Annotated in this window: 49 protein-coding genes, 1 riboswitch and 1 other annotated feature (1 of these 51 running past the window's edge); of the genes, 5 read left to right on the top strand and 44 right to left on the bottom strand. The window is 31.7% G+C overall.

Features of this window, described 5'->3' with window-relative positions; genetic code table 11:
* Positions 1 to 577 precede the first annotated feature (577 nt).
* A complete protein-coding gene (locus HYG85_RS17265) occupies positions 578 to 1,189 on the top strand; it encodes a sugar O-acetyltransferase (RefSeq protein WP_212690702.1) in 612 nt (203 codons plus the stop codon).
* A gap of 137 nt (positions 1,190 to 1,326) precedes the next feature.
* On the opposite strand, the gene HYG85_RS17260 is transcribed toward HYG85_RS17265, so the two are convergent.
* A complete protein-coding gene (locus HYG85_RS17260) occupies positions 1,327 to 2,931 on the bottom strand; it encodes a PLAT/LH2 domain-containing protein (protein ID WP_212690701.1) in 1,605 nt (534 codons plus the stop codon).
* 301 nt (positions 2,932 to 3,232) lie between these two features.
* The gene (locus HYG85_RS17255; RefSeq protein ID WP_212690700.1) at positions 3,233 to 7,003 is read right to left on the bottom strand and encodes a phosphoribosylformylglycinamidine synthase; all 3,771 of its coding nucleotides are present in this window, start codon (positions 7,001 to 7,003) and stop codon (positions 3,233 to 3,235) included.
* A gap of 100 nt (positions 7,004 to 7,103) precedes the next feature.
* Between HYG85_RS17255 and HYG85_RS17250 the strand changes: the two genes are divergently transcribed.
* The gene (locus HYG85_RS17250) at positions 7,104 to 7,988 is read left to right on the top strand and encodes a LysR family transcriptional regulator (protein ID WP_212690699.1); all 885 of its coding nucleotides are present in this window, start codon (positions 7,104 to 7,106) and stop codon (positions 7,986 to 7,988) included.
* Between the two features lie 187 nt (positions 7,989 to 8,175).
* Here HYG85_RS17250 and HYG85_RS17245 read toward each other — a convergent pair whose 3' ends face one another.
* Both HYG85_RS17245 and HYG85_RS17240 read right to left on the bottom strand, forming a co-directional pair.
* A complete protein-coding gene (locus tag HYG85_RS17245) occupies positions 8,176 to 9,336 on the bottom strand; it encodes an amidohydrolase (RefSeq protein ID WP_212690698.1) in 1,161 nt (386 codons plus the stop codon).
* Positions 9,337 to 9,359: 23 nt separating this feature from the next.
* The gene (locus HYG85_RS17240; RefSeq protein ID WP_212690697.1) at positions 9,360 to 10,205 is read right to left on the bottom strand and encodes a hypothetical protein; all 846 of its coding nucleotides are present in this window, start codon (positions 10,203 to 10,205) and stop codon (positions 9,360 to 9,362) included.
* Between the two features lie 220 nt (positions 10,206 to 10,425).
* Between HYG85_RS17240 and HYG85_RS17235 the strand changes: the two genes are divergently transcribed.
* On the top strand, positions 10,426 to 12,180 hold the full coding sequence (locus HYG85_RS17235) for a M3 family oligoendopeptidase (protein ID WP_212690696.1): 1,755 nt from the start codon (positions 10,426 to 10,428) through the stop codon (positions 12,178 to 12,180).
* Positions 12,181 to 12,413: 233 nt separating this feature from the next.
* Positions 12,414 to 12,824: a DUF1573 domain-containing protein gene (locus HYG85_RS17230; protein WP_113674269.1), complete on the top strand. Its 411-nt coding sequence runs from the start codon at positions 12,414 to 12,416 to the stop codon at positions 12,822 to 12,824.
* Between the two features lie 279 nt (positions 12,825 to 13,103).
* Here the strand turns inward: HYG85_RS17230 and radA are convergent, their stop codons facing one another.
* The 18 genes from radA to HYG85_RS17140 form a co-directional block, all read right to left on the bottom strand.
* Positions 13,104 to 14,462, bottom strand: a complete 1,359-nt coding sequence (radA, locus tag HYG85_RS17225; RefSeq protein WP_212690695.1) for a DNA repair protein RadA — start codon at positions 14,460 to 14,462, stop codon at positions 13,104 to 13,106.
* Between the two features lie 12 nt (positions 14,463 to 14,474).
* Positions 14,475 to 15,425, bottom strand: a complete 951-nt coding sequence (locus HYG85_RS17220; RefSeq protein WP_212690694.1) for an MraY family glycosyltransferase — start codon at positions 15,423 to 15,425, stop codon at positions 14,475 to 14,477.
* Between the two features lie 123 nt (positions 15,426 to 15,548).
* Positions 15,549 to 15,962 (bottom strand): endosialidase, encoded by a 414-nt coding sequence (locus tag HYG85_RS17215; protein ID WP_113674266.1) that lies wholly within the window; start codon positions 15,960 to 15,962, stop codon positions 15,549 to 15,551.
* A 187-nt stretch (positions 15,963 to 16,149) separates the two neighbouring features.
* Entirely contained in the window at positions 16,150 to 18,579 is a 2,430-nt protein-coding gene (locus HYG85_RS17210; protein WP_212690693.1) for an ATP-dependent Clp protease ATP-binding subunit, read from the bottom strand.
* Between the two features lie 30 nt (positions 18,580 to 18,609).
* On the bottom strand, positions 18,610 to 19,647 hold the full coding sequence (locus HYG85_RS17205) for a protein arginine kinase (protein WP_212690692.1): 1,038 nt from the start codon (positions 19,645 to 19,647) through the stop codon (positions 18,610 to 18,612).
* Complete coding sequence (locus HYG85_RS17200; RefSeq protein ID WP_113674263.1) at positions 19,641 to 20,153, bottom strand: UvrB/UvrC motif-containing protein; 513 nt, start codon at positions 20,151 to 20,153, stop codon at positions 19,641 to 19,643. The genes HYG85_RS17205 and HYG85_RS17200 overlap by 7 nt, the downstream gene beginning before the upstream one ends.
* A gap of 146 nt (positions 20,154 to 20,299) precedes the next feature.
* Positions 20,300 to 21,055 (bottom strand): TlpA disulfide reductase family protein, encoded by a 756-nt coding sequence (locus tag HYG85_RS17195; RefSeq protein ID WP_212690691.1) that lies wholly within the window; start codon positions 21,053 to 21,055, stop codon positions 20,300 to 20,302.
* 79 nt (positions 21,056 to 21,134) lie between these two features.
* On the bottom strand, positions 21,135 to 21,827 hold the full coding sequence (locus tag HYG85_RS17190) for a cytochrome c biogenesis CcdA family protein (RefSeq protein ID WP_212690690.1): 693 nt from the start codon (positions 21,825 to 21,827) through the stop codon (positions 21,135 to 21,137).
* A 244-nt stretch (positions 21,828 to 22,071) separates the two neighbouring features.
* Positions 22,072 to 22,359, bottom strand: a complete 288-nt coding sequence (locus HYG85_RS17185; RefSeq protein ID WP_212690689.1) for a hypothetical protein — start codon at positions 22,357 to 22,359, stop codon at positions 22,072 to 22,074.
* A 152-nt stretch (positions 22,360 to 22,511) separates the two neighbouring features.
* Positions 22,512 to 23,183: an energy-coupled thiamine transporter ThiT gene (gene thiT / locus HYG85_RS17180; protein ID WP_242986455.1), complete on the bottom strand. Its 672-nt coding sequence runs from the start codon at positions 23,181 to 23,183 to the stop codon at positions 22,512 to 22,514.
* A 53-nt stretch (positions 23,184 to 23,236) separates the two neighbouring features.
* Positions 23,237 to 23,344, bottom strand: a riboswitch (TPP riboswitch).
* Positions 23,345 to 23,472: 128 nt separating this feature from the next.
* Complete coding sequence (locus HYG85_RS17175; RefSeq protein ID WP_212690688.1) at positions 23,473 to 24,444, bottom strand: substrate-binding domain-containing protein; 972 nt, start codon at positions 24,442 to 24,444, stop codon at positions 23,473 to 23,475.
* Between the two features lie 131 nt (positions 24,445 to 24,575).
* Positions 24,576 to 25,550, bottom strand: coding sequence for an ABC transporter permease (locus tag HYG85_RS17170; protein ID WP_212690687.1), 975 nt, complete (start codon positions 25,548 to 25,550; stop codon positions 24,576 to 24,578).
* Position 25,551: 1 nt separating this feature from the next.
* Positions 25,552 to 27,051: a sugar ABC transporter ATP-binding protein gene (locus HYG85_RS17165; protein WP_212690686.1), complete on the bottom strand. Its 1,500-nt coding sequence runs from the start codon at positions 27,049 to 27,051 to the stop codon at positions 25,552 to 25,554.
* 26 nt (positions 27,052 to 27,077) lie between these two features.
* Positions 27,078 to 28,013, bottom strand: coding sequence for a ribokinase (gene rbsK / locus HYG85_RS17160; RefSeq protein ID WP_212690685.1), 936 nt, complete (start codon positions 28,011 to 28,013; stop codon positions 27,078 to 27,080).
* A gap of 33 nt (positions 28,014 to 28,046) precedes the next feature.
* Positions 28,047 to 28,874 (bottom strand): BtpA/SgcQ family protein, encoded by an 828-nt coding sequence (locus tag HYG85_RS17155; RefSeq protein ID WP_212690684.1) that lies wholly within the window; start codon positions 28,872 to 28,874, stop codon positions 28,047 to 28,049.
* A 103-nt stretch (positions 28,875 to 28,977) separates the two neighbouring features.
* A complete protein-coding gene (rbsD, locus tag HYG85_RS17150; protein ID WP_212690683.1) occupies positions 28,978 to 29,430 on the bottom strand; it encodes a D-ribose pyranase in 453 nt (150 codons plus the stop codon).
* A gap of 121 nt (positions 29,431 to 29,551) precedes the next feature.
* The gene (locus HYG85_RS17145; protein ID WP_212690682.1) at positions 29,552 to 30,568 is read right to left on the bottom strand and encodes a LacI family DNA-binding transcriptional regulator; all 1,017 of its coding nucleotides are present in this window, start codon (positions 30,566 to 30,568) and stop codon (positions 29,552 to 29,554) included.
* Between the two features lie 214 nt (positions 30,569 to 30,782).
* Positions 30,783 to 31,241, bottom strand: a complete 459-nt coding sequence (locus HYG85_RS17140; protein WP_212690681.1) for a GyrI-like domain-containing protein — start codon at positions 31,239 to 31,241, stop codon at positions 30,783 to 30,785.
* Positions 31,242 to 31,537: 296 nt separating this feature from the next.
* On the opposite strand from HYG85_RS17140, the gene HYG85_RS17135 reads away from it, so the two are divergent.
* Complete coding sequence (locus HYG85_RS17135) at positions 31,538 to 32,815, top strand: zinc dependent phospholipase C family protein (RefSeq protein ID WP_212690680.1); 1,278 nt, start codon at positions 31,538 to 31,540, stop codon at positions 32,813 to 32,815.
* 88 nt (positions 32,816 to 32,903) lie between these two features.
* Here HYG85_RS17135 and HYG85_RS17130 read toward each other — a convergent pair whose 3' ends face one another.
* From HYG85_RS17130 to HYG85_RS17025, 22 genes are all read right to left on the bottom strand, one after another.
* A complete protein-coding gene (locus tag HYG85_RS17130; protein ID WP_212690679.1) occupies positions 32,904 to 33,617 on the bottom strand; it encodes a nuclease-related domain-containing protein in 714 nt (237 codons plus the stop codon).
* 160 nt (positions 33,618 to 33,777) lie between these two features.
* Positions 33,778 to 34,620, bottom strand: a complete 843-nt coding sequence (locus tag HYG85_RS17125) for a DegV family protein (RefSeq protein WP_212690678.1) — start codon at positions 34,618 to 34,620, stop codon at positions 33,778 to 33,780.
* A gap of 169 nt (positions 34,621 to 34,789) precedes the next feature.
* The gene (locus HYG85_RS17120) at positions 34,790 to 35,683 is read right to left on the bottom strand and encodes a hypothetical protein (RefSeq protein ID WP_212690677.1); all 894 of its coding nucleotides are present in this window, start codon (positions 35,681 to 35,683) and stop codon (positions 34,790 to 34,792) included.
* 142 nt (positions 35,684 to 35,825) lie between these two features.
* Positions 35,826 to 37,085 (bottom strand): phosphoribosylamine--glycine ligase, encoded by a 1,260-nt coding sequence (gene purD, locus HYG85_RS17115; protein WP_212690676.1) that lies wholly within the window; start codon positions 37,083 to 37,085, stop codon positions 35,826 to 35,828.
* A gap of 22 nt (positions 37,086 to 37,107) precedes the next feature.
* Entirely contained in the window at positions 37,108 to 37,734 is a 627-nt protein-coding gene (gene purN, locus HYG85_RS17110; RefSeq protein WP_212690675.1) for a phosphoribosylglycinamide formyltransferase, read from the bottom strand.
* Entirely contained in the window at positions 37,728 to 38,747 is a 1,020-nt protein-coding gene (gene purM, locus HYG85_RS17105) for a phosphoribosylformylglycinamidine cyclo-ligase (RefSeq protein WP_334300190.1), read from the bottom strand. Before purM ends, purN begins: the two co-directional genes overlap by 7 nt.
* A gap of 5 nt (positions 38,748 to 38,752) precedes the next feature.
* Positions 38,753 to 40,144 (bottom strand): amidophosphoribosyltransferase, encoded by a 1,392-nt coding sequence (gene purF / locus HYG85_RS17100; protein WP_212690673.1) that lies wholly within the window; start codon positions 40,142 to 40,144, stop codon positions 38,753 to 38,755.
* Between the two features lie 195 nt (positions 40,145 to 40,339).
* Positions 40,340 to 41,053 carry a phosphoribosylaminoimidazolesuccinocarboxamide synthase gene (gene purC, locus HYG85_RS17095; protein ID WP_212690672.1) on the bottom strand — a complete coding sequence of 238 codons (714 nt, stop codon included), beginning with the start codon at positions 41,051 to 41,053 and terminating at the stop codon, positions 40,340 to 40,342.
* A 21-nt stretch (positions 41,054 to 41,074) separates the two neighbouring features.
* Positions 41,075 to 41,593 carry a 5-(carboxyamino)imidazole ribonucleotide mutase gene (gene purE, locus HYG85_RS17090; protein ID WP_212690671.1) on the bottom strand — a complete coding sequence of 173 codons (519 nt, stop codon included), beginning with the start codon at positions 41,591 to 41,593 and terminating at the stop codon, positions 41,075 to 41,077.
* A 16-nt stretch (positions 41,594 to 41,609) separates the two neighbouring features.
* Positions 41,610 to 42,770 carry a 5-(carboxyamino)imidazole ribonucleotide synthase gene (locus HYG85_RS17085; protein WP_212690670.1) on the bottom strand — a complete coding sequence of 387 codons (1,161 nt, stop codon included), beginning with the start codon at positions 42,768 to 42,770 and terminating at the stop codon, positions 41,610 to 41,612.
* Between the two features lie 196 nt (positions 42,771 to 42,966).
* On the bottom strand, positions 42,967 to 43,626 hold the full coding sequence (locus HYG85_RS17080; protein ID WP_212690669.1) for a hypothetical protein: 660 nt from the start codon (positions 43,624 to 43,626) through the stop codon (positions 42,967 to 42,969).
* Between the two features lie 63 nt (positions 43,627 to 43,689).
* The gene (locus HYG85_RS17075; RefSeq protein ID WP_212690668.1) at positions 43,690 to 45,768 is read right to left on the bottom strand and encodes an aminopeptidase; all 2,079 of its coding nucleotides are present in this window, start codon (positions 45,766 to 45,768) and stop codon (positions 43,690 to 43,692) included.
* 69 nt (positions 45,769 to 45,837) lie between these two features.
* On the bottom strand, positions 45,838 to 46,392 hold the full coding sequence (locus tag HYG85_RS17070; RefSeq protein ID WP_212690667.1) for a phosphatase PAP2 family protein: 555 nt from the start codon (positions 46,390 to 46,392) through the stop codon (positions 45,838 to 45,840).
* Positions 46,392 to 46,973 (bottom strand): zinc ribbon domain-containing protein, encoded by a 582-nt coding sequence (locus HYG85_RS17065; protein ID WP_244971218.1) that lies wholly within the window; start codon positions 46,971 to 46,973, stop codon positions 46,392 to 46,394. The genes HYG85_RS17070 and HYG85_RS17065 overlap by 1 nt, the downstream gene beginning before the upstream one ends.
* A gap of 361 nt (positions 46,974 to 47,334) precedes the next feature.
* Positions 47,335 to 48,384: a galactose/methyl galactoside ABC transporter permease MglC gene (gene mglC, locus HYG85_RS17060; RefSeq protein ID WP_113674245.1), complete on the bottom strand. Its 1,050-nt coding sequence runs from the start codon at positions 48,382 to 48,384 to the stop codon at positions 47,335 to 47,337.
* A gap of 14 nt (positions 48,385 to 48,398) precedes the next feature.
* Positions 48,399 to 49,913, bottom strand: coding sequence for a galactose/methyl galactoside ABC transporter ATP-binding protein MglA (mglA, locus tag HYG85_RS17055; RefSeq protein ID WP_408647969.1), 1,515 nt, complete (start codon positions 49,911 to 49,913; stop codon positions 48,399 to 48,401).
* A gap of 70 nt (positions 49,914 to 49,983) precedes the next feature.
* Complete coding sequence (locus tag HYG85_RS17050) at positions 49,984 to 51,093, bottom strand: galactose ABC transporter substrate-binding protein (protein WP_212690665.1); 1,110 nt, start codon at positions 51,091 to 51,093, stop codon at positions 49,984 to 49,986.
* A 228-nt stretch (positions 51,094 to 51,321) separates the two neighbouring features.
* On the bottom strand, positions 51,322 to 53,085 hold the full coding sequence (locus HYG85_RS17045; RefSeq protein ID WP_212690664.1) for a sensor histidine kinase: 1,764 nt from the start codon (positions 53,083 to 53,085) through the stop codon (positions 51,322 to 51,324).
* Positions 53,082 to 54,584: a response regulator transcription factor gene (locus HYG85_RS17040; protein ID WP_212690663.1), complete on the bottom strand. Its 1,503-nt coding sequence runs from the start codon at positions 54,582 to 54,584 to the stop codon at positions 53,082 to 53,084. Before HYG85_RS17040 ends, HYG85_RS17045 begins: the two co-directional genes overlap by 4 nt.
* A 113-nt stretch (positions 54,585 to 54,697) precedes the next feature.
* The gene (gene trpS, locus HYG85_RS17035; RefSeq protein WP_212690662.1) at positions 54,698 to 55,693 is read right to left on the bottom strand and encodes a tryptophan--tRNA ligase; all 996 of its coding nucleotides are present in this window, start codon (positions 55,691 to 55,693) and stop codon (positions 54,698 to 54,700) included.
* 37 nt (positions 55,694 to 55,730) lie between these two features.
* Complete coding sequence (gene trpB / locus HYG85_RS17030) at positions 55,731 to 56,921, bottom strand: tryptophan synthase subunit beta (protein ID WP_212690661.1); 1,191 nt, start codon at positions 56,919 to 56,921, stop codon at positions 55,731 to 55,733.
* Positions 56,922 to 57,028: 107 nt separating this feature from the next.
* Positions 57,029 to 57,365: a binding site (T-box leader), on the bottom strand.
* Positions 57,366 to 57,563: 198 nt separating this feature from the next.
* Positions 57,564 to 57,671, bottom strand: partial view of a methyl-accepting chemotaxis protein gene (locus HYG85_RS17025; RefSeq protein ID WP_212690660.1) — the 3' portion only. It continues 1,380 nt past the right edge of the window; 108 of the gene's 1,488 nt are visible here — the last part of the coding sequence; its start codon lies off the right edge, out of view; the stop codon is at positions 57,564 to 57,566.

Genomic DNA, 57,671 nt, shown 5'->3' with positions numbered 1-57,671 from the left:
TTTTTAACACTAGGAAAATCATTAAGTCATAGCTTAGTATCTTCCCTAAAATGCTCATAAAACTGAACAAAAAAAGGCCTACATACTCTTGTTTGAGTATATAGACCACTTTGTCTACAAAATAAAATACATCGTTGTATTTATTAATATGAAAGATGTTTATTTAAAAAGATTATCATGTAACTTATGTTCAATATTTATATATTCATTATATACGAATTCTGGAATATGTCAACACATTTTTATAGATTTATGCAACTTTTTATTTATCATCCTTCATTTTAATTTTTGTTATGTATGTATTTATCATTAATATAGCTGTATTAAATATATTTGTATATAGTTTTTATGGTTTCTGTTTTTATCAATCATTCATTTAACACAATATTATACCAATTTTAGTTTTAATAGAATATTATATTATTATAGTACTATACAATTTAACATAGGCATACTCATTGTTATATTTATTTATATATACGAAAATTAAAAGATATAGAATTAAGAACTTTAATATGATATACTGAAAAAAGTTTAAATCTACTATCAAAACAATATATTATTAGAGGTGAATCAAATGACTCAAAAGGAACGAATGCTGGCTGAACTACCTTATAAAGCGTGGTTAGATGGCTTAGAAGAAGAAAGAATGAAAAACAAGAAAAAAATATACTCTTATAATAATTTATCTCCAGATAAAACAGAAGAGATGAAATCTACTATTAAAAGCATACTTGGCAAATCAGGAGAAAATATTTTTATTGAACAGCCTTTCCGTTGTGATTATGGTAAAAATATTGAAGTAGGCGAAAACTTTTTTGCAAATTATAATTGTATAATGCTTGATGTTGGTAAAATAAAAATCGGTAAGAATGTAATGTTTGCTCCTAATGTAGCTGTCTATACAGCAGGGCACCCTATTCACCCAGATTCTCGTAATTCTGGCTATGAATATGGTATAGGAGTAACTATTGGAGATAATGTCTGGATTGGTGGCAATGTAGTCATAAATCCTGGTGTAAATATCGGCAACAACGTGGTAATCGGTTCTGGTAGCGTTGTTACAAAAGATATTCCTGATAACATGATTGCAGTAGGAAATCCTTGCAAAGTAATTCGTGAAATAACAGAATCTGACCGCAAATACTATTATAAAGATAGAGTTTTTGACGTTGATGATTATAAATAGTAGATTATATCATACTTATTAAGTCATAACAAAAAAACCCCATAATTGAGGTTTTTTTGTTTATGTAAATATCCTTGAATATAATACGTGTTACATCTTAAATATGTATCTGATGCAAATAGAAGTTTATCATTTTTTTAGAATACCCATTCTTTTATAGTATTATCGTAAAACCACTGATTTATATCAGCGTTGAAGTTAAGATCATCATTAGTTATTGTGATATTCTCTGGATACCAATCATCACTGCCAACTTTTTTTAACCATGCTTTTGTAATTACAGTATTAGGCAATCTAGAATATTCTATAGAATACCAATCATTATCACCTTTTTCAAAATCATTGTAACCTGATTTATCTAACAGATTTTCATGGGTTGTACCATCACTTAACTGGACTCCAAAATATACATCGCTATCTGTTCCATAGGCATCAAATAGACCACCGTCTTTGGTTTTTATACGAACATCAACCTTGTCCAAAACATAATTGCAGTCAGATACAACTATATCAACACCTGTATTACCAATAAACCACATATCAAGAGGTTTCAAGAAATGGCATTGATTATCACTGCTAGTCACTTCTACCTCTATAGGATACCAGTTATCTTCAGCAGTTCCTGCTTCCCAGCCCCTTTGTTTTCGTATCCAAGCTTTTCTTATTTCAGAGCCTGCTGATTTTTCTAATGTAACAGTATATGTATCATTATCACCTTTTTCATGATCATTGTAGCCTGATTTATCTAACTTCCACTCGTGCATTCTACCATTTTTCAATTCTACACCAAAGTATACATCATTATCTGTTCCATAAGTATCAGTTAGTGCACCATCTTTTGTTTTGACACGAATATTAAGGGTAATATTACTATCATATGTATTACTGCATACAGAAGATGGGTTTGCAATCTCTTTTGCAAATCGATATAAAACTCTAGCTATTCCTCTTTGAGTACTTTTCATTGTAACGTCTGCTACACCATTCCATGTAGATTCATTATCAGCTACAAAATTGTTATGGTATTGCTCATATCCAATTATAGCTCTTATATCACATTCCTTAGTTATAAAATCTGGTAGATATTCATCTTGTAATGTATCAGAATAATTAGATGTACTTGTATTGCCCCCTAGTGTAGTTATAGTGTATTGATCTTTAGTATTTTCTACATAGGTTTCAAAGGTACTATGTTTTGTAATATGCTCTTGGGTACCACCTATAGCATTTGATGCATGATGAGGATTACATAAGTCAGCAAAGTAATGCATTGCATTTCCTAAAGTATATATTGCGTTATTATAGTCTCCACTTTTCCAATATTGTAATGCCCATCCTATATATTCTTTTGAACGATATTCAGCTGTTTGATATACAAAATCTAGAAAAGCGAGTTCTCCTTCGTTAGAAGCAGTAAAATTAGTTTTGGTATAAGGATTATAGAAATGGTCTTGATATAATGAGAAATTTTTATCATCGAAATCTGGCATAATAGCACCACGTTTAAAATCTTCTATGGATGCCTTTAATCTATTAATTACATCCATGAAATCACTATTATTTCTGTCATCTAAAGTTAAGTCATTTTCTAAAATTTGTAAAGCTTGAGTTACCAACAGAGTATGTGTGTTTGGATCTTGGTCAAGTTCGCCAGCCCATCCTAATACTGACGTTGATATTAATTCCATCATCAAGGCAACTGCAATTGTGAAAATACTTACTTTTTTCAAAATATTTTTCATAATCTGACCTCCATTAATTTTACAATAAATTGTAATTTTTCTATAATTATACAATAAATGGAGATATTTATCAATTTATTTCATGATAAATTTATGTTAAATATATGTAATAGAACAATTTCCTAGGTTTAGTTGATAAAATTAATATAGTTATAATTGTTTGTCAAAAAACTGTATATTAGTTATTTTTACCAAAACACAAGCCTTCTCGTTAATATATTCTAATTATTAACAAGAAGGCTTAGTTGATACTTTTACACATTTATTATATATAAAAATATTTAATAATAATATCTACACTCTATTTAGTAAAATATTCTACACCTGATTTAAATATCATTTGATCTTTTTGACCAATTATGTTGTTAGCAACATTGGTACCAATACGTTCTGAATGTCCCATTTTTCCAAGCACTCTACCATCAGGACTAGTTATACCTTCAATAGCGTATAATGAACCATTTGGATTAAATCTAATATCCATTGTTGGATTACCTTCAAAATCCACGTATTGTGTAGCTACTTGACCATTATCAAATAGTTTTTTAGCTATAGCTTCGTTCACTATGAATCTACCTTCACCATGTGATACAGGTATAGCATGTATGTCACCAACATTTACATTAGCTAACCAAGGTGATTTATTTGATATTATTTTCGTATTGACCATACAAGATATATGTCTACCTATTGTGTTATAAGTAAGAGTTGGGTCATCATTAGTTAATTCCCTGATGTCTCCATATGGTACAAGTCCAAGCTTGATAAGTGATTGGAAGCCGTTACATATACCAAGCATAAGTCCATCTCTGTTCTGTAATAATTCAAGTACAGCATTCTTGATGTATTCATTTCTAAATACAGTTGCAATGAATTTACCTGACCCTTCTGGTTCATCACCTGCACTAAAACCACCAGGAATCATAACCATTTGACTATTATCAATCTTGTCAGCCATAACTTTTATAGATTCTTTTATGTCTTTTGATGTTAGATTCTTGAACACGAACATATCTACGTCTGCTCCTGCTTGTTCAAAAGCTTTTGCTGAATCATATTCACAATTAGTCCCAGGGAATACAGGAATGAATACTTTTGGTCTAGCTATTTTATTTTTACAAGTATATACTTTGTTTTCTTTGTACAATTGGTCTTTTACATTATTAGTCTCTTTTGTTTTAGTTGGATATACATCTTCCAATGTATTTGTCCATGTATCAATAATCTCATCAATATTTATTACTTCATTTTTATATCTAATAGCTGTCTCTGATGTTGTATTACCTATTTGAATATAATTAAGTCCATCTAGTATCTCATTATATTTTATGTTCCCATCAATTTCTATCAGTATACTACCATAATCTCTTGAATATAGCTTCTCGGCAGTAATTGAGTCATTAATATTTACTCCTATTTTATTACCCATAGCCATCTTTGATATAGCTTCTACTAATCCACCATAACCAACTGTATGAGCTGATAGTATTTTACCATCAATGATAAGTTCATGTATCTTGGAATAATTTTTCTTAAGCTCTTCAAAATCAGGCAAATCATAGGAATCTCTTGATAATGGTATACATATAAGGTTACTATCTGCCTTTTTAAGTTCTGGTGATATTACTTTATTAACATCTACTACATCTACTGCAAATGATACTAAAGTAGGAGGAACATCTATGTCATTAAAAGTTCCTGACATACTGTCCTTACCGCCTATTGAAGGAAGGTTTAATATCTCTTGAACATGATAAGCTCCGAGTAAAGCACTAAAAGGCTCTCCCCATCTACTACTATCTTTACCAAGACGTTTGAAATATTCTTGGAAAGTGAATCTGATTTTCTTGTAATCTCCACCTGTAGCAACAATCTTAGCTATTGATTCTACAATAGAATATACGGAACCATGATAAGGACTCCATGACATAAGATATGGATTATAACCATAACTCATGACAGTTCCTGTAGATGTATCCCCCTCTAGCAATGGTATCTTGGCAACCATTGTTTCAGTAGGAGTTAGCTGATATTTACCCCCATAAGGCATAAATACACTACAAGCTCCGATGGAACTATCAAATTTTTCTACTAATCCCTTTTGGGATGCAACATTGATATCTGCCATTATATCAAGCCATTTATCTTTAACTGTATCTTCTTTTTCTTCTTTTTGAACAAAATAATTATTTTCTTGTATTGGTGATAGAACATGTACATCTGTTGTTGCTTTTGCTCCATTGGTATCTAAGAAATCTCTACTGATATCTACAATACTGTTTCCGTTCCAATTCATCACTAATCTTTTTTCTTTTGTTACATTGGCAACAACAACAGCTTCCAAGTTTTCTTTATTAGCACAAGCAATGAACTCATTAACAGAATTTTTATCAACAACTACAGCCATTCTTTCTTGTGACTCTGATATAGCAAGTTCTGTTCCATCAAGACCTGCATATTTTTTAGGAACTTTATCTAGATCAATAATAAGACCATCTGCTAATTCACCTATAGCAACTGATACTCCACCTGCTCCAAAATCATTACATTTTTTTATCATATTACTTACTTTTTTGTCTCTAAACAAACGTTGAATCTTTCTTTCTGTTGGTGGATTTCCTTTTTGTACTTCAGCACCACAAGTATGGATGGAATCTTCAGTATGCTCTTTTGATGAACCTGTTGCTCCACCACAACCATCTCTACCTGTTCTTCCACCTAATAGTATTATTATATCTCCTTCATCAGAAGTTTCTCTTATAACATTTTCTCTTGGAGCTGCTGCAATGACAGCGCCTATTTCCATGTGTTTTGCAACATAATTAGGATGATATATTTCATGAACCTTACCAGTTGCAAGTCCTATCTGATTACCGTAAGAGCTATAACCATGAGAACTTTCTGATGCTATTTTTTTCTGTGATAATTTCCCGGGTAATGTTTTGTCAAGTGAAGTCCTTGGATCTCCTGAACCTGTAACCCTCATTGCTTGATAAACATATGAACGTCCTGACAATGGGTCTCTGATTGCTCCTCCAAGACAAGTTGCGGCTCCACCAAATGGTTCAATCTCTGTTGGATGGTTATGAGTTTCATTTTTGAACATAACCAGCCATTCTTCATCTTTACCATCAACATCTACATCTACCACAATACTACAAGCATTGATTTCCTCAGATACTTCTAAATCATCTAAGAGTCCATCTACTCTTAGCTTTTTCATTGCAAGTAATGCTATATCCATTAGGCATACATCTTTTTTATCTGCTTTATCTCCTAAAACTGCTTTTCTGTCTTCTAAATATTTTTTGTATGTTGATTGTACAGGCTCATTATATTTTCCATCTTCAAAAGTAACATTCTCAATAGCTGTCAAGAATGTTGTATGTCTACAATGATCTGACCAATAAGTATCTAAAACTCTAATTTCTGTAATAGTTGGATTTCTTTTTTCTACGTTAGCAAAATATTCCCTAGTAAATAATAAGTCAGGGGTACTCATAGCAAGTCCTAGTTGTTTCCACAGTTCTCCTATCTGCTCTTCATTCATGGATATGAATCCATCTATATAAGGAACAGTCTTTGGAATATCGAATTCCAATTCTAGAGTTTTTGGTTTATCAAGTTGTGCTTCTCTTGAGTCAACTGGATTGATATAATATTTTTTTACTCTTGATAAGTCTTTGTCGCTAATATTTCCTTGTAGAACAATTACTTTTGCTACTCTAACTACAGGACTTTCGTCTGCATTTAGTATTTTGATACAACTGGCAGCTTGGTCTGCTCTCTGATCATATTGTCCAGGCAGGTATTCTACTGCAAAAGCTGTTTCTTTGTTATTAAGATTCATAACTTCTTCTGATAATATATCTACTTGTGGCTCTGAAAATATAGTATTCAGAGCGCTTTTATAAGCTTCATCTGTTACATGGGCTACATCATAGCGATTTACTATTCTTACGTTATCTAAACTATCTAAAGACAAATTATTTCTAAGATCATTAAGCAAATGTTTTGCTTCTGTATTACATCCGATTTTTTTCTCAACGAAAACTCTTCTAATTGTATTCATAATAACCTCCTACGGTTTCTATTTACATTATAATAATACCATGCTATGATTATTAAGTAAAATTAATAATACTAATATCACTTATAAGGAGAATTAATAAATGAATATTAATCTGGAGCTTTACAAAGTTTTTTATTATGTAGCTACTACTTTAAGTTTTTCTGAAGCATCTACTAAGCTCTTTATTTCTCAATCGGCAGTTAGTCAATCTATTAAAACTCTTGAAAAGAATCTTAATACAACTTTGTTCAATCGCAATACCAAAAGGGTGACTCTTACTCATGAAGGGAGTCTTTTGTTACAGCACATTGAACCAGCTATTAATCTAATTCATAATGGTGAGAATAACATAATGGAGACAAGGAGTCTTAATCAAGGAAAGATTCATATAGGTGCCAGTGATACTATTTGTAAATATATTCTTTTACCTTATTTCAAGAAATTCCATTCGGTTTATCCTAATATTCATCTACAGGTCACTAATAGAACATCAATCAAATGTGTGGATTTGTTAAAGCAAGGTAGTGTGGATTTTATTGTTACTAATCTTCCTAACAAGAATATTGGTAGTTCTATGGAGGTTAGGGAGTTTTATAAGTTCAGTGATATTTTTATTGGTGGGAATGATTTTGAAGAGCTAAAGGGTAAAAGGGTGTCTTTGAAAGAATTGATTAAGTATCCTCTATTGATGTTGGAGAAGAATACTACAACTAGTCAGTATATTAATGGGGTTTTTGAGTCTAAGGGGCTTGTTTTGTCTCCTGAGATAGAGCTTACTAGTATTGATTTGCTAGTTGAGTTGGCTAAGATTAATCTTGGGATTTCTTTGGTTCCGGATTATTGTATGGATGAGGAGTTATTGAAGGATGTTTTTGAGATAAAGACTAGGGAGGTGTTGAATGAGAGAAGTCTTGGGATAGTTAGTAAGAAGAATATTCCGTTGTCCATTGCGGGGAGGAAGTTTATTGATTTTATTTTAGAGTAGCTGGGGGTGGTAATAGATGGTACAAATGGGTCAGGGTATAAGGGATTAGAATAACTTGCCTTACTCTGGGAAGCGATCGGTCTGCGTTATTCTAATCCCTTATACCCTTCGGAGAATATGTCGTTTGTTCGTTGAGAACATAGTATCTATAATATGTAACCTATTAACAAATTCCTGTTGAATTATCTCATTTGGTGTTTGATAGAAATTGTAGGGCGTATTGTGCGTATAGTTTGCTGCCAAGTTGTAGTGCTTTTTCGTCAATTTGGAAGCAGTCGTGATGAAGTGGGTAGGATGTGTTGGGGGTTCCGTCACAAACTCCTAAGAAAGCGAAAACTCCTGGGACTTGTTCTAAGTAGCGGGAGAAGTCTTCGGAGGCTGTCATTTTTGGTTTTAGGGTTAGTGCTTGTTCGCCTGCTATTTTTTTTACTGCTTTTTTGGCTATTTCACTACAATATATGTCATTGATTACAGGTAGTAGAGATTTGGTATAGTTAATAGTTGCTGATGTATTATACATTTGTGCTGTATTTGTAGCTATTCTAAGTAATGCTTGTTTACAGTAATCTCTTGTGTCAACGCTAAAGGATCTTAGGCAGCCATATAGGACAGCCTTTGAGGCTAGAATATTTGCTTTGACTCCAGCGTCGAATTTTCCGATAGTTATTACTGCTGAGTCTAATGGATTGATTTCACGGGATATTATTTCCTGTAAATTGACTACAAGATTAGAGGCAGCTACGATAGCATCGGTACCTAGATGAGGTAGTGCTCCGTGTCCTCCAGATCCTGTTATTGTTATAGTGAAGTCGTCGACACCTGCCATACGTGGACCGCTTTCAATTGATATTTTTCCAGTTGGAAGATCAGTGATGACATGAATAGCGAATATAGAGTCTACATTGTTTAATATGCCAGTTGCGACTATATCTTGGGTTGCTTCACCAGTTTCTTCTGCGGGTTGAAAGATTATTTTTATGGAACCATTAATATTGTCTTTATTTTCGTTTAGAATTTTTACGGCACCAAGTAACATGGCGGTATGAGCATCATGTCCGCATGCATGCATTAAGCCTTTAGTTTTAGACTTATAGCTGATATCATTTTTTTCTTCTATAGGGAGTGCATCAATATCTGCTCGTAGGGCAACAGTTTTTCCGGGTTTGCCTTGAATGGTTGCTACAACTCCTGTCTTACAAATAGTATAGTAAGGAACTCCTATGGATTCTAGTTCTTGAATAATCTTTTTGTTAGTGTTATATTCGTTTAGGCTCAACTCTGGGTTTTGGTGGAAATAACGTCTAAGTTCTGTAACATATGTTCCAAGTTCAAAAGATAAATCGTTCAATATACCACTCCTCCAACCTTTTACTATTGTGTGTTCATTTTTTCATATATAATCTCAGAAGCAGTATTGATTATCTTTTTGTCCATTTCTACAAATTGGTTACTGATAATTAATTTTAGTTTATCCATTACCAAGTAATAGATAGCTCCTTCATCCAAGTCTTCAAAGTTCAATTCATATTTGTCAGCAAAATCATCCAGATTGTAGTTGTCTCCGAACCATTCTATTATTTTGTTGATGTCATTATCTCTATTAGTTATTTTATTTGATTCGTTGCCAATTCTTTTTGCGCTGTTTATTGCTACTATGACAAATGCTATACCTATTGCTAGTAGTAAGCCAGAGAATAAATATTTGTTGCTAAAGTTGATTGCTATAACTTCCAATAAAGATAGGATACTTACTACTACGAGGGCCGCACCGATTACTCCAAATGTATAGACACTTGATTTTAGGTCTTTTAAGGCTGTATCGTCGTTATAGTTTTCTGTTTCGTACTCATTGGTTATTTCTTCTTCTTCATCATCTTCTTCGTTTTCTTGTTCCTTTTTTTCTTCTGCTTTTGTAAGCATGTAACCTTTTAGAAATTTTATTGATTCTTCTAGTTCTTTTTCGGTGACAAAGATAGCATAGTAGTATTGATTTTCTTCCTCTCCATCTTCGTCTTGAATTTTTTCGTATTTTACATCTTTTATGCCGCTGTATTCTAGATATTCTTTTACTTGAATAATTTGTTCTTCCTCAGTTGTCTTTATTAATGGCTTCCACTCAATAATATCTTCTAAGCTGTCCACTAGCTCAATTTTACAATCTGCACATAGTTTGACACCTTCTTCATATTCACATTTACATTTTGGACACCATGGCATATATTGTTCCTCCTCTTTTAATTAATTGTTCTATTGTTATTATACTAGAGGCTTGTTTACCTATCAATAAAAAAACATTAGTTTATGAAAATAATTCAATTATTTTCCAAATTGTTATAGAAAAAATGATATTTTGTGTTAGAATTAGATTGTTAGGAGGGTATAACTGTTATAATACATAATAGTTCTAATGAAAATTTATATCTAGGAGGGAACAAATATGAACATGAGATGGAATCTCGACAAACTTTACACTTCTTTTGAGTGTGAGGAATTAAAAAATGACTTTCAGCTTGTAGATAAACTAATAAAAGACACTACAGATTTTGTAAATACTAATTTTACAGATACTGATAATGCTAAAGATAAGCTTGAAAAATATCTGGAAAGCAAAAACAATATAGAGAATTGCATAAGCAGATTATATGATTATGGTTATTTAATTTATAGTGTTGATACTAAAAATGTAACAGCTCTAAAACAAATGGAAAGAGTAGAAAGTTACCTTCCTAAACTAACTATTATTGATGTTAAGTTTCAAAAATGGATCAGTGATTTAGATAATCTTGATGAAATCATTGCTTCATCGGATATGTTAAAAGAACATGAATTCATTATCAAAAGTAGCAAAAGATTATCAAAGTATTTATTGAGTGATGCAGAAGAGCAGTTAATCGCTGAGATGCAAAATACAGGTTCTAATGCTTGGGCTAAGTTACAAGATACTGTTACATCTTCACTATTGGTTGATTATGAAGATGAGAAATTACCTTTGACTGTTATTAGAAATTATGCTTATGACCCATCAGCTGAAAAAAGGAAAAAAGCTTATGAAGCTGAGTTAAAGGCATATGAAAAAATTGATCAGTCTTCAGCAGCTTGTCTTAATGCTATTAAAGGAGAAGTTGTCACTATAGCTAAAAAAAGAGGTTATGAGTCTCCTCTTGATATGACACTTGTTGGTGCAAGAATGGATAAAGAAACTCTAGATGCTATGATGACAGCTATAAAAGAATATTTACCTCATTTCCATAAATATCTTAAGAAGAAAGCTAAGATGCTTGGACATGAAGGTTCTCTTCCATTCTATGACTTATTCGCTCCAGTAGGTGAAGTTGATATGTCATATACATTTGAAGAAGCAAGAGATTTTATTGTTAAAAACTTCAGCTCCTTCAGTAATAAGCTTGGTAATTTTGCTGACAATGCATTTGAAAACAGATGGATTGATGCAGAACCTAGAGAAGGTAAGATAGGTGGGGCTTATTGCAGTAATCTTCATTGTATAAAAGAAAGTAGGATCATGGCTAACTTCTCTGGAAGTCTTAACGATGTTACTACATTAGCTCATGAACTTGGACATGGATATCATGGTGATTGCTTGAAAGATGAGACAAGCTTGAATAGTGATTACCCAATGCCAATAGCTGAGACTGCTTCTATTTTCTGTGAGACTATAGTTATGAATGCGGCTCTTAAGAATGCAACAGATGAAGAGGCTCTTGTTATCTTGGAAACTGATATCATGGGTTCTAATCAAACAATTGTTGATATATATAGCCGTTATTTATTTGAAACAGCTTTATTTGAAAAGAGAAAAGATGCTTCATTATCAGTGGATGAGTTAAAAGAGATTATGTTAGAGGCTCAAAAAGAAGCTTATGGTGATGGACTTGACCATAATGTATTACATCCATATATGTGGAATTGTAAACCACACTATTATTATTTTGATGCTAATTTCTATAACTTCCCTTATGCTTTTGGTTTATTATTTGCAAAAGGTTTATATGCTAAGTATCTTGAGATGGGTAATGATTTCTTACCTAAGTATGATAAACTTCTTGAAGCAACAGGTAAAAATGATGTTAAAGACGTATTGGCTATCATGGATATCGACTCTCATGATGTTGATTTCTGGAGAAGTTCTCTTGAGATAGTTAAAAAAGATATTGATAAGTTTTTGGCATTATAGAAATAGTATTTGATACACAAGATAATACTTAATTGTATTATATAAGCTGAATTAGACAAAGCTTTCTTATTATAATAGAATTCTATTCAGAAACCGATATTTTGTCATTTTTAGACATTTATGGTGCAAGGATAGAATTCTCTTTTAATTTTCTCAAAATTTTATAAATAAGCTCTTTTATATATTGTAAATATATGGTAATATATTATTATAATGTTAAACGGGGTGATCTTGTGTCTAATCTAAATCATACAATAACAGAGAAATTTCAATGTACAGTTAAAGAAAACGATTATTTTAATAAAAACATACTTGATCAATTAGCTAAATTACAAGAAGTGGCTGCTAAGCTTAATAAAAATATTATCAGAGCTTGTACTTATTGTGGGTGCATTGAGATTAATGCCAATAATAAGCTCTATTCTTATAATGATGATATTAATTTGGATATGATTAAAATTCTTGATCCTCATCATATCACAGGTACTTTGTGTGAAGACTGTAGGGATAGGATAGAAAATGATATTGGGAGTTGTCTGTATCATTTGGCTTGTATAAGTAATTCTTTTGACCTTAATCTTAATGATATATTGTTGCAGGAGATGAATAAGGTTAATTTGCTTGGGAAGTTTAATATTGAATAGGGTTGGTTGATTGATTATTGAATGTGGAAGTGAGTCAGAAAAAATGTTTTGTTCTGACTTGGCTTTTGCAAAATAGTATATGTATATGCCTCACTACTCCACATATACATATACTATTTTGCTTTTAGGTTATTGGTAGTTGTTACAAAACATTTTTTCTTCTGACTAGACTGACTTTTGGGTATTACAGATTATATTAAAATTGGATTTAAAGTTCACTATTAATTGAATCTAATATAAATTTTTTTGATTATATATAATTTCTATATTACATTAATATTAGAATATGTAGTTTAGTGCTTGGGATACATTTTCGACTCCTAGGATCTCTATGCCGTCTATATTAAGGTTTTTGATATTTGCTTTTGAGATTATGCATTTTTTGAATCCTAGTTTTTTAGATTCTAGTATTCTTTTTTCTGCCATTGTTATCCCTCTTACTTCTCCAGTAAGTCCAACTTCTCCCATGATGACTGTTTTAGAGTCTACTGGGATATTTTTGAAGCTTGATGCTATGGCGCATACGATTCCTAGGTCAAGGCTGGGTTCTGTTATTTTTAGTCCACCTGCTATGTTGACGTAGCTGTCGTAGCTTGCTAACTGCATACCTATCTTTTTTTCTAGAACTGCCATAAGGAGTACTACTCTGTTATAGTCTGTTCCAGTTGCGGTTCTTCTAGGCATACCAAAATTAGTGGGACTCATTAATGCTTGTACTTCAACTAACATGGGTCTGGTTCCTTCCATACAACAGGTTACTATTGAACCGGGGCTGTTAAGTGGTCTGCCTGTTAGCATATATTCTGATGGATTGGGGACTTCTTCTAATCCTTTATCTCTCATTTCAAATACGCCTATTTCATTAGTTGAGCCGAATCTGTTTTTGACAGCTCGAAGTACTCTGTAAGATGCACTTCTAACCCCTTCAAAGTATAATACTGTATCCACCATATGTTCTAATACACGAGGTCCAGCTATTGCACCTTCTTTAGTTACATGTCCAACAATGAATGTTGATACTCCAAGTCCTTTGGCAACTTTCATTAATGAGGATGTAACTTCTCTGACTTGACTTACGCTTCCAGCGGCTGATGTTATGTCATCACTGAAGATGGTCTGGATGGAATCAACTATTACTACCCTTGGTTGTAATTCCTTGATGGCTTTGATACATAATGAAAGATTGGTTTCAGTGTATAGAGTCAGTCTTTCTCCATTAACTTCTAATCTATCTGCCCTCATTTTTATTTGTTGGAGGGATTCTTCTCCTGATATGTATAAAACGTCTATATCTTGTCCGCAAAGATATTGACACATCTGTAATAACAATGTTGATTTTCCTATTCCTGGGTCACCACCAACCAAAGTCAGTGAACCTTTTACTATTCCTCCGCCCAGTACACGGTCTAATTCACTAATCTTGGTCGATACTCTTTCTTCTTCGTTCATTTCTATACATGAAAGCTTTTTAGGCTTATTCTTTATATCTATATCATTATTGGTATGCACATTCTTTGTTTTTATCTTGACTTCTTCAACAAATGTGTTCCACTGTTTACATGCTGGACATTGTCCCATCCACTTTGCTGACTCGTTACCACATTCTTGACATACAAATACATTTTTCTGCTTTGCCATAACGTCCTCCTATTAAACTTTCAACAACAATAGAATTATTGATATCAATCCCATGCAAAAATTAACTAAACATAGAAATGTAACTACTTGTTTTTGATTCAATCCTGCTGATAAAAGTCTGTAATGAACTTGACTTCTATCTGCTTTATATACAGATTTCCCTTCTAAAAAGCGTTTTATTACTACAAAAATGTTATCAAATATAGGTACTCCTAGAGCAAGAATTGGTATAAGTAAAGATAACACGGTTGCTTGTTTGAATGCTCCATCCAAAGCTATAACTCCTAATATATATCCTATAAAAGTTGCACCTGCATCACCCATATATATTTGTGCAGGTTGTTTATTATATCTCAAATATCCTATAAGTACACCAGTTAATATAATAGCCATCATGGCTGAATTTACCTGACCTTTTGCTAATGCAACAATAAATAATGTTACAGCAGATATGGCGGAAATACCACCAGCTAAACCGTCTAAACCATCAATAAAATTAATAACTGTTGTAACACCAAATATCCATGTGACAGTTAATATAAACTGTAATATCACAGGCAGTAAAACATATTCATGTGTTATTGGATTTGTGAAACCATAAAAAACCATACCTGATTGATAGGCAACAACAGCTGCACCCATTTGCACAATAAATTTAGGTAACGCTGGAAATTCTTTTCTCTTGGTTTTAAACCAGTCATCAATTATACCAATAGATAAAATCATCAATGAACCAACAAGTAATGCTATGGATTTGCTGTTTATTCCTCCATTGAAGAACAGATAAGTGACTATAAAACCTAGAAAGATTGCTATTCCCGCTAACCCTGGAACAGGGTTTTTATGGATTTTCCTAGATGTCGGTTTATCAACAAAATCAATTTTTATTGCGAATTTCTTTAGTTGTGGAATTAATAGATACACGATTAAAAAAGCTGTCAAAAAAGCTATAAAGTAATTCATATAATCCTCCTCATTTGCACAAAAAAATAATATCATAAAACAATTATTTTTACAAGGATATGCCAATTTCACATTTTATTTTTTTCCATAACAAAGGACAGCCCTTAAGCTGTCCTAGATTTTTTATGCTTTTTTTATTGTTACGCTTTGCATTTCACAACTAGAAAAATCAACACTAAAACTTACTTTTCCAGCTAAGTTGGATTTCATCTTTCCAACTTGTACTTGGTTAATATAAATTCTATATTCTTGGTCTGCTTCTAATTCCAAAGTAATCTGTGCATCTTCTGTTCCTTCAACTTTAAAATCTATTATTTTATCACTAACAGAAAAATTATGAACTGTTGTTCCTGGCACTGATTCGAAAAGAAGTCTTCCATTTTTTTCTAATCTTGTTATTTCATCATAAGTTTTCACTTTATATATATGTCCATCAACTTCGAAATTAATTACCTTTTTCTTTTCATCCATTAGATGATTTCCAAAACTAAGTGTATTATCATCTTCTACCCTGATTATTTCTTGAATACCAGCCATCTTTACCCTCCTATATTGTCGTAAAAAGTTGAATACCTACATTATATATTATTTTAACCTTAAATACTAGAGAAAAATTAATTTTTCCCTATTTATCCCTAGATTAACATATATTACTAAAAATATTCATCTATTTTGCATTTATATATTATAACATAGCACTAACAAAATTAACATGGTAATTATTTTAAACCTTGAATATTAATTCATCGTCCTTTATATCTACAGTGACTTTATCCCCATATTTGACTTTGTTATCTAATAGTTCTTCTGCTAATTTGTCTTCCACTTTTGACTGAATTGCCCTTCTTAGAGGTCTTGCACCATAAGCTTCATCAAATCCTTCTTTTGCTAAGAAATCTTTTGCACTATCTGTCACTTCAAGTTCAATACCAACATTTTTGGTAAGTCTTACAGCAACTTGATTAATCATGATACCTACTATTTCACGGATATTCTCTTTTGTCAAGGAATGGAAAACTATTAGTTCGTCTATCCTATTAAGGAATTCTGGTCTGAATAGTCTTTTAACTTCATCCATAACGTTTTTACGCATGTTTTCATAATTTTTCTTTTCATCTACTTCAGAAATGAACCCTAACTTTACAGGTGAAACTATGTTTCTTGCGCCAACATTGGATGTCATTATGATAACGGTATTCTTGAAATCAATTTTTCTTCCCTGTGAATCTGTTATATGTCCATCATCTAGAACTTGTAATAATATATTAAATACTTCTGGATGAGCTTTTTCAACTTCATCAAATAATATTACTGAATAAGGTTTTCTTCTTATTTTTTCGCTTACTTGACCACCTTCATCATAACCTACATATCCTGGAGGTGATCCAATCAATTTTGAGACACTGTGTTTTTCCATGTATTCAGACATGTCAACTCTTATTAGAGCGCTTTCATCTCCAAACAATGCTTCTGCTAAAGCTTTTGTAAGCTCAGTTTTACCTACACCTGTTGGACCTAAGAACAAGAATGATCCTATAGGTCTTTTTGGATCTTTTAGTCCTACTCTTCCACGTCTAATGGCTTTAGAGATAGCTGTGACTGCTTCATCTTGTCCCACAACTCTTTTATGAAGGTATTCCTCAAGATTCTTAAGTCTTTCTCCTTCTTCTTCTGTGAGCTTCTTGACTGGTATACCTGTCCAACTTGAGACTATATCAGCAATTTCTTCTTCATCTACTATTTGATTAGCCCTAGAATTCTTGGATTCCCATTCTAATTTGGAAGCATTCAGTTTTTCTTTTATTTCATTTTGCTTTCTTTTGATGACTCCAGCTTTTTCATATTCTTCTGTCTTGATTGCTATTTCTTTATCTTTTTCAAGTTCTTCTAATTCTCTTTCCAAATCTTTTATATCAGGAGGTGCTGTAAAAGTACTTAGTCTTACTTTTGAAGCAGCTTCATCTATTAAATCTATTGCTTTATCTGGTAAGTAACGGTCTGTAATATAACGATTAGATAATTTGACCGCAGCTATTACAGCTTCATCTTTTATTTGAACTTTATGATGAGCCTCATACATATCTTTTAATCCTCTAAGTATATCAATGGATTCATCTTCTGAAGGTTCTTCAACTCTAACAGGTTGGAATCTTCTCTCTAAGGCAGAGTCTTTTTCTATATATTTTCTATATTCATCAAGAGTAGTAGCTCCTATAAGCTGTATTTCTCCTCTTGCTAGAGAAGGTTTCAATATATTTGATGCATCAATAGCTCCTTCGGCTGCTCCTGCACCAACTATTGTATGAATCTCATCAATGAATAATAAAACATTTCCTGCCTCTTTTATCTCTTTTAGAGCTTTTTTGATTCTATCTTCAAATTCTCCTCTATATTTTGAACCAGCTACCATTGATGATAAATCAAGAGCAACGACTCTCTTATCTTTCAATGTCTCTGGTATATTACCGTTAGAAATTTTCTGTGCCAGTCCTTCTGCAATAGCAGTTTTACCGACACCAGGCTCCCCTATTAGACATGGGTTGTTTTTGGTTCTTCTGCTTAATATCTGTATAACTCTCTCAATTTCTCTATCTCGTCCGATTATTGGATCGAATTCACCCTCTTTGGCCATATTAGTCAAGTCTCTGCTAAATTGGTCTAATACTGGTGTAGTAGACTTTTTATTAGACTGTGAGGAGTTAGCGTCTTTACCTGCTGGTGATTCTCCAAGATTCTTTAATATTAGTTGATATAATTTCTGTACAGTCACGCCTGAACTACTGATCAGTTTTACTGCAATACAATCTGTTTCTTTTAATAATGCTAATAAAATATGTTCAGTTCCTATCATAGTGGTTTTCATGTTAACTGCTTCTCTAAGACTTGACTCTAGAACTCTTTTAGCTCTAGGTGTAAAGTCCTCTACATCGGCAGTTGAAACATTACCTATAATGCCTATTTTTTTTATTTTTTCTAAAATAACATCTTCTGTTATACCTTGACTGTTTAGTATCTTTCCGGCAACTCCCTTACCTTCTTTTATTAGACCCAAGAGGATGTGCTCTGTTCCAACATAACCATGACCTAATTCTTTAGCTATTTGTCTAGACAAACTTATAGCCTCTTGAGCACGTCCAGTAAATCTACCCATCATAAGTTAACTCAAATCCTTTCTTATAATAATTTATATTATCTTTGGCAAATTATTTCTTATATAAGTTGCTCTTTCAATGTCTCTTTCATCTATTTTTAACTCTTTATTTATCTTTTTTTGAAGATTGGCTGGTTGGATACAAGTCATGAGTCCATAAATATTTATAGGATTTTTAATATCAGACTTCAGTATTCCCAGTTCATATCCAAGTTTTATATCTGATAATAAGGTCATAGCTTCCTTGGATGTAATTATTCTTGCATGTGCTAGAATTCCGTATGAACGATATACAGCATCTTCAAATTGCAATCTTTTTTCATTTAATAATTTATTTCTAAGGGCTCGTTCTTGTTCTACAATCTGTTTTGTCAAACTAGTCAGGTTATCAATGATTTCTTGTTCAGAGTGACCTAATGTAATCTGGTTGGATATCTGAAACACACTTCCTCTTGCTTTGGAACCCTCACCATATATGCCTCTTACTGTTATACCAAACTTCCCTATGGCATCTAAAATAAATTGCAGCTTACCAGTAGTTTCAAGGGCTGGTACATGTATCATATATGATGCTCTTAATCCCGTTCCAACATTAGTAGGACAAGATGTCAGATAGCCTATATTTTCATCGTATGCATAATTTATCTTTTCTTCTAATAAATCATCGATTCTATATGCATTCTGTAATGCTTCATCTAAGTTAAGACCATTGGTTATGGATTGAATACGAAGGTGGTCTTCCTCATTTATCATGATGCTTATACTTTCATCTTCTGATAATATAAGCCCTGTAGGTATTGATGTTTGTACAAAATTAGGACTAATCACATGACGTTCAACCATAGCTACCTTTTCTAGAGATGATAACTTGTTCATATCTACAGAATGGAAATAGCTATTATCTTCATGAGCATTTAATACTGCTTCTTTTACATCATCAATAATTCTTCCTGCATCTTCTTTTGATAGTCTACTAGGAAAATTATACTCTTCTATATTCCTGGCTAACCTTACTCTGCTGGATATTACTACATCATCACTACCAGAGCTTTTTTCAAACCATTTCAACATATGCCACCCTCCTTCTTCAATGCTCTTATGGCATCTCGAAACTTAGCGGCATCTTCGTATTCTTCTTTTACAACAGCTTCCCTCAACTTATTTTCCAATGATTGTATTTGTTTCCTTAATTTTATTTTTCCACCTGTTCTTTTTGGTATTTTACCTACATGTATATTACTTCCATGAACTCTTTTTATAACAGGGCTAAGCAAACTGGAAAATGATTTATAGCAATGACTACATCCAAATTTGCCTTTTTTCTTGAATTCGTTATATGTCATACCGCATTTTTCACATCTGATGACATCTTCTTTGTTATAGCTTTTGACATTAATGTTTTTATTGATATCCAAAAGACTACTAAGAAAGCTTTCAAAAGATATATCATTCTGAGGATATAGTTCTTTTACCTCCATTGCACATTTACTGCACAAATGTATTTCTTGTTTTTTTCCGTTAATTATTTTATTCAAGTATACAGTTGCAGGCTCTTTATGACATCTTTCACATAACATTTTAATTCCCTCTTTATCAAAATAAAATTCGATTATAAGCATATCCACTGATAAAATACATAATTTACCAGTACCAAATACATATAATATTATATCATAATGATTGAAAAATAGGACAAATTTTTTATATCAATTTCTATTTATATCTATCTATACATACTTATCAATTTTTCCATATCTTGTTCATCCATGGCATTAACGTACCCAATTACATCTCCTTCTTTACTAATCACATAGGTAGTTGGATAACCATTGATATAATAATTATCGGTAGCAGTACCGTCTTCATCAAATACTACAGGAAATGTTATACCTAAATCTTCAGCCCACTCAATTACTTCATCAATCGGCTTTTCACTTGCATCATGTTGTACATCAACCGCTATTATGGCTACATCATCATCTTTGTATTTTTCATGTATCTTTTGAAAATCAGGCATTTCATCTTTACAGTAACCACACCAAGTAGTAAAGAAGTTGACAAACACTAATTTGCCTTTATAGTCTGATAGTGTATAGCTGTTACCTTTTCCATCACTTAATGTAAAGTCAGGTGCTGCAATTGTTTCCTTATCTTCATTATCATCTCCAGTTTCTTTATCACCCTCTGGTACCTGCTCCTCAACCATGTCTTTATCATCTTCCTGAGTATCTTGTTCGTCCTTTGAATCAGTATCTTCATCTATGTTATCATCTTCACCTGTTTCTTTATCTCCAACTGCCATTTCTCCATCTTTATCATTATCGTCTACTACATTATTATCATTTTCTTTATCCAGTTCTGATTCTATATTATTAGTGTTATTGTCATCAATATTATCTTTTTCTGACTTACAACCGGTTATTAGAATAAGTATCATCACTAAGATAAGTATAGTATTAAACTTCTTATTGAATTTCATTGTAATCACCTCATTTTATTATAATTTTCTACTTTTTATTTCATTATAATTCTTTACTTTATTACATCAGTTATACATTTTATTTCACAACTAATAGTGATAAGGTATTAGTGTATAACATTATTCCCATTATAATCATCAATACTCCGGCAACCAATTTTATCTTATCAAAATACTTATAGATCTTTTTGTAGTTATTGATGAACTTACCCAATAATAGAGCTGATATCAAAAATGGTATGGCGAATCCAATGGAATATACCAGCATCATTCCTCCTGCTTTTAGATAATTTTTTTCAAAACTGGCTAAAAAGAGGATTGTTCCGATTATGGGTCCATTACATGGTGTCCATCCAAAACTGAATGTGATTCCAAGTAATAGTGACTTAATAAAACTAGGACTGTAATTCTTATACTGATATTTCTTCTCTTTATTGAACAGCTTTGTCTTGAATACTCCTATGAAATAAAGTCCAAATATGATTATTAATATTCCTCCTGCTTTTCTGATATAATCTTGATATGTTATAAGAGTATTATTAATAACTTTGGCTCCAAATCCAAGAGTTATATTAAGTATTGAAAGACCTAACACGAATGCTATAGAATTTATTATCATTATTCTTCTGATATTCTTATTTTTCTCTAGGTCTGTAATTGTTGTTCCAGCAAGGTAACTAAAATACAATGGTAATAATGGTAATACACAAGGAGTAAAAAAAGATAGAAATCCATTAAATATCGCTACCCAAAAAGTTAATTCATTTCCCATATGCCTTCCTCCAAACTTCAAAAATGCTTAATATACTTCTTTTGATATATATTATCATTAATATCATTATATTACTATATTAAAATTAATAAATTCATACATTGTTAACATATCAGTAAATAAATTATAGGGGCTGTCGGATAATACATTTTTAACATAAATATCAAGTAAGATAGCTAAACCTTGTCTATCTTCCAAAAGTTGTGCCATCTCCAAAAATGTATTATCGACAGCCCCCTGCTTATTAAGGCAATGTTGGACCATCTTCTGTATCTTGTTGGATATTAGAAATCATTCTCTTGAACATTTCATTGTCTAGCGCTCCCGATTTAGCCATCATACCAATCTCGTGAGAGGTTAAGTTACCCATATAAGGATGATCTTTGCTGACATTTTGATGTTCTTGTTTCTTTTCAATAATTCCTTCAGGTACACCATCAAGATCATTAAAATTAGTACTGCCAAAATTTTCGCTTATACTACCTGATTCATTAGTTCTGTTTTCATTATCCTTAGAATTTATCTGCTTCATAATTAGTTCCTTTCTTTTCTTTTATTGATGTAATATATCTCTATATGATATTTTAGAAGTTGAGAACTTCTATAAGATAAGATAAAAAATAGAGATAGTTTCCTATCTCTACTTAGTGTATGTCATTATGATATTATTATCCTAAACTTGTTCTATGAAATGGCAGATCTTTTTAATTGTTTTATTGCGTCATCTACTGGTGGTAAGAATAATAGTATTACTGTTAAGAATACTTCAACCGCTATATAAGAAATGTTGTATGCCATTGAATATAAGGTTGGATTCATATTAAAATCTGCTGCATAACTAGCAAAGAATATTACTCCTGTCAAGAAGTGACAGATAAACCTGCAGAATGCTCCTATGAATAAGCCTTTCATCAAACCATTTTGTGTTCTTCTGAATAATCCTGATAAGCCAAGTGCTCCAAAAGCTATTGGATAATCCAATAATAATTGAGCAGGATGAACTACCCATGGATCAATTATCAACTGTAATAATCCATATGTAATACCACAGATTACACCTTGAGTTGTACCAAACCAATATCCGATCAGTACTATGAACAACATACTGAATGGAGTTATTGAACCACCTTGTGGAAGTCTAATTATTTTTATCTGTGATAATACGATAGCTATAGCTATTGCAATAGCTGAATAGACTAGTTCTTTTGTTTTCATGGTTTTTGATTTACTACCCACTGATACAACGATTGTCAATAATAGTAATGCAACTACTACAATTATAATTTGTCCTAAAGTTGAAGTAATAATATTTTGCAGTTCTCCACTTGAAATTGCATTTTGAAATTCTTGAAACATAATAAAATCCTCCTCATAGTTAGGAAGATATCATTGACTGAAAGCAAATTATTAACGCACTTTTGTTGCTTCCCTTCGACGGCATTATCCGTATCAGGTTATAAGGGTCAGTAATATACTATTCGTACTTTCTCAGCCAACTGGCTCCCCTAGCTAATATTTATTTCACACATAATGTACTCTAGTTTTGCAATTTTGTCAAGGGCAAGTATTAAGATTATTAAAAGACCATATATCGTATATAATTACAGCTTTATCAATTACGATATATGGTCTTTATTAATAAATATTACAAATTATCTTTATTAACCAATAATAATGGAATAATAACTTTTTCTTCTACTTCTTCTCCTTTAGCTACTTTCATAGCTGCTTCAACAGCTTTTGCCATTTGTAAATCAGGTTGTTGTTTTACTGTTGCTGACATTTCATTCTTTTCAATTGCTACAAGAGCATCATCAGTTGCATCAATACCGAATACTTTAATTTCATTTAATCTATTAGCAGCTTTTATAGTTCTAACTGCTCCGAGTGCCATTTCATCATTATGCGCATAAACAACATCTAATTCAGGATTAGCCTGAAGAATATCTTCCATTACAGCTGCCCCTTCTTCTCTTGAATAATTAGCTGTCAGACTAGTAACTATTTTTATATCAGGATATTCATTAATTACATCTTCGAACCCTTTTTGTCTATCTAATGCAGATGGAGCACCTGCAATTCCTTCTAATATAGCTATTTGACCTTTTCCATTAAGTACTTTGGCAACTTCTTCTGCAGCTAATTTTCCTGCTTCAGCATTATCGATATCAAGATGTTGTACTACTTCACCACTATTGGAAGGTCTTGTTACAGTGATTACAGGAATATTAGCTTTATTTGCTTCTTTTACAGCCACACCTATGGCATCTGAATCTACTGGATTAATAATTATGATATCTACATCTCTAGCGATTAAATCTTCTACTTGTGATACCTGTGTTTCTGAAGAATCTTGTGCATCTAGAGTTATTATATCCATCCCTAGTTCTTCCGCTTTAGCTTCTCCTCCTTCTTTCATCGTGACAAAGAAAGGGTTAGCTAATGTGGATACTGCAAAACCTACTGTAATACTTTCTTCCTTAACGACTGGATCTTTTTTTTCTGACTCCTTTGTAACTGGTTCTTTTTTTTCTGGCTCCTTTGTTTCTTCTTTTTTACAACCTGCAAAACTCATAGATAATAAAATACACATCACAAAAACTAATACTTTTTTCATAATTTAAATCCTCCTCTTTGAGTCAAGTATTGCCTTACAATACTTGCATTTGGTTTATATTTTAAATTATTACTTGTTTAATAAGTCTCTTTTTTTTAGTTTCTACATATGTAATATACTCATTAACTTTTCTATTTTTCTTTGCTTTTTATTAAAACTGCTATTAAAATAATTAAACCTCTTATTATTTGTTGGAAGAATGCTGAAACACCCATTAAATTCATTCCATTATTGATAACTCCTATTATCACAGCCCCAAGTAAAGTTCCAACTATTGTACCGATACCTCCGTTCAGAGATGAACCACCTAAAATAACAGCTGCTATGACATTCATCTCTAACCCATCACTTGCTGTAGGTTGAGCAGATAAAAGTCTTGATGTTACTATTATTCCTCCAACAGCAGCCATTAAACCAGAAACCACAAAAGTGAGAACTCTGTATAGATTAACACTGATAGCTGATAACTTAGCCGCTTCCCTGCTAGCACCTATAGATTTAATATAGATACCGTGTTTTGTTTTATTCAAAAACATAAAAGCTATTAGAAATATTCCTATTGCTATTAAGCTTGAAACCGGAATAACTCCTACATACCCTGCACCAAAAAAATCGAATTTTTCTTTCAAATTAGAAATTGGTTTACCACTGGTAATAAGTAAGGCTAAACCACGGGTTATTTGCATCATGGCAAGTGTTACAATAAATGATTGGATTTTCCCATACACAGTCAATAAACCATTTATCAGACCCATAGTAGCTCCCATCAATAAACCAGCTGTCACCCCAAGGAAAATAGAGCCTGTAATATTGATAACATATGCGGAAACTACTCCTACCAATGCCGCCATTGACCCAACTGATAAATCTATTTCACCTATAAGTATTACGCAAGTCATCCCAACAGCTACAATTAAGTTAATTGAAATTTGACGAGTTATATTAAGTAAATTCTTTGTTACTAAGAAATAGTTTGATTGAATCTGAAAAATTGTAATAAGTAAAACTAATATAATTACTAATCCTAACTCATCCTTCAATAATTTTTTAGCAATAGCAGCTATATTTATACCTTTTTTCTCATTAGACAAATTTTCTTTGATCACTTTAATTTCCTCCTAATGCTTTCATAAGTATTCTTTCAATAGTAGCCTCTTTTGCTAGCATTTCATCCATTATTTCTCCATCATGCAGTACAAGAACCCTATCACATAATCCACGTATTTCATTAAATTCAGACGACAAAAGAATAATACTCATTCCATCATCAGCTAATTGATGTATTAATTTATAGATTTCAACTTTCGTACCAATATCAATTCCTCTAGTAGGTTCGTCCATAATTATAATTTCTGGATTACCTAACAGCCATTTGCTAATTACAACTTTTTGTTGATTTCCACCAGATAAATTTTTTATTCTTAGTTTTAATTTAAGAGGTTTTACATCCATTTTTTTAAAAATATTGACAGCTCGTTTTCTCAATTTCTTATTGGATAATAAGAACTTATTAGAATTCATTTTTTCTACATACCCAACAATCGCATTATTTAAAACTGAATGTTCCAAGAATAATCCCTGTGTTTTTCTATCCTCTGGTATTAAAACTATTCCTTTGTCTTTTACATCTTTTGGTGACTTCAAGGTTGTAACTTTACCTTGTAATTCAATATTACCGGATATGCATTTATCAGCTCCAAATAAAGCATGACCCAATTCACTTTTTCCTGCCCCGATAATTCCAGTTATTCCAAGTATTTCACCCTTTTTTAATTTGAAACTGATGGGCTTATTCATTCTTTCTGACATGAAATCTTTTACTTCTAATACAACTTTATCTTTCGCACTACCTATTCTTAGTGGAAATTCATCCTTGACTTCTCTTCCTATCATAGTTTTAACCAATGTATTCATATCCACTTCGCCCATTTTGTATGTAGCTGCATTAATACCATCTCTAAGTACAGATACTCGATCACAGACTCTCTCTATTTCTTCCATTATATGAGATATGTATATCATCGTTATTTTTCTTTTTTTCATGTCTTCCATTATCTTAAATAATGTCTCAATCTCTATTCTAGTCATACCTGTTGTTGGTTCATCAAGTAGAAGTAGCTTAGCATCAATGCAAAGTGCTTTTACAATTTCTATAATTCTTTTTTGCCCCATACCCAAATCTTTTACTTTTGTTTTCGGATCTATGTTAATGTTAAAAGACTCAAGATAAGCTGTTGTCTCTTTTAGTAAAGTTTTTTTATCATTCCACCCAAAAAAATTTATTGTAGGTTCATGTCCTAAAAAAATATTTTCTGCTACACTCAGACTATCTACCAAACTAAGTTCTTGATATATAGCAGCTATTCCCTTCGTTCTCGCATGAATAGGACTATTAATTTCTGTTTTCTTGTCTAGAAGTATGATATCTCCTTCATCTCTTTGCAATACTCCAGTAAGAATTTTAATGAGTGTAGATTTACCTGCTCCATTTTCTCCTAATAGCGCATGTACTTCTCCCTCTTGTATCGTTAAATTAACTCCTTTTAAAGCTTTTACTCCTCCAAAACTTTTTTTGATGTTTTTAAGTTCTAATATATTTTGTGCCATATGCCACACCTCTAAGTAAACTTAATTTATTTGATACACTTAGTTACCTGCTCTATTGTTGGTATAGATGATTGAGCTCCCTTAATTGTAGTACTTATTGCAGCAGACTTTTTAGCAAATTCTAGAGATTCTTTATAATTAACTCCATTTGATAAAGAAGCGGCTAAAGCACCTGAAAATACATCTCCTGCAGCAGTAGAATCTATCATATCCACTTTTATAGGTTCTATTTTAATGATATTATTATCTATGTAGGCGAAAGCACCTTTTGAACCTTGAGTAATTATGGGATTCTTGAAACCCATATCAACCATTTTTCCAATGGCTTTCTTAGCAGAATCATCATCAACTACTTGAATTCCAGTAATCCAAGAAGCTTCTGTTTCATTAGGTTTAATAATATCAATCAAGAACGGTATATTTTCTGGAATCTTTTCTCTAGGTGCAGGAGCTGGATCTAGTATTATGAACATGTTATTTTTTTTAGCAACACGTATTGCTTCATATACTATTTCAGGATTAATCTCCATTGTTATTAGTAGTATTGAACCTTCTGTAAATAATTTTTCATGACAATAAATATCTTGCTTAGTTAGTTTTGTATTGGCACCAGGCGTAAATGAAATAGAATTTTCTCCTTTTTCATCAACACGAATCATAGCAATCCCAGCAGTCATGTTTTCCTTAGTTAATATACTAGAAGTAGTAACTTTATTTTTTTCCATTGAAACCTTTAATTGTTTACTGAATTCATCATCACCAAGCATACCAAAAAATTTTACATTTCCACCTAATAAAGATGCTGCAACAGATTGATTACCACCTTTTCCTCCTGAAAACATTTCAAAATTATCAGTCACTATTGTTTCTCCTGGAATAGGCATTTGATTCATATACATTACCAAATCCATGTTAATACTACCCATACATAGTATTTCGCCATTAAACTGATAACTATTCATTTTGCATTCATCCTTCCCCTGTGTACAAACACACTACCTATTTTTTTCAACTTCCACTACGAATTCTTTTACTTGACTTTCATCAATATCATTTTTCCAATTATTGTTTTTCTTGAAATAACTTCCAACAATCATTCCATCAGAATATTCCATCAATTCTCCTACATTTTCTTTGGTAACTCCACTACCAATAAGTACAGGAACATTTATATTATCTGCAAATTCTTTAACTTTCTTAGGTGTAGGTGCTTGTCCTGTTTCAAACCCTGTTACAATAAGTGCTTCTGCTCCATCTATTTGAGCATCAAGCGCTTGTTCTGTTATTGACCTATCTGATATAATAAAGTGGCTACCATGTTTTACATTTACATCACAGAATAATTTAACATTTTCTGCTGAAAGATTAGTACGATACCTGCTTAATTTTGCTCCTATTGCTTCTAAAAATCCTGCTCGAGATACATATGCATTCACATATTCAAATACTCTAATCCATTTTGCATTACATGCACAAGCTATAGCCATAGCTTCCATACCACCATTCAGGTGACAATTAATTCCTATTGGTATAGATACCGAATCTTTTACCTTAGACGCTATTACTGACATTGTAGCAATCGTTTCATGACCAATTTCACTACCTTTTAGATAGGGATAGTCCCATATATTCTCTATTTGTAATCCATCAACACCAGCATTTTCTAATTTTTTTGCTTCTTCAACTGCTATACTAATAATTCTATCCATATTCATGTTCACAGGATCATATAAAGGAGCACCTGGTAAAGATCTTAAATGTACCATTCCAATAATAGGATTTTTTTTAGGAAATAAATCTTCTAATACTTTTAAATCTCTCATATTATACACATGAATGTATTTATTTAATTCTACATTCGTGTGCTTTCACCACCTTTCTAGCATAGTTTTATTATGTACCTATTTAATCGTTTAACTCTGTTTCTCAAAAATCTACCCCTGATTGAAGAATAATATTACAATAAGGAGTAAATTCACCTGTCTTCACAAATACAGTTACTTTTTTACCTTCCTTACCCTCTAAAGCACCATTTAATACCAAATCTTTAAATTCCATATGTGGTATATTTTCTTCAATTATGTCATTCCCTTTGTTTTTCTTTTTCTCTAATATTTCTTGAAATTTTTTGTACTCTTCTTGACATATAGTTTTTGTTTCATTAGCAATTATTACTTTTTCAATTTCTAATTCTTCTAAAATAATTTTTAATACATCTGTAACTTTTGGTATATCCCTTCCTATTGAAATATCAATACATTCAGTTCTTTCGTGACTTGGGAATGGAAACCCCCTGTCAGTGATTACTAATAAATCAGCATGCCCCATTCTTGCTACCATTCTTGCTAAATCATTTTGTAATATACCATGTGTTTTCATTAATAAATACCTCCTTATAATATTTATTTAGCAGTTCTTGAAGATTACTCAACTTCTAGAACGTCAAATACTTCTTCAACTCAATTAATCGTTTAACTGAAAATTAAATTTTATAAGATTCTCAAGTAGATCCTCTTATAATTAATTCTGTATCTAAGATAACACTGTGTGTTCTAATAATTTTTCTATTATTTGATTTATTTAATCTATCCAATAGCATCTGCATAGCAATCTCACCTGTTTCACTTTTTGGCTGATTTATTGTTGTAAGTGTTGGATCTAATATCTCCGAATAATATATATTATCAAATCCAGCAATTGCAATGTCCTTAGGAATATTCAGATGCGCTTTTTTCGCAGCTTCAAGTGCACCCCAAGCCATGATATCACTACAAGCAAATACAGCTGTTGGTCTATTTTTAATTTTTAGTAGTTCATTCATTAATTCATAACCACTTTTGTATCTTAACTTACCATTCAGGAACAAAATATCTTCATCATCTATTCCATTTTCAATCAAGTATTTCTTAAATCCATTAATTCTATGTTTAACACTAGGAATATCATCATATGGAGCTGTTAAACACGCAAATCTTCTATGTCCTTTCTCAAATAGGTGTTTTGCTAATTGACAAGCACCCTTACTGTTATCAGCAAATACTACGCCAAATTTTGATTGTTCTACAGACAATGGTCTATCAACTATTACTGTAGGAACATGATTAAAAGCTAATAATTTCTCTGTTTTCATTCTTGGTGCAACATTAATAATACCATCAACCCTATTTTCCTCAAAAGCAATACGTGCTTTTTCTTCTCTTGCTGAATCACCATCCGTATTGCATAATAAAACTTGATATCCCTTTTTCAAAGCAATACTTTCAGCTCCTCTAGCGAGTTCTGCAAAATATGGATTGGTGATATCTGGTATCATAAGTCCTATCTGATATGTTTTCATACCTTTTAAACTTCTTGCGATTTTACTAGGTCTATAATTTAATTCTTTTATAGCATTATTAACTCTAACAGTTAATTCTGGACTAACATATTTTTGTTCAGAAATTACATTTGAAACAGTTGCAACTGAAACTCCTGCTAATTTTGCTACATCTTTTACACTAGGAACTTTAATAGACATTTCATGAACCCCTTTCTGGAAAAATGACTTCTTGAATCTAAGAAAAACTCAGTTATTCGTTTAACTAAGTTTATCTTAACAAATAAAATAATATTTGTCAAGATTTTTTGTCTATTTTATACTAAAAAGCATTTTTATAAATCAATATATATATTAATATTACCTCTAATATCTTAGATGATATCAAAGGTAATCTATCTGAATAAAGAATTTATCAATTCAATGATATAAATATATCTATAGTCTGGTTATTCATATCTTCTGAATCATTATGATATAATTCAAAATCAGAATCATATTTTCTATCTAAATCCATGCTCCATATTTCAGACCATGCTTCACCTACAGCTTGTACCATATCTCCTTTAACAGTAAACTTAGCATACTTTCCTGCACTAATTGTTTTAACTTCTAGATTATTAATATCATCAGTTGTTTTCACTTCACAGCAACACATGAATGTATAAGGTTTTGTACAATCTCCTTCATATTCTGTATATAAGCCTATACCTTTGCCATCAACTTTATTCTTGATAGACTCAAAAATTCCTTCACCAATGAATTGCTGCCACATTGCTCCAATATCCTTTATAGATTTTCCATTCTCATTTGTGGTTTTTATTGACTTTCCAACAACAACTTTCTTTTCTAGAGTAACTAATTCATATTTCATTTCCTTCACCTCATAATAATATTTTTTATTTAGAACACCTTGAGTATAGCAAAGATAATATGACATCAGTATGTCTTATATTGGATTTTATTATATAAATTCTACAAAATAATATTTTTCTGAATCAAGAATATTTCTTAGAATTATATGTTTTAATATCTATATTTATAGAATTTTGTAAGTTTCTATAAGTTTCTGTAGAATATTTCTATATATTACTGTCCTTATTTCAACATTTTTTTCACAGCAATTATTGTATACTATATTCTGCATTTAATTATCAAAGGAGGATTATTATGAAAATAAGGAAAATTTTTACTAGTTGTTTGGCATTGGTATTATTGCTAATGCTTTTCCCAAAAAATGTGTTGGCTTATCAACCAGCATCACATTACATTCTAATGAAAGAGACTACAAAAAACTTACCTGAAAGCAGTTTAATCAGAAGTGCTTTGGAAGAATACCCACTAATAGCAACTTGGGGTGCAAATGGTCCAGACCTTCCATTAATTCAACCAAGACAAGCTCTTGGATATTCACCTTGGTCAGACCGTTTTCATTATTTCAAAGTTGGAAGTTTTGCTAAGAAACAGCTACAAGATGCTCTAGAGTCTAATGACAAAAAAAGAATAGCGTACGTAGCAGGATGGATTACTCATGTAACTGGAGATTATGCATGCCATGGAATATTTGTAGATCCTGAAGCCGGAATTTATTTAAATAATCCAGCTGGACGTGAATTACATATTAATCTAGAATCAGCGGCTGAATCATACTTGTGGGTTAATAAAGGTGGCTTTGATATATCTGATTATTCTGATGGTATATCTGATTGTTTCAGTGATGTATCAGACATTCCTTTTGCTTCTTTTAATGCAACAGCACAAAACATTTATGGTTCATCACCTACAATCACCGAAGAAAAGACTTGGTGTTATACACTTCTTACAGGTCTTAAAACAGGTGTAGGATACACTTATAGAGAATATGATGAAGCTATGGATTTTCTTTCAGAAAACAATAGAAAGGAAAGATTGGATAATTCTTTCTCAAGTGCCCTTAACCATGCTGTTGAATTATTAACTAAAGCAGAACAAGGCGACTTTAGTGGATTTAGTGATCGTTGGAATCTTGATATAGGTATTGACAATAACCCTATCAGTGCATTAACTGTTACAGTACATACAGGCACAGAAAAAAGAGGCTTCCTTCATAACGAATGGGCTGGTACTGATGATGATGTATACTTCGGTATAGAAACCAAAGATGGAAGAACAAAAGAATGGTTATTAGCTAAAGAAGGTTATAATGATTTTGAAGCTGATGATAATGATGAATATTATCTTTATAATGGTACTGATATCCATCCTAAGGATATAGCCAATATTTATCTTAAAAAAGTAGAGCGATATGGCAGTATAGGTGGTGACTGGTATGTTGAGAATCTAGATATCAACATCAATGGTCATACAGCTTATAATAATGATATCAATACTTGGATTGATGAAGATAATTCCACTTGGAAAACAAGCGTTGATTGGAGTAATACAGAGTTAGATACTGAACCTAAATAGGCAAACTGTTCATATTCTAAAATATGCTTTTATAATATTTGGGGCTGTCACGTTTTAACACCCAGCCCCTTAATTAAACTACTCTATATTACATAACTTGACTCTTAAGCAGTTTAGTTATTTTTATTTGCTCATTTGGAGCTATTTTGACTCCATTATTTTTATAAGTTTTAATATACTTAAGCAAGTCATCCTTATTCTTAGATAATACTACTATATTATTGGACTTAAATTGTATTCTAGATTCCTCGTTTGAGAAATAAACTAATCCATGAACATCATATTGCATATTATTTCTTTTAAGAAGTTTGGTTAGTCCTAATACATGTCCTTTTACCTGTAAAGTAGGATTGTATAATTCTCTCCTATATTCTTTACCGCCTTTTCCAATTTTAACCTGAGTAAGATATTTGGAATTTCCATTACCACTTATTGTCCCTTTAATATTCTTAGCCTCTACAATGAATATTCCATTAGAACCTACAATTACATAATCAAGTTGACTGGATGTGTTCTTACCTTGTATTAATATATCTGAAATCACTTTATATCTTTTTGGTAAATCAGACAATAAATTTAATACTTCTTTTTCTCCCTTGAGTCCAGATTTTATTATATCAATATTAGTCTTCATCTTTTTAACATAAATACATAATATAAGTGTCGCTATCAATGAAAATCCATATGTATAAAAAGCTAATACTACACAAAATATTGCAGCTATACTACAAACAATCATTTTGAGATACTCTAATAATATTTCTTTTCTCAGGTGATTTGATTTGTTTACAATCTGTGCCACTATTTTCAATCCTTTCTTGAAATAAAAGAGATTGCGCCTTGTTTCCTGTAGCAAATTTGTCCTTTTTAAATTTCTCTTTTATCTTTACAAGTTTATATTATATCATAATTAATAGAAGGATTAAAAAAAACTTGGCATACACCAAGTTTTTTATTAAAAATTATACTTCATAGGCTGCATAACCAATTAATCCTGGTCCTGTGTGTACCCCTAATGCTGGACTAATCTGAGAGATATGACCTTCAATTATATTACCAATGTTTTTTATACTATTATATAATTGCTTGGCTTCTTCTTCTGCACCACCATGAATAATGGCTATATTATATTTCTTGTCCTTGAATTCTTCCATAATCATAGATTTTATTTTACTTATAGATTTTCTTCTGCCTCTTACTTTTGCAATAGTGAAATAAACTCCTTCATCATTTATTCCAATAATCGGCTTTATGTTGAAAAGCTCTCCAACTGTACCTTCAACTTTGCCGATTCTACCACCTTTTCTTAAATAAGTCAGCGTTTTCAACACATAACAGCCTTTCAATTTATCCCGAATCTCTTTTGCTCTATCAATGACATCTTCCATACTCTTTTGGGTATTTGCAATAGCAGCTGCCTCTTTCACTATAAATCCTAAAAATATACCTAATGTCTTGGAATCATATACTTTTATATTGAGTCGTTCATAATCCTTTGCAAGCATCTTAATCAGATTAAATGTTCCACTAAGATTAGAAGAGATCGTTATGACGACAGCATCCGTATACCCTTCATCTGCCAAACTATCAAAAGCAGATAGAATATCTTCTGGTACAGGTAACGATGTTTTGGGTACCTCTTTCTCAATATTATCATATACTTCCTGAGGTTTAATCTCAATACGATCCCTATATTCACGGTCATGATAAATAATTCTTAACGGAAGTAATTTAATATTGTATTTCTCAATGATACTATCAGGTAAATCACAAGCAGAATCAGTTAATATTGCTATTTTTTTCATAAGCGATTCCCTCCAAATGTCTATGTGGTTTTCAATACCACATAATATGTTAATTAAAATTATATCATATGTAATCAATTAACACAACCAATTTCATTTTTGTTACTGTAAAATAATCGTTGAAAATTTTTTACAAATTAATTTACTGCGATAATGTAACTATCTGAGCTTATACATCGAATTTGTTAATTCTATATATTATTGCAGAAATCAATTCACTTTCATCAAAATATATAACTAATGAATAGCCTACGCTATCCTCTAATATCAATTCTCTATTCTTTTTATTTAAAGTATATTCAATATCCATATCTATTTTCGAAATTACATCTTGTATATTCTCTCCAACACTAATAAAATCATTTACTTTTATCCTTGGATCTACAGTCCATAGTCTATTTATAACCTTGCTAACTGGATCATAATGAAATTCTGTTTCTGCATTTTTATCCACATTAAAACTAGCTATATAAATATTTCTATATTCATAAATATATTTTAATATATAGTCATTCCCAAAAATATCAATTGCCTTAATAAAAGGATCACCTAAATGAATTCCAGAAAAATCCCATTCAGAAGTTTGTTCATAAAGCACCCTGTCAACTAATTTAATATTTGCATTTTTAATATATCCATACATATTTATGTCTAGAACTCTAATAAGCAACCAATTATCTCCTTCTGCATTCACTTCGCTTATAATTTCAAAAGTATCATTTGCACGAATCTTTGATATTACTGAACTCTTACTATTTGGTAATAACCTCACCACAGTATTTACTAATGATGCCCCGTAACCATGATATTTAGTTTTATCTAGAACATAGTACTTTATATTATCCTCTTTTATATTAGTTGGATTACTAGCTTTTTCATCTCTTATCTTTAATTCGTTTTTCAACTCGTCAATTTGAAGCAATAGCTGTTTTTTTTCTTTCTGTAAATCATTTAACTGCATTTCAATATCAGTAATAGATACTCTTTTGTTTGTATTTACTTCAATTAACAAAAATATCCCCAAAACTAAGATTAACACTATACTAACTATTTTATACTTCATTTTATTCATTCTCCCTAAATAGTTTTAAATTACATATCATTATTTATATCGAATCAACACTTAAAAATATTTAATGGGCTATCCTAAGACAGCCCATCGTGTAAACTTAATATGTTTTTAAATTACCTGTAATACAATCTATCTACTTTATCCCTATATCTTTTCTAAAATGCTTATTAGTAAAATCAACTTCTTCTACTGTCTTATAAGCAATATCTCTAGCTTCATCTATATCTTTACCGATAGCTGTCAATCCAAGTACTCTACCGCCATTAGTAATTATTTTATCATCAACTTTTTTAGTTCCTGCATGAAAAACGATTACATCATCTTTGTTTTTCTGTGCCTGTAGACCTTTTATCTCATATCCTTTTTCATATTTTACAGGATAACCTCCAGAAGCCAAAATTACACAAACAGCCGCTTTATCATCCCATTTTACATCTATCTCATTCAATTTTCCTTCAATAGCATATTCAAAAATATCCACCAAATCTGTTTGAAGTCTAGGCAATACAACTTGTGCTTCTGGATCACCAAATCTAGCATTATATTCAAGTAACTTAGGTCCTTTTTCTGTAAGCATCAACCCAAAGAACATTATCCCTGTGAAAGGTCTTCCTTCGCTTTTCATAGCCTTCAATGAAGGTTCATATATTGTTTCTATACATTCTTTATGTATCTCATCTGTATAATATTTACTTGGTGAAAAAGTTCCCATCCCACCAGTATTCAAGCCTTCATCTCCATCAAAGGCTCTCTTATGGTCCTGAGCACTAACCATTGGAATGATATTCTCTCCATCACAAAAAGATAAAACCGATACTTCTGGTCCAGTCAAGAATTCTTCTATGACAATCTTATCTCCAGCATCACCGAATTTCTTATCCACCATGATTGTATCCACTGCCTCTTGTGCCTCTTCATATGTAGAACATATCAAAACACCTTTTCCAAGAGCAAGTCCATCTGCTTTTATGACTATTGGATAATCACATTTTTTGATGTAATCATTTGCAGAATCCACATTATCTATAACAACATATCCTGCTGTAGGAATATTATATTTTTTCATAAGGTCTTTTGAAAATATTTTGCTTCCTTCTATAATAGCGGCATTTTGTTTTGGACCAAATATCTTAAGTCCTTTGTTTTCAAATGCATCTACAACTCCTAACATAAGAGGGTCATCCATACCAACTACTGTTAAATCTACTGGATTGCTCAGTGCAAAATCTAATAGTCCTTTGATGTTTGTTGCTGAGATATCTACACATTCCGCCAATTCTGAAATTCCTGCATTACCAGGCGCACAATAGATTTTATCCACTCTTTTACTCTGAGATAATTTCCATATAATAGCATGTTCTCTTCCGCCGCTACCAATTACAAGTATATTCATCTATTCCATCCCTTCTTATATATTATTCACCTATTATTACCTTATTACCTTGTACATTAATCTTACCTTGCGCATATAATTTTATAGCTTCTGGATATATTACCCATTCAGCTTCCTCCATTACTCTTCGCTGTAGAATCTCTGGTGTATCATCCGCTCTAACATCAACAGCTTTTTGTAATATGATAGGACCTGTATCAGTACCTTCATCAACAAAATGGACTGTAGCACCTGTTACCTTAATCCCACGATCAATTACCCCCTGATGCACTTTAAGTCCATAGTACCCATCACCACAGAATGATGGTATTAATGAAGGATGAATATTCATAATTTTATTAGGGAATGCTTTTACAAATTCCTCTGACAATACTACCAAGTAACCTGCAAGAACTATCAAATCAACATCTAGAGATAAAAAATGATCTCTAAGGGCAATACAAAATTCTTGTCTTGACCCATAGTCTCTTGGTTTAATGCACTTACCTGGAATATTATATTTTTTTATTCGTTCCAAAGCATATGCATTCTCTTTGTTGCTTACTACAGAAACTATTTCCGTATCAGATATACTACCATCCCTAATTCTATCAATTATAGCCTGTAAATTAGTTCCCCCGCCAGAAACAAGAATTCCTATTCTTAGCATATAATTACCCCTTTGTCACCTTTTTCAACCGAACCGATCACATAACCCTTTTCACCTATAGATTCCAAAATATCTATTGCTTTTTCTGCTTCATCTTTATTAAGGATAAGAACCATACCAATACCCATGTTAAAAGTATTATAGATACTTCTTTCTTCCATTTCACCTAGCTTCTGCATCAAGTTAAATATATTGTGAACAGGCCAAGTACCTTTATTTATCTTAGCACTATACCCATCTTTTAATGCTCTAGGAATATTTTCAATAAAACCTCCACCAGTAATATGACTGATTGATTTTATTGTTACTCTATCTTTTAATTCCCTGATTTGTTTTACATATATCTTAGTAGGCTTAATCAACTCTTCTCCTAGGGTACAGCCTAATTCTTCTACATATTCTTCCAACTTCTCCTTAGTAGGATTAAATAGTTTTCTAACAAGAGAATAACCGTTACTATGAATTCCTGATGACGGTAGACCTAGAAGTACATCTCCATCTTCAATCTTGGAACCATCAATAACCTTACTCTTATCAACGATACCAACAGCAAAACCAGCCATATCATATTCATTTTCAGGATAAAATCCTGGCATCTCAGCAGTTTCTCCACCAATAAGAGCCGCTCCGGATTGTCTACAGCCTTCAGCCACACCACTTACGATATCAGCTATCTTTTCTGGTATATTCTTGCCACAAGCTATATAATCCAAGAAGAAAAGTGGTTCCGCACCAGCACATATGATGTCGTTAACACACATGGCTACTAAGTCTATACCTACAGTGTTATGTTTATCCGTTAAAAATGCAACTTTCAATTTAGTTCCAACACCGTCTGTACCTGATACTAGAACAGGTTCTTCCATTTTATGTTTAGCTAATGAAAATAAACCTCCGAATCCCCCAAGGTCCGTTACAACACCTTCTGTAAAAGTGGTCTTGACATGTTTTTTCATTAATTCCACTGCTTTATATCCTGCTTCAACGTCTACTCCAGAAGCTTTATAATCCACTGCCATCATTTTTCCTCCTCATCATCAACATCCATTGGATATTTACCATTAAAGCATGCCATACAATAATCTCTTTTTCCGTCTTTACATGTACTAAGCAAACCTTCATTACTTATATATCCTAAACTATCTGCTCCAATCAAATCTTTTATTCCATCTATAGACATATTACCAGCTATCAGATTCTTCCTCTCAGGAGTATCAATTCCAAAATAACAAGAATGCTTAACTGGAGGTGAACTGATACGAACATGAACTTCTGTCGCTCCAGCCGCTTTTAATAGATTAACAATCTTCTTACTAGTCGTTCCTCTAACAAGAGAATCATCTATCATAACAACTCTTTTACCTTCAATCTGACTTCTTATAGGATTTAATTTCATGTGTACCCCTAATTCTCTCATCTCTTGACTTGGCTGAATGAATGTTCTTCCTACATATCTATTTTTCATGAATCCGCCAACATATTTAATTCCTGAAGCATGAGCAAAACCATGAGCCGCAGCAAGTCCAGAGTCAGGCACACCAACTACCACATCCGCATCTACTGGATGTTCTTTAGCTAATTCAATCCCTGCTTTGTATCTAGCACTATACACTTCTATACCATCCATAATACTATCTGGTCTTGCAAAATATATATATTCAAATATACAAGAAGCCGATTTCTTAGGAACTTCTGTTTGAATTGATTTTATTCCTTCATTATTAACTACAATCATCTCTCCTGGCTCTACATCCCTAATGAATTTTATACCAAGAGAATCAAAAGCACAGGATTCAGATGAGAACACATATGAATCTTCTTTCTTTCCAATAACAAGTGGTCTCATTCCCAATGGATCTCTTACAGCAATAAGTTTATTAGGAGTCATTATAAGCAATGAATAAGCTCCTTTTATAATAGTCATTACTTCTCTTAATGCATCTTCAATAGCACTATACTTGATTCGAATTCGAGATAATAACGCAGCTATCACTTCTGTATCCGATGTGGTTTGAAATATGGTCCCCTGTTCTTCTAACTCTTTTTTTATCTTACTAGCATTGGTTATGTTCCCATTGTGCGCAATAGCCATATGCCCCTTTGTGTACTTTATAACTAAAGGCTGTGCATTCTCTGCATAACTCTCACCAGTTGTTGAATATCTCACATGACCTATAGCCGAATGCCCTTTCAGATAGTCAAGAACTACATCATCAAATATCTCTGATACCATTCCCATTTCTTTTCTATACAAGATAGTCCCCTTATTATTAACCGCTATACCCGCACTTTCTTGACCTCTATGTTGAAGTGCAAAAAGTCCATAATAAGTTAGTCTCGAAGTATCAAATTCATTATTATTATAAACTCCAAACACACCACATTCTTCCTTTAATTTATCATCAAACATGATATCTCCCTTCCAATATTCGTTAAAATTTCCATTACTTAAAGTTTAATAACTAAATAACTGCACTAGCCTAGTAGATAATATATATATAAATAAACCGATTTTTAAATATTTAATGGAACGAACTTAGTTTTTCTTTAAATATTTACATGAGGTGTTTTGTATATATATTATCTACGGTAAATTGCTAATAATTTAGGAATCCCCTAAAGTTCTTTTCAATATTTCTTGATAAGCACCCTCTACATTACCAAGGTCTCTTCTAAAACGGTCTTTATCAAGTTTTTCTCCTGTAGTCTTATCCCAGTAACGACATGTATCTGGTGAAATCTCATCTGCTAAGATAACTGTTCCATCAGCAGTTCTACCAAATTCTAGTTTAAAATCAATTAGCTCTATATTAATTGAATCAAAATATTCTGAAAGTATCTCGTTAATTTTAAATGACATTTCAGAAATCTTATCGAGTTCTTCTTTCGTAGCTAATGAAAGAGCATATATATGGAAATCATTAACCATAGGATCACCAAGTTCATCCTTCTTATAACAATATTCAAGTACTGTTTTATCAAGCTTAGTACCTTCTTCAAGTCCTAATCTCTTACTTAAGCTTCCAGCTGCTATATTTCTGACAATAACCTCTAGAGGCACAATCTGTACTTTTTTAACTACTGTTTCACGATCATTTATCTCTTCTACAATATGAGTAGGTATACCCTTTTTCTCAAGTAATCCCATCAAGTAATTAGAAACTCTGTTATTAATGCTTCCTTTATCTTGTATTGAACCTTTTTTGACACCATTAAATGCTGTAGCATCATCTTTATAAGATACTATTAACATGTTCTCATCATCAGTTTTAAATACCTTTTTCGCTTTACCTTCATATAATAATTCTGTTTTCTTCATCTAATCATCCTCCTATTATAATTAATTCATGCTTTCTAAATATTTGTCGTACTTTATTTTTTCTAGCTTATTAGCTTTTTCTTTAACTGTCTCTCGCAGATTATTTTTATATTCTTCAACTTTCTTACTTATATCCTCATCAAATGTTCCTATTATTGATGAAGCCAATATCCCTGCATTTTTAGCTCCATTGATAGCTACTGTAGCTACAGGTATTCCCGGTGGCATCTGAACAATAGAATATAATGAATCAATACCATTCAATGTTCTAGTCTTAACAGGTACTCCAATAACTGGAAGTGTAGTAAGTGATGCAACCATACCTGGTAAATGTGCCGCTCCTCCTGCTCCTGCAATAATTACTTTTAATCCTTTTTCTTTAGCACTTTTTGCATATTCAAATAATCTTTCTGGAGTTCTATGAGCTGATACAACAGTCAACTCATAAGATATCTGAAATTCATCTAGTATCTTAGCCGCTTCTTGCATAACAGGTAGATCCGAGTCACTACCCATAATAATTCCAACCATAGGTTTCATAATATTAACCTCCTCATTATCCTTTTTGACTAATAACTCTTAGTCCTCTCTTAGCTTTTTCAGCTTTTTCTACTGCCTCATCAATTGTGTCAGCACACACTGTAATATGACCCATTTTTCTCTTAGGTCTTACTTCTTCTTTGCCATAGATATGAACTTTTGCGATTCCATCATTATAGACTTTATCTAAACCTTCATAATATGCTATTCCTGACTCACCATCTTCACCTAGTAGATTTCTCATTACTGTTGGACATCTAAGACTTACGTCTCCAAGTGGTAATCCTGTAATTGCTCTTATATGCTGCTCGAATTGTGATGTAAGACATCCTTCAATAGTATAATGTCCAGAATTATGTGGTCTTGGTGCTACTTCGTTTATTAATATATTATCATCTTTAGTAACAAACATCTCAACACAAAACATACCTACGCCAGAAAAAATCTCCATTACTCTATGGGCTAATTCCATTGCTTCTTCTGTACACTTCTTGGAAATGTCTGCTGGAACTCTTGTTTCATCTAATATACTGTCTACATGAATGTTTTCGCCTACTGGATATACTGTTATTTCTCCATTTATCCCTCTACAAGCAAGTACTGATATTTCTTTTTTTAAGTCAACAAATCTTTCCACCATCAAAGGAATCGTTCCGTTACCTAATTGCCTGTAGGATTCTTCTATTAATTTTTCGTTTTCTACAACATAGTTACCTTTACCATCGTAACCACCTGTACAAGTTTTTAACATCATCGGATAACCAAATTTTTGACCTGCGTTTATTAAATCTTCTGTGGACTGGACTAACATAAAATCTGGAACTGCTATATCATTTTTAAGAAGTGTGTATTTTTGATTATATTTGTTTTGAATTATTTCCAAGCTCTTTGCAGTAGGGTATATTGTATACCCTTCATCTTCTAATTTCTTTAAAATATCTACATTGATATGTTCGAATTCATATGTAATTACGTCAACTTTTTCCGCCATTGTTCGTATTGCCTTCTCATCATCGAAAGAAGCCAATATATGTTCATCAGATATACTATGTGATGGGCAAGACTCTGAAGGGTCTAATGTTATAACATAGAATCCCAACCGTTTAGCATCTAAAATCATCATCTTTCCCAATTGTCCTCCGCCAATAATCCCAATCTTTTTAGAAAGATTATTCATTACGAACAACTCCTTAATCATATTTGCATTTTAATAGGCTGTAAAATCATTTTACAAATAAAATTAGAATAAGTCAATAGATTTCCGAACATTTTTTGATTTTTTAATAAAAACATTCACTTTTGCCATTCAAAATTAAGTTCATAAAAAAATATAAAAAAAGACAAAAGTATAAACTCTTGTCTCTTAAATTTCGTTATTCCATTTCTAAAAACCATTTTATAACTTTTTTGCTTTCTTCAATTTTTAGAGTATTACTAACAACACCAATTACTATATCAGAATCTCCAACCATAACAGTTTTGATTTTTTCAATATCAGTTATATCAATTCCATAAATCTGCTCATTGGTATCCTCTTCACTTTTCCCTTTTAAAAGTCTATCAGTAAGCTTGCCAAGTTCATCTTCTGAAAATACTTGATCTAGAGGAAGCATGGAGCCTTGAAGCACTAAGGAATCAAACTGCTCTTTGTCCAGAATCAATACATCAAGTTCTCTAGCTGAGATATTAGCTATAAATTTGGTTTGTGTTGCCATTTGCATCTGAGGGTCTTTCATTCCGAAAATATAGGTATTGATGAACACTTTTTTATTACCCATTTCCTCAGTTACAATAATCGGGTTTAATTCTTTTTCTAATGGCTCTGTGTTATCTGCAAAAATACTGCTACCTACAAAATTGACACTTACTGCTGATTTTGGTGGTGGATTGAAAACCCATATATTCAGAAAGCTTCCAATAACAATTAAAACAAATATACCAGCAAAGATATGTAGCTTGTAATATTCCCAGATATATTCAACTTTTTCTTTCCTTGTTAATTCCTTGAATTTTGCTTTGTTTGATTTTTTCATCTACTTATCACCTTGTTTTATCTATTTTGCAAAATAATATATAAAGACTATTATATCATAATTTTAAGCTTCATCAAGGGCTTTATTTAATTCTTCTGTTCCTGCAAGAACAAATCTACCATCTTTTATCAATCCAATACGTTCATTATCTTTAGTAATTACATCAATTGACTTAAGCCCACTATATGGGATTGTAATGTCTGTATGCTTACCAGTATATGCTTCATCAATATTTGTTTTTCTAAGTATTGATTTTTCATTATCCCTTGCAATTATTTCTTTTCCATCTGAATTATATACAGGAGTATCCTCGCTCCATGCAAAACAAGTATCACCAATTGCAAAGTGAGGTCCTGTTTTTTCTGTTATCAATATTGGTAGCACATCATCAATATTATATTTATGTGCCATTACATATGCTGTAGTATTGGTACCTATAGCAAATTCTCCAAGTGGTAAAGTTTTGTTAGGGAAAATTAAGTTTTCATATACATATTTTTTATTTTCTTCGCTGTCATCAAAATTAGTACATGTATATGTGTCAACATATCCATCTTTGAAAGTTATTTCTAGGTTATTATATTTTAATCCATTAAGGAATACTTCTTCAACGAACAATGTACCATTAGTGCCTTGTAAAGTTGGTGATGTATATACTTCTCCTAGAGGAATGTTAACATCAGCTAAACAATTGTGGAAAAGTGATTCTTTTTCTGGATTCTTTATCTCATGTAATTTAACCATTATATCAGTTTTATTAGAACCTTTTCCTTGTACGTGAGCATATTCACCCTTATCTAATGCATCTATTAGTTTCTGTTGTATTTTTTCATATACATTCACATCAAGGGTGTTGACTTTTATAGTATAATCAAATATCTCTTCAAATTTATCTCCTATTTCAGGTACTGGATATGATACCATGGTAAAACTATAATTTTCGCCTGATAAATATTTACAAAGAAGTTGTTTTGCTTTCATTTGAAGATTTTTGTTAAGAACTGTTTGATTGTCATCTAGTTTAACACATTCTTTTTTTGTTTCTGGATAGAATGGCTTCTGTCCAAAACCTTCAAGCACAGCAGGTCCACCTTGAGCATGTAAATTAGCACCAAGTTCATTTATATGTTTTTCACATGCTTCCTGTTTAAGTTTTGCATATTCATCATCAAGGTATAATGCATAATCATATCTATGATCGTAAAAATATTGTTTGTTAGGCATAGTAGAATACATCTTAGTGAAAGCATAATTGTATTCAATATTAGTTATTGTTTCTATAGTAATGATAGGTCTTAGATTCAATTTATCAAAGTTAGCTATAACTTCTCTCATAACACGTTCAAAACCTATTTGATATCTTAAGCTGACTGCTGATTTAATGGTGATATCTTTGTTGTCGTTTATGAATCCTATACGATAACCTTCTGACATAATATCAGCCATGTATTTAATCTTTTCTTTTGGTATAGCATTAAGATATTCTGCTATCTTTATTTCATTGTATCCTATGTAATTTCCATATTTGAATAAATATCTAAGATCAGTCAGATCATCATTCTTAACCATATCAGCAAGATAAGATTTATTAGGATTACTCATCTCATCATAATATAGCTTAACTTCTTGATCTACATATTCTTTTGCATCAGCTAATATGAATTCTTTTAATTTGCAATATAAAATTTCTTGATTATCCATAATGTAATTATAGAATTGAATAAATAACTTATTAACCCTATACATCATAAAAATCTTATGCTGATAAGCTAATTGTACATTTTCATGTACTTTTGTGTATAGATAGGATAATGCCTGACCAATTTCATCACCAAATTGTGAAACAGCGTAACTTGGATTACCATAACAGGTATCATAATTATCATGTAACAAGTCTTTGAACATTTTTTCATTAAAGTCTTTTAATTGTTCAAAAGTATTGTTTTCAAAATATGCTTCATCTATCTCTTTTTCATGGTCAGCCATCATAATTATGAACCTGCCCAGTTCATTAAAATATTTTCCGTAACCATCCTTTTTCTCTGTACAATCAACAATAGAGTTAATCTTTACTATAGATTTTTCGTATGAATCTAAAATAGATTCATTTTCTTTCTTATAATATTCCTTGTAATCAAACATAATTTTTCTCCTTTTGAATTATATATTTCTATATTTATTATTATCTATATTTTGTATCATTAAGTAGTATTAACTTTTGTCTGTAATCAGCCCTTTTGCTCTAGCAATTTTCGTTGCTGTAAAAGACACTATAAATGCTATAATTATACTGAGCAATACATCTGTCGGATAATGCACTGATAAATAAACCCTTGATAAGGTTATAACAATAGCTAAAATAAGAATAGGTAAATATACCTTCCACTCTTTTACCAAGAAAACTACTATGAATGCTACAGAAAAACTACTTATTGCATGTCCCGAAGGCATTGAAAAACTATTTAATTTGTCAATGATAATATCTAAACCTAGTGCATCATATGGTCTAATCCTACCAATAGCATTTTTTAGTATCAGTTCACCTAAGATAGTATTAGTAATTAATACAGTTGCGGCTATTATACCGACAGTTCTATATTTTTTACTTGCTATAAGCAATATACATATTACTATCCAAACCAAACCAGCATTACCAATACGTGAAAAGAATACCATTATACTGTCCAGTACAGGTGTTCTTAGATGTTCAGATATATATAGTATAATATTTTGGTCAATTTGATTTATTGTACTAAATATTGTCATCACCTCTCTTTTAAGCTATTACCACAATTGTTACAGAATTTTGCATCATAATCATTCTCTTCATTACAATACCAGCAGACCTTATACTTGTTCAACTTAGCAGAACAATTTTTACAATATTTCGCATCATAATCATTTTTAGTTTGACATTCACTGCATATTATATACTTTTCGTTACTTCCTTCATCTGTATTTGATGTAAGTCCTTCTTTAACTGCTTTAGTTACTTCTCTTATACTATCTTTTGTTCCGCTAGCCATATAATTAATAGTATCTTTAGCTACTGGCGAAATCTCTCCAGCCGAATATCTTGCTACCTCTCCCATAAATGCAAATTTACACATAGCTCCACCGAATCCTATTAAGGGGATTCCAATAAAGCCACACCAAAATTTGGTAGGTGCATCAGGTGTATTATTAAATCCAAAAGAATTCATGGAACCCATAGAATTAAATGAACTAAAAAAATCCACGAGACAAATAACAAGAAATATTATGCCAATTCCAAGTACTAATGGTCCTAATACTTTTAATGTGTTTTTCTTACCTGTATGATTTTTGTCAATGCTATTGTTATTCATATATATCCTCCTCATATTAATATGCTTATATAATGAATCAAAAATATGCCTTCACTTAATTAAATTAACTAATCAGTAAATCAAGTAATATTTTTAAACATAAATATAAGAGTTAACCCCTTACCAGCTAACTCTTATATTATACCTTATATTCACTTTTTTTTCCAACTATTATATAGTACGAATTTGTACTTATTTTGTAATATTATCCACTTCTATATCTATATTATCCAATCCCTCTTTTTTATTAAACCCTCTTCTACTATATAGATGCTTGACACCTATTATTACTGCAAATATATAAAATCCACAACCTAATATTGTTTTAATATCCCATTCTCCTATGACGTTCTCTCCTCTCTCATTTCTTTTTGATATATTTTCTAGTATCTATTGCAACAGCAATAAGAATTATCATACCTTTCACCACATATTGAAGATATGGATCTACTCCAATATACGCTAGACCGAAGTTAATTACTTGGAATATAATAACCCCAGTTACAATTCCTGCTACTGAACCAACTCCACCCATAAGAGAAACACCACCAACAACACAGGCTGAAATAGCATCTAATTCATAGCCTAGACCAAGATTGTTGGTTGCTGAACCGGTACGTCCTAATTCAAGTAATCCAGCGGCTCCATATAATACTCCGGCAATTACATATATTATTAGAGTTGTCTTGACGATACTAACACCAGAAACTGCCGCAGCTTCTGCATTGCCTCCAACAGCAAACATGTTCTTTCCTATTCTGGTTTTATTCCATATAAACCATATGAATAAAATTGATATTAGGGCGAAAATCATCAGGAATGATATATAAAATTCATCTGAACCAAACTTAAGTTTTAATAGTTTACCTTGAGCAATATATTTGAAACCCTCATTCAAGCTTGTTATAGGGGAACCCCCTAAAGCATTATAATAACTTGAAGCTGCTCCATATAGAACTAATTGCATACCTAACGTAGCGATAAATGGTGTAATATGTAATTTAGCTGTCAACCAACCATTAATAAATGATGCAAAAGTTACCAATAGAATTATAAATAAAATTGATAATGCAATAAACCACCCTGATGTTGGCAGATTAGGAAATATCCTTCTAGAAAAACCAGGCGATTGCATCAAACTTGCTCCCACAACCCCTGCTAAGCCAACCATCCTACCAATAGATAAGTCTGTTCCAGCAAGTACAATTATACCTCCTACACCAAGAGCAAGCATGCATCTTGTTGAAGCCTGAGTTAATATTGTCGCCAGACTTCGCCATGATACTATAGATGAATCCTCTATTATAATTACTATAATCATGATAAGTAGTACAAAATATATTGCATATTTAAGAAGCAAGTCGCTTATCTTTTTTTTATCAAATGAAATCTTTCTGATTATCTTATCCATGTAATTTATCCTTTCTATATATATTTTGCTGCAAGTGCCAATACTTCTTCTTGAGTTGTTGAAGCTGTTTCTACACATCCTGCTAGATGACCATTACTCATAACAATTATTCTATCAGTTATACCAAATAATTCTGGCATCTCAGAAGAGATAACTATAACGCCTTTGCCGTTACAAGCTAATTCATTAATAAGTTGATAAATCTCATATTTTGCACCAACATCTATACCTCTCGTAGGTTCATCCAATAATAATATCTCTGGATTAGTTAATAGCCATTTTCCAATAACTACTTTTTGTTGGTTACCTCCAGATAGAGTCCCTATTTTAGTTTTTTCAGATGGTGTTTTTACTCTCATACTATCTATAACCCATTTAGTATCCACTTTGGATTTGGATTCATTGATGACACCACCACTGCAATAGCTGTCTATGTTAGAAATAATACTATTAAAGTAAACAGATAAACCTGCAAAAAGACCCGTTTTCCTTCGTTCTTCAGTTACCAGAGCAAATCCATTTTTAATTGCCTCTCTAGCATTATTATTTTTCACTTCTTTACCATGCAAATATATGTTTCCTGATTCTTTCTTACTTATTCCAAATATGGTTTCCAATAATTCTGTTCTTCTTGAACCCATAAGACCTGCTACCCCTAATATCTCACCTTTTCTTAATTCAAAACTGACTCCTTTGACTTTTGGAGCATAAAAAGATTTTAGTTCTTTTACTTCTAATATAACTTCACTAGGTTTATTCTTCTTCTCCGGGAAACGATTTGTTAAATCACGCCCTACCATGAGTTTTATTATTCTATCTGTTGTCAAGTCATCAGCACTTTCAGTTGCTATATACTTGCCATCTCTCATAACAGTTACTTCATCAGCTATTTCCAGTATTTCTTCCATTTTATGAGAAATATATATAATACCTACTCCCTGTTCTTTCAAACTATTGATTATTCTAAATAGATGATGTACCTCTTTTTCAGTCAAAGAGGATGTTGGTTCATCCATAACAACTATCTTAGCATTATAGGAAACAGCTTTTGCAATTTCAACCATCTGTGCTTGAGATACAGACAGGTTTTCTATCTTTTCTTTTGGATCAATATCAATATTAAGGTCCTCAAATATTTTTTTGGTCCTATCATACATTTGTTTTTCATCAACAACAATACCCTGCATTGGAAATCGTCCTAACCAAATATTATCTACCACTCTTGTTTGTCTTACTTGGTTTAATTCTTGATGTACCATTGAAACTCCGTTTTCCAAAGCCTCTTTTGCGTTCTTATAACTTATTTCTTTTCCCGACACCTTGATTGTTCCTGCGTCTTTTAAAAAGATACCAAACAGACATTTCATCAAAGTAGATTTACCTGCACCGTTTTCTCCCATCAATGCATGAACAGTTCCTTGTCTCAAAGCGAATTTAACATTATCCAGAGCTTTTACACCGGGAAACTCTTTTGTTATACCAGTCATTTCTAATACTAATTCATTCTGCTTTTGCTCATTCATATTCATCACCATACCTAAAAATATTAGGGCTGTCGTATTATCCGACAGCTCCGTATTTTAATTCAATAATATATATCTATTCCATTCCATAAGCTTTTTTAGCTAAATCCAAATTATCTTTTGTTATTGGTTGATATGGTATCCTAACTGCTTTTGTTTCATCGAGTGAGAAATCAAGACCATCTAGAACATCTTTTCCTGCTGCAGAGTTGATAGCCATTTCAATAGAAACTCTACCTTGATTTAATGGGTCATTAAGCACTGTACCAAGCATGATATCTTGTTGAATCAAATCCAATGCTTCTGGAATAGCGTCAACTCCAACAACTGGCATATATTTACCATCTGAAAAATATCCATCTGCTTTTAGAGCTTCCACAACACCAAGTGCCATACCATCATTATTACATAAAACCATTTCTATTTTATCGCCTTCTTTACCTAACCATGTTGTCATTAATTCTTTACCTTTTGTTGCATCCCACATACCAGTTTGTTTTTCTAATTCTTCTACTCTGATTCCTTCATCTTTGATATATTCAACTGAATATTTAGTACGAGCTTCAGCATCAGGGTGACCTGGTTCTCCCATCAACATAACATATTGCATTACACCATCGCCATTTCTATCCCACTCTGGATGTGCTTTCCAAGCTTCTGCTACTAATTTACCCTGAATATCTCCTGATTCTTTTGATTGTGTTCCTACATACCATACTTTATCATAATCTATCTTGTCAGTTCCTTCTGGATATTCTTTGTTTACAAATATCAAAGGTATATCAGCAGCTTTTGCCTTATCAGCTATTGTTGGTGCTGCACCTGGGTCAACAAGATTGATTACAAGAGCCTTAACTCCCTTATTGATCATTACATCTACTTGGTCATTTTGGACAGATTGATTATTCTGTGAATCATTCATAACAAGTTCTGCATTTCCCTCTGCTGCTGATGTCATAGCATTTCTAGTATAAGTCATGAAGTTATCATCAAATTTATAGATTGTTACCCCTACTTTAGGTTTATCAGCTGAATTATCCCCTTTATTTCCTTGGTCCTTTTCACTGCTGCTTTGATTACTATCATTACCTCCAGTAGGTTCAGCATCTTTTTCTTTTGAACCACAACCTACAAATAAACTCATAACTAGTAATGTTGTAAGTAATAATCCCATTATCTTTTTCATCTAACTACCTCCTATAATTGTATATTTCTTATAAATTATTTCTTTTACAGCTAGTATTTTACCATCTTTATCATAATAGTTTTAGCAATATTTTATTGTTGTTTAGTAATTTTTCACTAATCACATGTAATTATATGGGTTTTATAGTAATTATTTTATATCAATCGTAATAATTTATTGTACTCAAAAAAATGAGACTCTTTTATAAGATAGAAAATAGCTATCACTCTAACAAGCAATAACTATTTTAACTGATGTACCAATATTAGGAGTGCTTTGAACTGATAAACTTGCTTTGTCATTATATACGAGTTTTAATCTTTGTTTTGTATTTTCTAAGCCTATACTTTTGCAATATGTCTTAAAACTTGTTTTTTCATTTGATGCTTTATTATTTATACCATCACCATTGTCAATGATTTCACAAGTCAATATATCATTCAGTAGAGAAACGAATATCTTGATATCACCATTTTCTTTGTTTGAAAAAGCATGAAAAAAGGCATTTTCAACTATAGGCTGTAACAGTAATTTGGGAATAAGTATCTCTAATGCTTTATCATCAATATAGTAAGATACTTGTATTTTTTCTCCATATCTCATACTATTGATCTTTGCATAGTTTTTCAGATTATTGATCTCTTCTTCTACCGTTACCATTTCATCAGTTTTCGATATTGTATTTTGCAGTAATGCTATAAAAGCATTAATCATCTCATCTACGGCTTTATTATCTCCCTGCCAGGCTAGATATTTAATTGATGCTAGAGTATTATACATGAAATGAGGATTAATCTGCATCTGTAGAGCTGATAGTTCAGCTGCCCTTCTTTGTTCTTGCTCTTCTATTAACTTATCTATATATGATTCCAATTCCAGTACCATCTGATTATATGCCGCACTTAGTCTTCTTACCTCATAACCACCTTCAATAGGAACTTTTTGTTTGAAATTGGATTCTGTCGCTACTTCCATAGTATCTACCAATTTGGTTAATCTGCTAGTTGTCTTTTTGGTTATTATAAGAATTATAGAACATGTTAATAAAGCAATTATACCCGATAGAAGTATAATATAATACTTTGATTTCAAGAAAACCTTAGATACAATACTGGTATCACTTAGGATAACTAAATAAAAATCCATATTTTGAATATATCTAGCTGTCAATAGATATGGTTTCTGGTCAAATTGGGTACGTATATACTTAGAACTTTTTATAGATTCTTTTACCATTGAAAGGATGTCTTCACGTTCTTCTCCTATATATTTTTTCATACTACTTGATAGGACTTGTCCTGTTTTGCTAAGTATTATTACGTCATTTCCTCTTACCATATATTTTTTATATAGGGAACTGTAATTTTCCTCTGTAATACTTATGAACATATCCCCAAAAAAAGTATTGTTGATAGGTTCTTCCAATCCTTTTGTAATAACAATAGATGGTTGTGAAGAAGCATAACCATTGAATCCACTTGTTATATAATGGTAAGTATTAGAAGGATTTTGCTTATACTGTTTATAAAATCCCATCTCCATTATTTTATCTTTTGTCGTAGAAGTGACACCTATATAATTGTCTGTATAATAATTTTTATTATTTCCTATAACGAATATATTGAACATAGGTACACCATAATTATTATTTATTCGAAATAATTCATTTTGTAGACTATACCTTTTATAGAAACGTTCAGCTTTTGGCATGTACTCTGTACAATACACTTTTAGATTGTTGCTTCGCCCATATTCTTCCATTAAGTTATATGCCTTATAATTCAGATTCTTTAGTTCGTCTACTATTCTATCTCCAATCTTCTGATTAGATGTATTATATGTATTAATGTATAATTTTTCTCCAGTACTGATTGTCACGGTAGCTACTACTACAGTTGATATTATTAGACCACACAAGGTAACAAGAACAATTTTACTAAATAAAGAAAGTCTTATAAGTTTATCTGCTGATTTTATTTTTCTTGATCTCATTTCATATACATCCTTCTGTAGGTTGTTGGTGTGTAACCAGTCAGTTTTTTGAAAACCTTGGTAAAATAATTAGGGGATGAATAACCAACCAACTCACTAACATAAGATATCTGAACAGAAGGTTCAACTAGAAATTCTTTCGCCTTTTGTATTCTAACCCCATTGAGATAATCATTAAAACTTTCTTTGTAGTGATTATTGAAATAAGCAGATAAATATGAATAGCTAATATGAAATTCCTTAGCTATCTCTTGAAGATTGATTTGTTCTTTATAATTGTTATTGATATAGTCTAGTATCTGTTGCATCATCCTGCTTGTAGTTCCTATGTTTATCAATGATTCTATATAATCTTTTATTTCATTAAAGTATTCAATTATCTCTTTCAAAGTAATAGCATTGGAGATATTATTGAAAAATAAGATCTTTTTGGTATTTACTTCCTCATATTTATCTTCATTAATAAAAATTATATTAAAAAGATTATAAATAACGTTTTGAACAATGGCTTTTATCTCATTACCCATAAGACCATTTTGAAAAGTTAGTTTGTTAAGATATGTTTCCAAGTATTCAAGGGCACTTACTGGGTCGGATGTAGCTATATGCATAAACTCTTTTGTATCAAATTGTAATCTATCCTTGCATTTATAAGTTTCCAAAGTCACGCTTATATGCCCATTTTCATATCCATAAAAATGGTATTGTGATAGATTTTTTATTTCTTGGTAAGCTTTCAGGAGATTTGAAGATGAATTAATAGTATCAATTTTCATTAAAAAAACAGTAATGATTATATTTTCAAGATTGATGGTTAGTTGATTCCATTTATCGTTGATGGCAAGTCTTTGTTCTGACTTATGATTAATAATGTATATATGTATGTTTTGGGATTTACCTATGTACATATATTTATAATCCCTGAAGGTTTCATTAATCTTATCATTAACTAAACTGACATCAATAGAATCATTAGTACATTGCTGATAACCTATTATGGTATACTCTGATTCATTGAAACAATTGCTTATTAATTGTTCATCAATAATTTTATCCTCTAACATTTTTAGAAGCTGTTTTCCTGCATCATCTTCTTTTTTGACATCACATACAGGTTGTCCAATTTTCTTTTGTAGAGGTATTAATATATCTAGTAATTGGTCTGCTGTAAGTGTAGGTTTTAGGATATAATCTGCAACCCCATACTTGAACGCAGTTTTTACATAATCAAAATTATCATATCCACTTAAAATTACAATCTCAATATCCGGATAACGTTTTTTTATTATTTTAGATAGTTCTATGCCGTCAATATTAGGCATGACTATGTCGCATAAGATTATATGCGGACGTACCTTTTCAATTAGTTCTAATGTCTGAGTGGCATTAGTTGCTTCCCCCACAATTGTAAAACCATACTTTTCCCAATCCAACATATGCATGATACCTTGTCTCAATAAGTATTCATCATCTACAACTATAATTTTGCACCATTCCATATACCATTCTCCTATAATAACATAATACTATTATTATAATGGTTATGCCTAGATTCCACAAGACATCTAGGCATAATGTATGATAGTTATTTTCCATATTTGTTTTTTATCTATCAATAGTTCAGATAGAATACTTTCTTAAGTTCTGCTAGAGTATCCGACGCTATAGTCCGTGCATACTCACTACCTTCTTTTAACATAATTAACAATTCATCTTTATTTTCTTCAAGTTGTTGCCTTCTTAATCTAATAGGATTTAGTTCTTGGTCTAGGACTTCAATCAATCTTTTTTTAATTGTGACATCTCCTAATCCACCCTTTTCATAATGTTTTTTTAGTTTCTCTACTTCATCTTTATTAGGGTCAAAGGCATCTAGATATTTAAAAACTACATTACCTTCTATATTTCCAGGGTCCTCAATTCTAATATGATTAGGGTCTGTATACATGCTCATTACTTTTCTTGATATGCATTCTCTATTATCACTAAGATATATTGCGTTATTAAGTGATTTACTCATTTTAGCTTTTCCATCTATCCCAGGAAGTCTTTTTACATTTGATAATAATGGTTTGCATTCCACTAAAATATTTTTATTGAAATGATTGTTTATACGCCTGACTATCTCGTTTGTCTGTTCAATCATTGGTAACTGATCATCTCCAACTGGTATCAAATTAGCCTTGAATGCAGTTATATCTGCAGCTTGACTGATAGGATAACATAAGAATCCAACTGGAATCTGATCACCATATCCTTTTTGCTTCATTTCTGCTTTCACAGTTGGATTTCTTGATAATCTTCCTAGATTAACAAAGTTCATATAATACATAGTGAGTTCAGCTAATTCTGGTACTAATGATTGAATGAAAAAAGTATTCAATTCTGGTTTTAACCCTACCGATAGATAATCTAGCATTACTTCTATAACACTATCTCTTACTTTTTCTGGATTAAGAGCATTGTCTGATAATGCTTGGGTATCGGCTATCATAATAAAGCTTTTATCATATTTACCTTGTATAGAGACTCTTTTTTTTAACGATCCAACGTAATGTCCGATGTGTAACTTACCTGTGGGTCTGTCTCCTGTTAAAACAATATTCATTACATATCCCACCTTTTATACAAAAACAATATTTAATTTATAGACTAATTGGCTTATCATTAGCCTTTAGATAACTTTCGATTGCTTCAACATCTTTATCTCCTCTACCTGATAAATTAACTATGATAATCTTGTCTTTATCAAGGGTAGGTGCAAATTTCATAGTATAAGCAATTGCGTGTGAGCTTTCAATAGCAGGGATTATACCTTCTGTTTGTGATAAATATAAGAATGCATTCACTGCCTCATCATCTGTAATGGATTCATATCTAGCTCTACCAATATCTTTCAGATGTGCATGTTCTGGTCCAACACCTGGATAATCCAATCCTGCTGATATTGAATATACTGGGCTTATGTTTCCTTCGTCATCCTGGATAAAGATTGTATTCATACCATGAACAACACCCTCTCTTCCAAGAGCCATCGTTGCCGCATGTAAATCAGTATCTACTCCTTTTCCTGCTGCTTCTACACCTATTAATTCAACTTCTTCGTAAGAATTGAATTCGTGGAATAAACCAATAGCGTTACTTCCTCCACCTACACATGCGATACAATAATCTGGAAGTCTTCCTTCTTTTTCTTTTATCTGTCTAAGAGCTTCTTCACCTATGATTTTTTGAAATTCACGAACCATGGTTGGATATGGATGTGGTCCTACTGCTGAACCTAATAGGTAGAATGTATCTTTTATTCTCTCTACCCATTGCTCAATAGCTTCATCTACTGCATCACTTAGGGTTCTAGTTCCCCTTGTTACTGGAGTGACTTTTGCACCTAGTAATTCCATTCTGAAAACATTGAGCTTCTGTCTCTTAGTGTCCTCTTCTCCCATGAAAATCTCACATTCCATGTTGAACATAGCTGCCGCTGTAGCAGTTGCTACACCGTGTTGTCCTGCCCCTGTTTCAGCGATTATCTTTTTCTTACCCATTCTTTTAGCTAGTAATATTTGTCCTATTGCATTATTTATCTTGTGAGCTCCTGTATGATTAAGATCTTCTCTTTTCAGATAAATCTTAGCTCCACCTAATTTATTTGTCATATTTTTTGCAAAGTATAGTGGTGACTCTCTTCCCACATAATCTTTCATGTAATATAGATATTCATTTTTGAATTCTTCATCCTGCATAGCTTCGTTAAAAGCTACCTCCAATTCATTTAAAGCCTCGATTACTGGTTCTGGTACATATTGTCCTCCGAATTTTCCAAATTGATGTGTCATAATTAAATTCCATCCCTTCTAATAGTTTTTTGAATTTAATAAAATGTGATATTGATTTTCGATGAGATGTGTATCTAAAAAGGCAATAAAAAAACACTTCATCCATTTATTGGGACGAAGTGTTACTCGCGGTACCACCCAACTTTAAGCACTTTGCTGTAGGTCAACAGCTTTTCAAAAAAATTCTCTTAAATAACAAAAAATCTCCGTCTTTATTAGGACGAAGTTACATTTCGTTATGCCACCTATTATGTGCTTAACTCTTTCAGATACTAACATATCCTATCCCTGTAACGTAGGAAAAACGGTATAAGCTACTTGCAATCAAGCGTTCACCATACTTCTCATGAATCCATTCAGAATTATTGTAGATATCAGGATTCCACCATCCCCGACTCTCTATAATTACAACCAATTCTTACTACTTTCAATCATCGAATTTGATTATTAAATTACATTTATTATATATTAATATGTTTTATGTGTCAAGATTTTTTTGTTACCAAGTTTCCCTAATTTAATAAATGTGAAATAAGCCTACATTATATTAGTTAGAAGAAAAAGTGTTTTGACAACACTTTTTCTGACTTACTTAAAATATTTTACTTAAGTATGGTAACCCTTACTTCCCCCGTTATATTACTAATTTGAACTAATTTTTTCTGATGTTTCGTTAAGACTTTCCAAGATCTTATTACCTTTTTCTGATAATGTAAGATACTTATAGGTCAATGAAACCGTATTTTCTGA

Origin of the sequence: Vallitalea guaymasensis (assembly GCF_018141425.1) — a bacterium.
GTDB classification, from domain to species: Bacteria; Bacillota; Clostridia; order Lachnospirales; family Vallitaleaceae; genus Vallitalea; species Vallitalea guaymasensis.
This window is presented reverse-complemented; position numbering and strand designations above follow the sequence as displayed.

Bases quoted from the DNA above. Each gene is read 5' to 3' on its own strand.
- HYG85_RS17265 (WP_212690702.1), top strand. From the start codon at position 578: ATGACTCAAAAGGAACGAATGCTGGCTGAACTACCTTATAAAGCGTGG.
- HYG85_RS17260 (WP_212690701.1), bottom strand. From the start codon at position 2,931: ATGAAAAATATTTTGAAAAAAGTAAGTATTTTCACAATTGCAGTTGCC.
- HYG85_RS17255 (WP_212690700.1), bottom strand. From the start codon at position 7,003: ATGAATACAATTAGAAGAGTTTTCGTTGAGAAAAAAATCGGATGTAAT.
- HYG85_RS17250 (WP_212690699.1), top strand. From the start codon at position 7,104: ATGAATATTAATCTGGAGCTTTACAAAGTTTTTTATTATGTAGCTACT.
- HYG85_RS17240 (WP_212690697.1), bottom strand. From the start codon at position 10,205: ATGCCATGGTGTCCAAAATGTAAATGTGAATATGAAGAAGGTGTCAAA.
- HYG85_RS17235 (WP_212690696.1), top strand. From the start codon at position 10,426: ATGAACATGAGATGGAATCTCGACAAACTTTACACTTCTTTTGAGTGT.
- radA (WP_212690695.1), bottom strand. From the start codon at position 14,462: ATGGCAAAGCAGAAAAATGTATTTGTATGTCAAGAATGTGGTAACGAG.
- HYG85_RS17220 (WP_212690694.1), bottom strand. From the start codon at position 15,425: ATGAATTACTTTATAGCTTTTTTGACAGCTTTTTTAATCGTGTATCTA.
- HYG85_RS17215 (WP_113674266.1), bottom strand. From the start codon at position 15,962: ATGGCTGGTATTCAAGAAATAATCAGGGTAGAAGATGATAATACACTT.
- HYG85_RS17210 (WP_212690693.1), bottom strand. From the start codon at position 18,579: ATGATGGGTAGATTTACTGGACGTGCTCAAGAGGCTATAAGTTTGTCT.
- HYG85_RS17205 (WP_212690692.1), bottom strand. From the start codon at position 19,647: ATGTTGAAATGGTTTGAAAAAAGCTCTGGTAGTGATGATGTAGTAATA.
- HYG85_RS17200 (WP_113674263.1), bottom strand. From the start codon at position 20,153: ATGTTATGTGAAAGATGTCATAAAGAGCCTGCAACTGTATACTTGAAT.
- HYG85_RS17195 (WP_212690691.1), bottom strand. From the start codon at position 21,055: ATGAAATTCAATAAGAAGTTTAATACTATACTTATCTTAGTGATGATA.
- HYG85_RS17190 (WP_212690690.1), bottom strand. From the start codon at position 21,827: ATGGGAAATGAATTAACTTTTTGGGTAGCGATATTTAATGGATTTCTA.
- HYG85_RS17185 (WP_212690689.1), bottom strand. From the start codon at position 22,359: ATGAAGCAGATAAATTCTAAGGATAATGAAAACAGAACTAATGAATCA.
- thiT (WP_242986455.1), bottom strand. From the start codon at position 23,183: ATGTTTCAAGAATTTCAAAATGCAATTTCAAGTGGAGAACTGCAAAAT.
- HYG85_RS17175 (WP_212690688.1), bottom strand. From the start codon at position 24,444: ATGAAAAAAGTATTAGTTTTTGTGATGTGTATTTTATTATCTATGAGT.
- HYG85_RS17165 (WP_212690686.1), bottom strand. From the start codon at position 27,051: ATGGCACAAAATATATTAGAACTTAAAAACATCAAAAAAAGTTTTGGA.
- rbsK (WP_212690685.1), bottom strand. From the start codon at position 28,013: ATGAATAGTTATCAGTTTAATGGCGAAATACTATGTATGGGTAGTATT.
- HYG85_RS17155 (WP_212690684.1), bottom strand. From the start codon at position 28,874: ATGAGAGATTTAAAAGTATTAGAAGATTTATTTCCTAAAAAAAATCCT.
- rbsD (WP_212690683.1), bottom strand. From the start codon at position 29,430: ATGAAAACACATGGTATATTACAAAATGATTTAGCAAGAATGGTAGCA.
- HYG85_RS17145 (WP_212690682.1), bottom strand. From the start codon at position 30,568: ATGTCTATTAAAGTTCCTAGTGTAAAAGATGTAGCAAAATTAGCAGGA.
- HYG85_RS17140 (WP_212690681.1), bottom strand. From the start codon at position 31,241: ATGAAATATGAATTAGTTACTCTAGAAAAGAAAGTTGTTGTTGGAAAG.
- HYG85_RS17135 (WP_212690680.1), top strand. From the start codon at position 31,538: ATGAAAATAAGGAAAATTTTTACTAGTTGTTTGGCATTGGTATTATTG.
- HYG85_RS17125 (WP_212690678.1), bottom strand. From the start codon at position 34,620: ATGAAAAAAATAGCAATATTAACTGATTCTGCTTGTGATTTACCTGAT.
- HYG85_RS17120 (WP_212690677.1), bottom strand. From the start codon at position 35,683: ATGAAGTATAAAATAGTTAGTATAGTGTTAATCTTAGTTTTGGGGATA.
- purD (WP_212690676.1), bottom strand. From the start codon at position 37,085: ATGAATATACTTGTAATTGGTAGCGGCGGAAGAGAACATGCTATTATA.
- purN (WP_212690675.1), bottom strand. From the start codon at position 37,734: ATGCTAAGAATAGGAATTCTTGTTTCTGGCGGGGGAACTAATTTACAG.
- purF (WP_212690673.1), bottom strand. From the start codon at position 40,144: ATGTTTGATGATAAATTAAAGGAAGAATGTGGTGTGTTTGGAGTTTAT.
- purC (WP_212690672.1), bottom strand. From the start codon at position 41,053: ATGAAGAAAACAGAATTATTATATGAAGGTAAAGCGAAAAAGGTATTT.
- purE (WP_212690671.1), bottom strand. From the start codon at position 41,593: ATGAAACCTATGGTTGGAATTATTATGGGTAGTGACTCGGATCTACCT.
- HYG85_RS17085 (WP_212690670.1), bottom strand. From the start codon at position 42,770: ATGAATAATCTTTCTAAAAAGATTGGGATTATTGGCGGAGGACAATTG.
- HYG85_RS17080 (WP_212690669.1), bottom strand. From the start codon at position 43,626: ATGAAAAAATCAAACAAAGCAAAATTCAAGGAATTAACAAGGAAAGAA.
- HYG85_RS17075 (WP_212690668.1), bottom strand. From the start codon at position 45,768: ATGTTTGATTACAAGGAATATTATAAGAAAGAAAATGAATCTATTTTA.
- HYG85_RS17070 (WP_212690667.1), bottom strand. From the start codon at position 46,392: ATGACAATATTTAGTACAATAAATCAAATTGACCAAAATATTATACTA.
- HYG85_RS17065 (WP_244971218.1), bottom strand. From the start codon at position 46,973: ATGAATAACAATAGCATTGACAAAAATCATACAGGTAAGAAAAACACA.
- mglC (WP_113674245.1), bottom strand. From the start codon at position 48,384: ATGGATAAGATAATCAGAAAGATTTCATTTGATAAAAAAAAGATAAGC.
- mglA (WP_408647969.1), bottom strand. From the start codon at position 49,913: ATGAATATGAATGAGCAAAAGCAGAATGAATTAGTATTAGAAATGACT.
- HYG85_RS17050 (WP_212690665.1), bottom strand. From the start codon at position 51,093: ATGAAAAAGATAATGGGATTATTACTTACAACATTACTAGTTATGAGT.
- HYG85_RS17045 (WP_212690664.1), bottom strand. From the start codon at position 53,085: ATGAGATCAAGAAAAATAAAATCAGCAGATAAACTTATAAGACTTTCT.
- HYG85_RS17040 (WP_212690663.1), bottom strand. From the start codon at position 54,584: ATGGAATGGTGCAAAATTATAGTTGTAGATGATGAATACTTATTGAGA.
- trpS (WP_212690662.1), bottom strand. From the start codon at position 55,693: ATGAATATTGTTTTAACAGGAGACAGACCCACAGGTAAGTTACACATC.
- trpB (WP_212690661.1), bottom strand. From the start codon at position 56,921: ATGACACATCAATTTGGAAAATTCGGAGGACAATATGTACCAGAACCA.